This window comes from Aeromonas sp. ASNIH4, assembly GCF_002934425.1.
Classification (GTDB): domain Bacteria; phylum Pseudomonadota; class Gammaproteobacteria; order Enterobacterales; family Aeromonadaceae; genus Aeromonas; species Aeromonas hydrophila.
Genome location: NZ_CP026217.1, coordinates 3,693,746 through 3,749,446 on the forward strand (window position 1 = coordinate 3,693,746; position 55,701 = coordinate 3,749,446).

Annotated in this window: 55 protein-coding genes and 1 riboswitch (2 of these 56 only partly in view); of the genes, 31 read left to right on the forward strand and 24 right to left on the reverse strand. The window is 63.7% G+C overall.

What is annotated here, in order from left to right; all coding sequences use genetic code 11:
* From arnT to C2U40_RS17020, 5 genes are all read left to right on the forward strand, one after another.
* On the forward strand, positions 1-141 hold the final stretch of the coding sequence (gene arnT, locus C2U40_RS17000) for a lipid IV(A) 4-amino-4-deoxy-L-arabinosyltransferase (protein WP_103828238.1). 1,503 nt of this gene lie to the left of the window's left edge; 141 of the gene's 1,644 nt are visible here — the last part of the coding sequence; its start codon lies beyond the left edge, outside the window; it ends in the stop codon at positions 139-141.
* Complete coding sequence (locus C2U40_RS17005) at positions 141-485, forward strand: EamA family transporter (RefSeq protein ID WP_016349710.1); 345 nt, start codon at positions 141-143, stop codon at positions 483-485. The genes arnT and C2U40_RS17005 overlap by 1 nt, the downstream gene beginning before the upstream one ends.
* Entirely contained in the window at positions 482-928 is a 447-nt protein-coding gene (gene arnF / locus C2U40_RS17010) for a 4-amino-4-deoxy-L-arabinose-phosphoundecaprenol flippase subunit ArnF (protein ID WP_103828237.1), read from the forward strand. The genes C2U40_RS17005 and arnF overlap by 4 nt, the downstream gene beginning before the upstream one ends.
* A 175-nt stretch (positions 929-1,103) precedes the next feature.
* A complete protein-coding gene (locus tag C2U40_RS17015; protein WP_011704920.1) occupies positions 1,104-1,973 on the forward strand; it encodes a phosphoribulokinase in 870 nt (289 codons plus the stop codon).
* A gap of 15 nt (positions 1,974-1,988) precedes the next feature.
* A complete protein-coding gene (locus C2U40_RS17020) occupies positions 1,989-2,519 on the forward strand; it encodes a DUF4136 domain-containing protein (protein WP_011704919.1) in 531 nt (176 codons plus the stop codon).
* A gap of 57 nt (positions 2,520-2,576) precedes the next feature.
* On the opposite strand, the gene C2U40_RS17025 is transcribed toward C2U40_RS17020, so the two are convergent.
* Both C2U40_RS17025 and C2U40_RS17030 read right to left on the reverse strand, forming a co-directional pair.
* Positions 2,577-2,873, reverse strand: a complete 297-nt coding sequence (locus C2U40_RS17025) for an MliC family protein (protein ID WP_011704918.1) — start codon at positions 2,871-2,873, stop codon at positions 2,577-2,579.
* Between the two features lie 49 nt (positions 2,874-2,922).
* The gene (locus C2U40_RS17030) at positions 2,923-3,327 is read right to left on the reverse strand and encodes an OsmC family protein (protein ID WP_016349708.1); all 405 of its coding nucleotides are present in this window, start codon (positions 3,325-3,327) and stop codon (positions 2,923-2,925) included.
* 311 nt (positions 3,328-3,638) lie between these two features.
* Here C2U40_RS17030 and crp point away from each other — a divergent pair, with 311 nt between their 5' ends.
* On the forward strand, positions 3,639-4,277 hold the full coding sequence (gene crp, locus C2U40_RS17035) for a cAMP-activated global transcriptional regulator CRP (protein WP_011704916.1): 639 nt from the start codon (positions 3,639-3,641) through the stop codon (positions 4,275-4,277).
* 126 nt (positions 4,278-4,403) lie between these two features.
* A complete protein-coding gene (locus tag C2U40_RS17040) occupies positions 4,404-5,204 on the forward strand; it encodes a putative RNA methyltransferase (protein WP_103828236.1) in 801 nt (266 codons plus the stop codon).
* Between the two features lie 59 nt (positions 5,205-5,263).
* Here C2U40_RS17040 and C2U40_RS17045 read toward each other — a convergent pair whose 3' ends face one another.
* The 4 genes from C2U40_RS17045 to C2U40_RS17060 form a co-directional block, all read right to left on the reverse strand.
* A complete protein-coding gene (locus C2U40_RS17045) occupies positions 5,264-7,186 on the reverse strand; it encodes a glycoside hydrolase family 19 protein (RefSeq protein ID WP_308457481.1) in 1,923 nt (640 codons plus the stop codon).
* Between the two features lie 83 nt (positions 7,187-7,269).
* Entirely contained in the window at positions 7,270-9,648 is a 2,379-nt protein-coding gene (locus C2U40_RS17050; RefSeq protein ID WP_103828234.1) for a M66 family metalloprotease, read from the reverse strand.
* A gap of 72 nt (positions 9,649-9,720) precedes the next feature.
* Positions 9,721-12,330 carry a glycosyl hydrolase family 18 protein gene (locus C2U40_RS17055; protein ID WP_103828233.1) on the reverse strand — a complete coding sequence of 870 codons (2,610 nt, stop codon included), beginning with the start codon at positions 12,328-12,330 and terminating at the stop codon, positions 9,721-9,723.
* Between the two features lie 110 nt (positions 12,331-12,440).
* Positions 12,441-12,528: riboswitch (cyclic di-GMP riboswitch) on the reverse strand.
* A 174-nt stretch (positions 12,529-12,702) separates the two neighbouring features.
* Positions 12,703-16,203 carry a hybrid sensor histidine kinase/response regulator gene (locus tag C2U40_RS17060; protein WP_103828232.1) on the reverse strand — a complete coding sequence of 1,167 codons (3,501 nt, stop codon included), beginning with the start codon at positions 16,201-16,203 and terminating at the stop codon, positions 12,703-12,705.
* Between the two features lie 219 nt (positions 16,204-16,422).
* Here C2U40_RS17060 and C2U40_RS17065 point away from each other — a divergent pair, with 219 nt between their 5' ends.
* Together C2U40_RS17065 and C2U40_RS17070 are read left to right on the forward strand one after the other, a co-directional pair.
* On the forward strand, positions 16,423-17,034 hold the full coding sequence (locus C2U40_RS17065) for a DUF2975 domain-containing protein (protein WP_103828231.1): 612 nt from the start codon (positions 16,423-16,425) through the stop codon (positions 17,032-17,034).
* A 7-nt stretch (positions 17,035-17,041) separates the two neighbouring features.
* Positions 17,042-17,251: a helix-turn-helix domain-containing protein gene (locus C2U40_RS17070; RefSeq protein WP_011704909.1), complete on the forward strand. Its 210-nt coding sequence runs from the start codon at positions 17,042-17,044 to the stop codon at positions 17,249-17,251.
* Positions 17,252-17,335: 84 nt separating this feature from the next.
* Here the strand turns inward: C2U40_RS17070 and C2U40_RS17075 are convergent, their stop codons facing one another.
* Both C2U40_RS17075 and C2U40_RS17085 read right to left on the reverse strand, forming a co-directional pair.
* Positions 17,336-18,475 carry a 3-phenylpropionate MFS transporter gene (locus C2U40_RS17075; protein ID WP_103828230.1) on the reverse strand — a complete coding sequence of 380 codons (1,140 nt, stop codon included), beginning with the start codon at positions 18,473-18,475 and terminating at the stop codon, positions 17,336-17,338.
* 288 nt (positions 18,476-18,763) lie between these two features.
* Positions 18,764-20,857, reverse strand: a complete 2,094-nt coding sequence (locus C2U40_RS17085) for a TonB-dependent hemoglobin/transferrin/lactoferrin family receptor (RefSeq protein ID WP_103828229.1) — start codon at positions 20,855-20,857, stop codon at positions 18,764-18,766.
* A gap of 188 nt (positions 20,858-21,045) precedes the next feature.
* Here C2U40_RS17085 and C2U40_RS17090 point away from each other — a divergent pair, with 188 nt between their 5' ends.
* From C2U40_RS17090 to C2U40_RS17100, 3 genes are read left to right on the forward strand one after another with little or no spacing between them, the layout of a single operon-like run.
* The gene (locus C2U40_RS17090) at positions 21,046-22,014 is read left to right on the forward strand and encodes a ChaN family lipoprotein (RefSeq protein ID WP_103828228.1); all 969 of its coding nucleotides are present in this window, start codon (positions 21,046-21,048) and stop codon (positions 22,012-22,014) included.
* 60 nt (positions 22,015-22,074) lie between these two features.
* A complete protein-coding gene (locus tag C2U40_RS17095) occupies positions 22,075-22,626 on the forward strand; it encodes a cysteine hydrolase family protein (protein WP_103828227.1) in 552 nt (183 codons plus the stop codon).
* A gap of 39 nt (positions 22,627-22,665) precedes the next feature.
* Positions 22,666-23,070: a lipoprotein gene (locus tag C2U40_RS17100; protein WP_043159620.1), complete on the forward strand. Its 405-nt coding sequence runs from the start codon at positions 22,666-22,668 to the stop codon at positions 23,068-23,070.
* A gap of 70 nt (positions 23,071-23,140) precedes the next feature.
* On the opposite strand, the gene hutZ is transcribed toward C2U40_RS17100, so the two are convergent.
* Both hutZ and hutX read right to left on the reverse strand, forming a co-directional pair.
* Complete coding sequence (hutZ, locus tag C2U40_RS17105; protein ID WP_029301689.1) at positions 23,141-23,698, reverse strand: heme utilization protein HutZ; 558 nt, start codon at positions 23,696-23,698, stop codon at positions 23,141-23,143.
* Complete coding sequence (gene hutX, locus C2U40_RS17110; RefSeq protein WP_011704903.1) at positions 23,695-24,207, reverse strand: heme utilization cystosolic carrier protein HutX; 513 nt, start codon at positions 24,205-24,207, stop codon at positions 23,695-23,697. Before hutX ends, hutZ begins: the two co-directional genes overlap by 4 nt.
* A 168-nt stretch (positions 24,208-24,375) precedes the next feature.
* Here hutX and C2U40_RS17115 point away from each other — a divergent pair, with 168 nt between their 5' ends.
* Genes C2U40_RS17115 through C2U40_RS17125 form a run of 3 tightly spaced genes read left to right on the forward strand, consistent with a single transcriptional unit; the run spans position 24,376 to position 27,046 of the window.
* Positions 24,376-25,215: a heme/hemin ABC transporter substrate-binding protein gene (locus C2U40_RS17115; protein ID WP_029303815.1), complete on the forward strand. Its 840-nt coding sequence runs from the start codon at positions 24,376-24,378 to the stop codon at positions 25,213-25,215.
* A complete protein-coding gene (locus C2U40_RS17120; RefSeq protein WP_181014851.1) occupies positions 25,212-26,243 on the forward strand; it encodes a FecCD family ABC transporter permease in 1,032 nt (343 codons plus the stop codon). Before C2U40_RS17115 ends, C2U40_RS17120 begins: the two co-directional genes overlap by 4 nt.
* A gap of 14 nt (positions 26,244-26,257) precedes the next feature.
* Positions 26,258-27,046, forward strand: coding sequence for a heme ABC transporter ATP-binding protein (locus tag C2U40_RS17125; RefSeq protein WP_103828226.1), 789 nt, complete (start codon positions 26,258-26,260; stop codon positions 27,044-27,046).
* 112 nt (positions 27,047-27,158) lie between these two features.
* Here C2U40_RS17125 and C2U40_RS17130 read toward each other — a convergent pair whose 3' ends face one another.
* Complete coding sequence (locus C2U40_RS17130) at positions 27,159-27,785, reverse strand: YitT family protein (RefSeq protein ID WP_017410330.1); 627 nt, start codon at positions 27,783-27,785, stop codon at positions 27,159-27,161.
* Positions 27,786-28,106: 321 nt separating this feature from the next.
* On the opposite strand from C2U40_RS17130, the gene C2U40_RS17135 reads away from it, so the two are divergent.
* Positions 28,107-29,120, forward strand: coding sequence for an NAD-dependent epimerase (locus tag C2U40_RS17135; RefSeq protein WP_103828225.1), 1,014 nt, complete (start codon positions 28,107-28,109; stop codon positions 29,118-29,120).
* A gap of 5 nt (positions 29,121-29,125) precedes the next feature.
* Here the strand turns inward: C2U40_RS17135 and C2U40_RS17140 are convergent, their stop codons facing one another.
* The 4 genes from C2U40_RS17140 to xapA form a co-directional block, all read right to left on the reverse strand.
* Complete coding sequence (locus tag C2U40_RS17140) at positions 29,126-30,037, reverse strand: DMT family transporter (RefSeq protein ID WP_077095425.1); 912 nt, start codon at positions 30,035-30,037, stop codon at positions 29,126-29,128.
* 56 nt (positions 30,038-30,093) lie between these two features.
* Positions 30,094-30,897 carry a deoxyribose-phosphate aldolase gene (gene deoC / locus C2U40_RS17145; RefSeq protein WP_103828224.1) on the reverse strand — a complete coding sequence of 268 codons (804 nt, stop codon included), beginning with the start codon at positions 30,895-30,897 and terminating at the stop codon, positions 30,094-30,096.
* A gap of 62 nt (positions 30,898-30,959) precedes the next feature.
* Positions 30,960-32,219, reverse strand: a complete 1,260-nt coding sequence (locus C2U40_RS17150) for a NupC/NupG family nucleoside CNT transporter (RefSeq protein WP_103828223.1) — start codon at positions 32,217-32,219, stop codon at positions 30,960-30,962.
* Positions 32,220-32,244: 25 nt separating this feature from the next.
* A complete protein-coding gene (xapA, locus tag C2U40_RS17155; protein WP_103828222.1) occupies positions 32,245-33,072 on the reverse strand; it encodes a xanthosine phosphorylase in 828 nt (275 codons plus the stop codon).
* Between the two features lie 330 nt (positions 33,073-33,402).
* On the opposite strand from xapA, the gene C2U40_RS17160 reads away from it, so the two are divergent.
* Positions 33,403-34,341 (forward strand): LysR family transcriptional regulator, encoded by a 939-nt coding sequence (locus tag C2U40_RS17160; RefSeq protein ID WP_011704893.1) that lies wholly within the window; start codon positions 33,403-33,405, stop codon positions 34,339-34,341.
* A 155-nt stretch (positions 34,342-34,496) separates the two neighbouring features.
* Positions 34,497-34,685: a hypothetical protein gene (locus tag C2U40_RS17165; RefSeq protein WP_103828221.1), complete on the forward strand. Its 189-nt coding sequence runs from the start codon at positions 34,497-34,499 to the stop codon at positions 34,683-34,685.
* Positions 34,686-34,721: 36 nt separating this feature from the next.
* On the opposite strand, the gene C2U40_RS26760 is transcribed toward C2U40_RS17165, so the two are convergent.
* On the reverse strand, positions 34,722-35,129 hold the full coding sequence (locus tag C2U40_RS26760; protein WP_233768787.1) for a hypothetical protein: 408 nt from the start codon (positions 35,127-35,129) through the stop codon (positions 34,722-34,724).
* 181 nt (positions 35,130-35,310) lie between these two features.
* Between C2U40_RS26760 and C2U40_RS17175 the strand changes: the two genes are divergently transcribed.
* Positions 35,311-36,165 carry a lytic transglycosylase domain-containing protein gene (locus C2U40_RS17175; RefSeq protein WP_029303826.1) on the forward strand — a complete coding sequence of 285 codons (855 nt, stop codon included), beginning with the start codon at positions 35,311-35,313 and terminating at the stop codon, positions 36,163-36,165.
* Between the two features lie 108 nt (positions 36,166-36,273).
* Entirely contained in the window at positions 36,274-37,110 is an 837-nt protein-coding gene (locus C2U40_RS17180; RefSeq protein WP_181014849.1) for a phosphorylase family protein, read from the forward strand.
* Here C2U40_RS17180 and C2U40_RS27035 read toward each other — a convergent pair.
* Genes C2U40_RS27035 through C2U40_RS17195 form a run of 3 tightly spaced genes read right to left on the reverse strand, consistent with a single transcriptional unit; the run spans position 37,071 to position 38,513 of the window.
* Positions 37,071-37,325, reverse strand: coding sequence for a hypothetical protein (locus tag C2U40_RS27035; RefSeq protein WP_181014848.1), 255 nt, complete (start codon positions 37,323-37,325; stop codon positions 37,071-37,073). The two genes, C2U40_RS17180 and C2U40_RS27035, sit on opposite strands and share 40 nt — an antisense overlap.
* Positions 37,326-37,370: 45 nt before the next feature.
* On the reverse strand, positions 37,371-37,880 hold the full coding sequence (locus C2U40_RS17190; protein WP_181014847.1) for a YgjV family protein: 510 nt from the start codon (positions 37,878-37,880) through the stop codon (positions 37,371-37,373).
* A 57-nt stretch (positions 37,881-37,937) separates the two neighbouring features.
* Positions 37,938-38,513, reverse strand: coding sequence for a Crp/Fnr family transcriptional regulator (locus tag C2U40_RS17195; protein ID WP_045528088.1), 576 nt, complete (start codon positions 38,511-38,513; stop codon positions 37,938-37,940).
* A gap of 240 nt (positions 38,514-38,753) precedes the next feature.
* Between C2U40_RS17195 and ettA the strand changes: the two genes are divergently transcribed.
* The 3 genes from ettA to C2U40_RS17210 all read left to right on the forward strand — a co-directional run bounded on the left by ettA (position 38,754) and on the right by C2U40_RS17210 (position 42,597).
* Positions 38,754-40,421 carry an energy-dependent translational throttle protein EttA gene (ettA, locus tag C2U40_RS17200; RefSeq protein WP_016349627.1) on the forward strand — a complete coding sequence of 556 codons (1,668 nt, stop codon included), beginning with the start codon at positions 38,754-38,756 and terminating at the stop codon, positions 40,419-40,421.
* 232 nt (positions 40,422-40,653) lie between these two features.
* Positions 40,654-40,986 (forward strand): hypothetical protein, encoded by a 333-nt coding sequence (locus tag C2U40_RS17205; protein WP_017410319.1) that lies wholly within the window; start codon positions 40,654-40,656, stop codon positions 40,984-40,986.
* Positions 40,987-41,253: 267 nt separating this feature from the next.
* Positions 41,254-42,597: an NCS2 family permease gene (locus tag C2U40_RS17210; RefSeq protein ID WP_103828220.1), complete on the forward strand. Its 1,344-nt coding sequence runs from the start codon at positions 41,254-41,256 to the stop codon at positions 42,595-42,597.
* 76 nt (positions 42,598-42,673) lie between these two features.
* Here the strand turns inward: C2U40_RS17210 and djlA are convergent, their stop codons facing one another.
* Genes djlA through C2U40_RS17225 form a run of 3 tightly spaced genes read right to left on the reverse strand, consistent with a single transcriptional unit; the run spans position 42,674 to position 45,199 of the window.
* Positions 42,674-43,504 (reverse strand): co-chaperone DjlA, encoded by an 831-nt coding sequence (gene djlA / locus C2U40_RS17215; protein ID WP_103828219.1) that lies wholly within the window; start codon positions 43,502-43,504, stop codon positions 42,674-42,676.
* Positions 43,505-43,523: 19 nt separating this feature from the next.
* The gene (gene murU, locus C2U40_RS17220; protein ID WP_103828218.1) at positions 43,524-44,192 is read right to left on the reverse strand and encodes an N-acetylmuramate alpha-1-phosphate uridylyltransferase MurU; all 669 of its coding nucleotides are present in this window, start codon (positions 44,190-44,192) and stop codon (positions 43,524-43,526) included.
* Complete coding sequence (locus C2U40_RS17225; RefSeq protein WP_103828217.1) at positions 44,189-45,199, reverse strand: aminoglycoside phosphotransferase family protein; 1,011 nt, start codon at positions 45,197-45,199, stop codon at positions 44,189-44,191. Before C2U40_RS17225 ends, murU begins: the two co-directional genes overlap by 4 nt.
* Positions 45,200-45,373: 174 nt before the next feature.
* On the opposite strand from C2U40_RS17225, the gene lptD reads away from it, so the two are divergent.
* From lptD to C2U40_RS17260, 7 genes are all read left to right on the forward strand, one after another.
* Positions 45,374-47,806 (forward strand): LPS assembly protein LptD, encoded by a 2,433-nt coding sequence (gene lptD, locus C2U40_RS17230; RefSeq protein ID WP_065475915.1) that lies wholly within the window; start codon positions 45,374-45,376, stop codon positions 47,804-47,806.
* Positions 47,807-47,836: 30 nt separating this feature from the next.
* Positions 47,837-49,135 carry a peptidylprolyl isomerase SurA gene (surA, locus tag C2U40_RS17235; protein WP_043168429.1) on the forward strand — a complete coding sequence of 433 codons (1,299 nt, stop codon included), beginning with the start codon at positions 47,837-47,839 and terminating at the stop codon, positions 49,133-49,135.
* Positions 49,135-50,130, forward strand: a complete 996-nt coding sequence (gene pdxA, locus C2U40_RS17240; protein ID WP_103828216.1) for a 4-hydroxythreonine-4-phosphate dehydrogenase PdxA — start codon at positions 49,135-49,137, stop codon at positions 50,128-50,130. The genes surA and pdxA overlap by 1 nt, the downstream gene beginning before the upstream one ends.
* Positions 50,120-50,947, forward strand: a complete 828-nt coding sequence (gene rsmA / locus C2U40_RS17245; RefSeq protein WP_044799293.1) for a 16S rRNA (adenine(1518)-N(6)/adenine(1519)-N(6))-dimethyltransferase RsmA — start codon at positions 50,120-50,122, stop codon at positions 50,945-50,947. The genes pdxA and rsmA overlap by 11 nt, the downstream gene beginning before the upstream one ends.
* A 4-nt stretch (positions 50,948-50,951) precedes the next feature.
* Positions 50,952-51,314 carry a Co2+/Mg2+ efflux protein ApaG gene (apaG, locus tag C2U40_RS17250; RefSeq protein ID WP_016349618.1) on the forward strand — a complete coding sequence of 121 codons (363 nt, stop codon included), beginning with the start codon at positions 50,952-50,954 and terminating at the stop codon, positions 51,312-51,314.
* Positions 51,315-51,320: 6 nt separating this feature from the next.
* Positions 51,321-52,142, forward strand: a complete 822-nt coding sequence (locus C2U40_RS17255; RefSeq protein WP_103828215.1) for a symmetrical bis(5'-nucleosyl)-tetraphosphatase — start codon at positions 51,321-51,323, stop codon at positions 52,140-52,142.
* A gap of 328 nt (positions 52,143-52,470) precedes the next feature.
* Positions 52,471-53,670, forward strand: coding sequence for an ISL3 family transposase (locus C2U40_RS17260; protein ID WP_158656423.1), 1,200 nt, complete (start codon positions 52,471-52,473; stop codon positions 53,668-53,670).
* A 26-nt stretch (positions 53,671-53,696) separates the two neighbouring features.
* Here the strand turns inward: C2U40_RS17260 and C2U40_RS17265 are convergent, their stop codons facing one another.
* Together C2U40_RS17265 and C2U40_RS17270 are read right to left on the reverse strand one after the other, a co-directional pair.
* Positions 53,697-54,197 carry a 2TM domain-containing protein gene (locus C2U40_RS17265; protein ID WP_043162444.1) on the reverse strand — a complete coding sequence of 167 codons (501 nt, stop codon included), beginning with the start codon at positions 54,195-54,197 and terminating at the stop codon, positions 53,697-53,699.
* Positions 54,198-54,432: 235 nt separating this feature from the next.
* Positions 54,433-55,422: a luciferase-like monooxygenase gene (locus C2U40_RS17270; protein WP_016349616.1), complete on the reverse strand. Its 990-nt coding sequence runs from the start codon at positions 55,420-55,422 to the stop codon at positions 54,433-54,435.
* Positions 55,423-55,577: 155 nt separating this feature from the next.
* Between C2U40_RS17270 and C2U40_RS17275 the strand changes: the two genes are divergently transcribed.
* A protein-coding gene (locus C2U40_RS17275; protein ID WP_103828923.1) for an HD domain-containing phosphohydrolase crosses the window boundary here: on the forward strand, positions 55,578-55,701 show its 5' end (the start). It continues 2,849 nt past the right edge of the window; 124 of the gene's 2,973 nt are visible here — the first part of the coding sequence; the start codon lies at positions 55,578-55,580; its stop codon lies beyond the right edge, outside the window.

The window sequence follows — 55,701 nt, forward strand, 5'->3', positions numbered from 1 at the left end:
CTGGCACAGGCGCGCAAGAATGGGCAGGTGGCTCTGCTGATGAAGACCGATCGCGACGGCAACACCGGGCCCGTCCCTCCCGCCGACGAGACCATCGTCAGCCACCGGCTGACCCTGCTCATCTACCACGGGGCCCAGTGATGGACATCCTGCTGCTGTTGCTGGTGTGCCTGCTGACCTGCAGCGGCCAGATGCTGCAAAAGCAGGCGGTCGTCAGCTGGCAGCGCCAGCCCTGCAACCACTGGCAGAAGCTGCGCTCACCCTGGCTCATCGCCAGCGTGGCGGCGCTCGGCTGCGGCATGCTGCTCTGGATCTACCTGCTGCAACGGCTGCCGCTCGGCATGGCCTACCCCATGCTCAGCATCAATCTGGTGCTGGTGCTGGTCGGTTCCAGGCTGTTCTTTCACGAGCAGATCAGCTACCACAACTGGCTGGGAGTGGGGGCCATCATAGTGGGCGCCCTGCTGCTGGGAGGCTTGCTATGAGCGATGACCATCCGCAGGCGGGCCAACGACCGGCCAGCCCTGCAAGAGCGGCGCTGAAGGGGTATCTCTACGTGCTCGGCAGCATCTTGCTGGTGACAGCCGCCCAGCTCGGCATGAAGTGGGGGGTGATCCAGCTGCCGACCTGGCAGATGGATCTTGCCGTGATGCTGGCCCATCCGCTGCCGCTGCTGGTGATCCTGGCCGGGGTGGGCTGCTACGCCCTGTCGCTGCTCTGCTGGCTGGCAGCGCTGCACTCCACTCCGCTCAACATCGCCTACCCCCTGCTCAGCACCAGCTATGCGCTGGTCTACCTGCTGGCGGTCAACATCCCGCTCTTCGCCGAGCCGCTGGAGCCCGGCAAGGCACTCGGGGTGCTGTTCATTCTGCTGGGGGCCGTGCTGGTAGGGATCAAGCCTGCGGCCGGCACCAAGCAGGCCGGCTAGTTTTTCTCTTTGCTTGTCGCAAGGGCTGCCACGGCAGCCCTTTTTTGCGTCTGCGACCGGTGCAGGCACACTGGCACGCCCGCGAAGCAGTTGCGCGGTGGTACTGTCAGGTCGCACACTTGACCGCACTCGGAACATGCCTTTATAACGGAACTCCCAAGGAAGAGAGAATTCTATGTCGGCAAAGCATCCCATCATTGCGGTTACCGGTTCGTCCGGAGCCGGCACCTCCACCTCCACCAACGCCTTTCGCTCCATGTTTCATCAGCTCGGTTATCAGGCGGCCGTGGTGGAAGGGGACAGTTTTCATCGCTACACCCGCCCGGAAATGGACGTGGCGATCCGCAAGGCGCGCGAACAGGGGCGCCACATCAGCTATTTCGGCCCCGAGGCCAACGACTTCGGCCTGCTGGAGAGCTTCTTTCAGGAGTACGGCCAGAACGGCAGCGGCCAGTATCGCCGCTACCTGCACAGCTTCGACGAGGCGGTGCCCTTCAACCAGATGCCGGGCACCTTCACCCCCTGGCAGAACCTGCCGAGCGACACCGACCTGCTGTTCTACGAAGGGCTGCACGGCGGCGTGGTCACCGATGAGCACAACGTGGCCCGCCACGTGGACTTCCTCATCGGGGTGGTGCCCATCGTCAACCTGGAGTGGATCCAGAAGCTCATTCGCGACACCTCGGAGCGCGGCCATTCGCGTGAGGCGGTCACCGACTCCATCGTCCGCTCCATGGACGACTACATCAACTTCATCACCCCCCAGTTCTCCCGCACCCACATCAACTTCCAGCGGGTGCCGACGGTGGATACCTCCAACCCCTTCAGCGCCAAGGTGATCCCGAGTCTGGACGAGAGTATGCTGGTGATACGGTTTCGCGGCATCAAGCAGGTGGATTTCCCCTACCTGCTGTCGATGATCGACGGATCCTTCATGTCACGGATGAACACCATCGTAGTGCCGGGCGGCAAGATGGGCTTCGCGATGGAGCTGATCCTGCGCCCGTTGATCCAGCAACTGATTGAAACCGGCAAGATCACCTGAGCCAAGGAGCTGATGATGCGGTTAGCGTTTATCTCTGTGGGATTGGCCGCCCTGCTGGGTGGCTGCAGCAGCGGCCCGGCCGCGCCGACCCTGGAAGCGGGCACCATGGTGGTGCGCCCGGCGGCCAGCTGGCCATTCGGGGCGACGCCGCGCTATGCGCTGGCCGAGCAGTTCCAGTATGCCGGCGACAGCGCCGAGGGGTGGCTGGAGCCGGTGCAACAGGCGGTCAATCAGGAGCTGGGGCGCAAGGGGTGGCAGAGCGTGCCCCTCGACGAGGCCGATGTCTGGGTCGCCATCGGGGTGGCCGGCAGCAAGGATCTGAGCGATGGCGAGATCTTCGCTCGCCTCGGCATGACCCCTGGGCTGCAGGCCAAGGCCGATGCCCGCAAGGGCACCCTGGCCATCGTGCTGCTCGACCGGCGCACCCAGCAGGCGGTGTGGAGCAGCGCCATCTCCCTGGCCAGCGACGTGGCCATCGCCGAAGGGGAGCGTCAGCAACTGAGCCAGCAACTGGCCGCCAAGATGCTCAACGCCCTGCCACACTGACCCCCAATACGCAAAACGGCCTGTATTGAGCAGGCCGTTGTCATCACACCATGACGATCACTTGCGCTGGCAAGTCAGCAGGGTTACCCCTTTCTGGCTGAGGATGGCCTGCTTCTCCTGATTCCAGAAGGTGGTCACCCCGTCGGAATACTTGGCACCGGACTCCGCCTCGACCCGGCCCAGCTTGTGATAGACCCCGGCATAGGGGAACTGCACCATGTCGGCCTGGGCATCATAGGTCACGGCCAGCAACTCCTCACCGCACTGATACTGGCTGTACTGGTACTGGGTCGGTTGCGGCATGCTGCAGGCCGCCAGCCCCAGCAGGGGGAGTAACGCTATCATCTTTTTCATTGCACTTTCCTTATGTCATGGTGTTATTCGATCGGAAGAGCCACTGCTATCAGGCTTCAAGAATTTGATAACTATGGGTAATTTCTACCGCTTTTTCCAACATCAGGGAAACTGAACAATATTTTTCCATCGACAGATCCACCGCGCGGGCCACCTGCTTTTCGGCCAGCCCCTTGCCGGTCACGACGAAGTGGAGGTGGATCTTCTCGAATACCCGCGGTACCGAGTCAGCCCGCTCACCGGCCAGCTCCACATGGCAGGCGGTCACGGATTGACGCGCCTTCTCCAGGATGGAGACCACGTCGATCGAGCTGCAACCGCCCACCGCCAGCAGGATCATCTCCATCGGGCTGGCACCTTCGCCTGGGTTGGCACCGTCCAGGATCACCTTGTGACCGGACTCACTCTCGCCCACAAACTGCATGCCTTCCACCCAGCTGACCTTGGCTTTCATTTCACATTTCCTCTTGATGACGACAGATCTGACTGACATAGCATACCGCAGACGACGCGACAGCGGCACATATCCGCCATTTTCACGAACTTCCTGACTAACTAGATCAAAATCAACATCTGATGCCCCCATCTTCCCTACAATGGCGAACGGAACGCAGCAGGGGTTGCAAGGGGAGCTGGCAAAAGCCCTCAAAGCCTTGTCAGCACAGACAAAGGCTCTTATCCTACTGCGACTAATACAAGGAATGGCAAGGTTGGCAGCTTGCCCGGACGCACGAGTCCATAAAAAGACACTACAGAGGAATTCTCATGGTCATTGGCAAACCGCAAAGCGATCCCACCCTGGAATGGTTCTTGTCGCACTGCCACATTCATAAGTATCCCGCCAAGAGCACCCTGATCCACGCGGGTGAGAAAGCGGAAACCCTCTACTACATCGTCAAGGGCACTGTGGCCGTCTTGATCAAGGACGATGAAGGCAAGGAGATGATCCTCTCCTATCTGAACCAGGGCGATTTCCTGGGCGAGATGGGGATGTTCGAGGAGAGCGAAAACCCGGAGCGTTCCGCCTGGGTGCGTGCCAAAGGTTCCTGTGAAGTGGCCGAGATCTCCTACAAGAAATTCCGCCAGCTGATCCAGGTCAACCCGGAAATCCTGATGCGCCTCTCCGGCCAGATGGCGGCCCGCCTGCAGCACACCAGCCAGAAAGTCGGCAACCTCGCCTTCCTGGACGTGACCGGCCGGATCGCCCAGACCCTGCTGAACCTGGCCAAGCAGCCGGATGCCATGACCCACCCGGATGGCATGCAGATCAAGATCACCCGTCAGGAGATAGGCCAGATCGTCGGCTGCTCCCGCGAAACCGTCGGCCGGATCCTCAAGATGCTCGAAGAGCAGGAGCTGATCTCCGCCCACGGCAAGACCATAGTGGTGTTCGGCACTCGCTGATCCTCGCGACTGGCGGCCCCGCACTGGGTCGCCGGATAAAAAAGGCTGCCACGGCAGCCTTTTCTGATCGTCTCCCCTATAATCCCGAACGCCCCTGCCGTCATGGCCTTCGCCAAGAGAAATCCTATGCACCTGCAATGCCCTATCTGTCGCAGCCCGCTGCAACTTCATGAAGCCTCCCGCGGGGTCTACTGCGCCAACAAGCACCATTTCGATCCCGCGCCGGAAGGCTATCTGGATCTCATCCCCGGCAAAAAGAATCCCAAGGACAGCGACAGCCGCGCCCTGATGCGCGCCAAACGCCACTTCCTCGAGCAGGGCCACCAGCTGCCGCTGGTCGAGGCGATGGCCAGCCTGCTTGCCCCCCTCGAGCCGCGCGAGCTGATCCACCTGGGCTGTGGCGAGGGTTACTACTGCCGGACCCTGGCCGAGCGCCTGCCGGGCTGGCAATTTGCCGGCGTCGACATCGCCAAGAACACCATCTTTGCCGCCAACAAGGCGCAGCCGGACGCTCAGTTCGTTATCGCCGATCCGGCCCGCGCCCCCATTCTGCCGGGTACGGCCCAGCTGCTGCTGGTCAACGATCTCAAGGTCAAGACCGAACAGCTGGTCAGCTGGCTGGCACCGGGCGGCTACCTGCTCTACCTGCAACCCGGCCCCCGCCACCAGTGGCAGCTGAGGGTCAGCCTCAACCCGGTCAGCATGGAGCACCCGCTGAGCTGGCCGAGCCTGGCCGGCCTCAACCCCATGGGTCAGCTGCGCTGCCAGTTCAGCATGCAGATGGACCTGGGCCTGCGCAGCTTCATCCTGGAGACCAGCCGCCTCGGCTGGCGCGCCAGCGGCGAGCAGCGCCACGCCTTCAGCCATCAGGGACCGGACGAGCTGGAGCAGGATCTGCTGCTGAGCCTGTGGCAAAAGCCGCTGTGAGCGCACTCACCCCATGAAAAAAGGCCCTGACGGGCCTTTTTTATTGCGCGGAGATGCCGTTACAGCTTGATCCAGGCATCGCTCCAGGCCGTGCCCTTGCCGGGTTCATAGGCCCAGGCTGCACCGGCACACCAGCCGGTGTAGGGATGGGGCTTGCACTGGTAGTTGCCGCCCAGGTTGCTCACCTTGTCACCGGCTTTGTAGGCGGTGCCCTCCTTGTAGGGCGGGTTGCCATCCGGCGGCGTGGTACCGCCGCTGCCCTTGATCAGGATCTCGTGGGTGGCGCTGCGGCTCAGCCCCTTGTCGTCGGTCACCTTGAGCACGAAGCCGTAGCGGGTGTCGCTGGTCGGGGTCGGCGGCAGGATAGCGCTCAGGGTGGACTGGCTCAGATCCGAGGCGCTGGCCCCGGCAGGCAGGGTCCAGGCGTAGCTGAGGGGCTTGCCTTCCGGATCGCTCGAGCCCTGGCCGGAGAGCAGCACGGTGGCGCCGCCCAGCGCCTCGCTCGGGCCGCTGATGCTGGCCACCGGCGGCAGGTTGGTGCCACCGCCGTTGTCCTCGATCACCACCTCGGGGAAGAAGTGCTGCACGCAGCGGCTGTAGTCACGCTCCTTGAAGGCGCTGAAGCGGGTCTGGTAGCCCACCAGCTTGCAGGCGTAGCTCTTGCCACCGTTGGGGTTGCCCGGCACATAGCTCCAGTCGTTCTCCCAGTAGATGGGCAGGGCGCCAGCGCCGGCCTCGTCAAAGACCTTCATGTTCTTGCAACCGAGCACCTCGTCGGCAGGCACCGGCACCCCCAGATACTGGGCCTGGGCCTGGTAGTAGGTGATCCGGTTCTGGGACTGGGCATGCTCGGCTGCACCGCCGCACTCCACCCCGCCGTTGATGATCTGGGTGGTCACCCCGAAGCCCGGTACCAGGCCGTTCTGCCTGTCGTGGGCGTTGGGCTGCCAGGTGCCGTCGATCACGTGCAGCATGGAGGGCTTGGGCGGCTGCGGATAGACGAAGAAGAACACGGCGCTGGCCAGGTTGAGCCAGGTGTCCGCCACTTTCTCCGGGCTGTCCAGCAGGGTGCGCACAGTACCGAACATGGCCTCGGAGAAGGGGCCGTAGTTGTAGTTGTACGACAGCTGCTTGGCACCGCGACCGAAGTAGCTCTTGAACTCGCCGTTGTCGAACTTGCCGCACGGCCACTGCTGACCCTGCCACACATCCGGCCGGCACTCGGCGTTGTAGCCGCCGCGCATCTGCTCGGTCCAGCCCATCTCCCGTACCCACACCAGGCCCTGACGCCACTCGGGCTCGGGGCGCCAGCTCTCGTGACCGCCGGTCTCCTGGGCGAAGTGGGCGAACATGGTGGCCAGCGACTTGCGGCAGATGGCCTCGGCGTTGCGCCCGTCGCTGTAGTCACCACAGAAGGCCGGGAACTTGGCCACCGCCTGCAGGAAGCCGCGATAGGTGTACTCCGGCGCCCGCAGCGGGAACAGGAAGTTGAACTGCGACTCGCTGAGCAGCCCCTCCACCCGTTTGACGTTGGCGGGATTGAGCGGCAGGCCGGGGGCCACCGCCTCGACCACGGCGTTGTCGCGGGTGGCGATAGAGGCCTTGACCGCCGTCATGGCCGGGAAGTCGGTGAGCGCATGCTCCCTGGCATCCAGCTCGCTCTGGCTCAGGTAGACGGTGCTGCCGTCAGCGGCGCCGCTGCCTCCCTGCGTGGGCGGGGCTATGCCCTCCCCGTCACCCGGTGGCGTCGCCTCGCCCGCCCCCAGCAGGGCCCACGGAGAATCCCACTCGTTGGCGACCTGCACGCCCGGGCTCTGGCCCGGATTGGCATACCATTTGGCCTCGTAGATCTGGCCGTTGAAACTGACCTGGCTGCCGCCGCCATAGCCCTGATTGATGTCATAGGCGCTGGCGGCCCACAGCTGACCGCTCAGACAGAGCCCGGCCAACAGGGTGGCCACAGAGGACTTTCTTGTCATCATATTTACCTCTTGCTTGATGAAAGGCGGGGCTTGGCCCCCGCCAGTGGCACCTCGCATTGCGCGAGGAGAAAGGAGAAAAACACTCAGTGCGCCGCCAGCGGCATGCCGTTAACCGTGTAGCCGAGCCCGGCCGGGGCCGGGGCAAGCTGGGCCTCGGCCTGTGACTGGTTGCGGCACAGCACGCTGGCGCTGCGCGGTTCGCTCGCGCTCGGCACGTTGACGTGGAACTTGTTCATCATGCTGGCGCTCAGCCGGTGATTGGCCAGCTTGAAGCGCAGCAGGCCGTCACGGGTCTCCACCTGCAGCTGGCAGTCACTGTTGCCGAGCCGCTCGCCGTCATCGCCATAGGCAAAGCCGTAGGCGCCGTGCAGGGCCGGATAGAGGTAGCTCGGCAGCTGCCCCTGCGGATCGTAGTAACCGACCAGGGTGGTCACCGGCACACCGAAGGCAGCGGGCTTGCGATCAGCCGCCAGATCCGTCGGCGCGCCCTCGTTCCAGCGGCTGCCGTCGGAGCGGTAGCTCTTCTTGAAGCCGCGCGAGACGGTGATCTGCTGACCGTTGATGAAGAGGGTGCTGTTGTAGCCGGCGTTGTGGTCGATGCTGACGATGCGGCCGCGATTGACCGCCGAGGCTGCCGGCAGCTGGATGTTGCGGGTCCAGTTGCCATCCCACATGGCCACCTTGACCAGATCGTACTCGGCCAGCAGGGCGGCCAGCTTGACCTCTCCCAGAGCGCTCACCGGCGCGGTGATCTGCTCGGCGAGATCGACCCGGTGGCGGTAGGGCTCCATTCTGGCCTGGCTTTCGTTCCACTTGCTGAAACCGGTGGGAGACGCTGCGTCGAACACCGCCTTGCTCTCGAGGAAGCGCTGGATGATGGCGGCCGAGTTGGGGGTGTAGAGGGTGAAGCGGTTGAAGCCGGAGAGCGGCTCGCCGCCGGCCATGGCGTCGAAGCCGAACTTGCGGCCGTCAAACGGCGCCTGGCACTGGCCGTCGAGGCAGGCGCTCTGGCCGCTGCGGCTCGCAAAGAAATTGGGGATGAAGCGGTTCTTGTCGCCATCCCAACCCCAGGTGGCATTGATCTGATCGGCGCTGCGGTGCACCGAACCGGCAAAGCCGCCCACGTAGTGGCCGAGACCGTAGTTGTGGCCCACCTCGTGGCTGAACTCGTTGCCAAGGGAAGCGTCGAGCGTGACGATGCCGCCCCCGCCGGATCCGCCGTGCACCTGCACCCCGTTGGCGTACTTGCCGCGGCTGTTGTGGGCCGCCAGCTGGGCCACCACGTAGGGGTGGCTGTTCTCCCCCTCCCCGGCGGTGCTGTTGATGCCGTAGTTGGCATTGTCGATGCCAAGGGAGATGAGCTCCTTGCCGATGCGCTGGCGCATGGTGCCGCTGTGCCAGCCCCCTTCGCTCGGATCAACGTCGGTGAGCAGGGTGCCATCCGGCAGCATCACCTCCGGCAACGACAGCGGCGCATACTGGCTGACGATGAGTCGGCTGGCGGGAATGGTCTGGAAATACTCCCGCTGGGCTTCTTTATCTTTGGCAAAGGCGAACTGGTCGCGCGGGCTGGTCAGCATGCCGATGTCGATGGTGTGAATCAGCAGTTCCCCCGGCGCCCCCACCTTGAGGTCGTTCAGCTCGCCGCTCAGATCCCCCTGGCTCAGTCGCAGGGTGAGACCGGGCATGATCCACTCGGCCGGCAGCACGGCGCTCCAGGCATCGCTGGCATAGGTGATGCCGTTGTTTTCCAGCTCGCCATCGCGGATCCACTGGCCGCGCACGAACTTGAACTGCTGGCTCTGGCCGCGGGAGATCGTCACCTGGCGGCCGCTGAAGTAGACGGTGGAGTTGTAGCCGGCATTGGAGGCGAGGCGCACCATCTTGCCCTCCAGGCTCGCGTCGCGCGGCAGGTGGATGTCGCGCACCCAGCGGCCGTCGGCGGTCTGGATGGTGACCAGGGCATGGGGCTGCAACTTGCCGAGCAGGAAGGCGCCGCTCGGATCGCTCAGCCTGGCCAGCTCGCTGCTGCTGTTGATGACGGCACTGGTGCCGGGGCCCGGGGTGAAGTCGACCCCCTCCTCCGGCGTTCCTTCCAGGTAGTAGGCAGTCTTGGGCAGGCGGGAGGGCGGATCCAGCGTGAGGCTGCCGAGCAGCTTGCCGGCGCCGTCGCGGGCCTCGAGCGCCAGCGGCGCCTGGTTGCCGGCCTGCAGCGGGCGCACCAGCAGCAAGCTCTTGCGCAGGGCGGTGAGGCGGGGCTGGTTGTCCCCCTCCCGCGGGTGGGCGGGCAGGATCTGGCTCTGAGCAAACTGGACGCCGGCCAGCAGCGACCCCTGCAGATCGTTCTGCGGCCGGGTGGCGTCAAAGACCAGCGGCGTGGGTGGCTGAACGGCGGCCAGCAGCGGGCCGCTTGCCAGGGCTGCGCCGATCAGGCAGGCAAGACGTGTGGTGCATGTGGTCATGGCGGTGCTCTTTGTTGTTATGGGGAAAAAAGGGGGCATGCCTGGCATGCCCCGATGGATTTTATGGTGAGGTTATTTGCAGCTGGCGGCGCCGATGTCCTGCCAGACGTCGTGCTTGCCGGGCTCGTTGCCGCGGGTCCAGTACTGGGCCTTCCACTGGCGACCATTGTGGGTGGTCACGTCACCGGCGTTGTAGGCGACACTGGCATCCCAGCCCAGCTGCACCTGGCTTATCAGCTTCCACTGATCGGCGGTGCGGCTCGGTTCATTGCCCTGGGTCCAGTACTTGGCCTGCCACACCAGCTGGTTGTGGCTCACCTTCTCGCCACCGTTGTAGGTGGTCGAGGCCTTCCAGGCCGGCCAGTTGGCGGCATCCGGATCGGTGGCGTTGCAGTCGCCGCCACCGCTGACCGGGGTCACGGTGAGGCGGGTCTTGCCCTGGGCATCCAGGGCGCCGTCGGTCACGGTGACGGTGAGGTCATAACCGGTCTCCACGGTGACGCTGGGACCCGTCACCACCAGGGTCTTGCTGTTCTGACCGCTGGCGGTGAGCCCGGCCGGCACACTCCACTGATAGCTCAGGGTGTCGCCGTTGGGGTCGGTGGCGCTGGCAGTGATGCTCACCTGCTTGCCGGCCTGCACCGAGACCTTGTCCTGCACCGTGACGACCGGCGGCAGGTTGGGTTGCGGCGCCTTGTTGGTCACCACCACCTGATCCTTGGCACTGAGGTTGTGGTCATCGGTCACGGTCAGCTCGAACACCAGATTGACGTCCTGGCTCACCGCATCGACGCTCACCTTGGCCTTGGCCTGGGTGGCATCGCTCAGGGTCGCCTTGGGACCGGAGATCTGGGCCCAGCTGTAGCTCAGCACCGCTCCTTCCGGATCGCGGGAGGAGGAACCGTCCAGCACCAGCTGGGCCGGCCCGGTCACCGCGAGATCGGTGCCGGCGTTGGCCACCGGCGGCTTGTTGACCGGCGGTGTGCTATCGCCGTGGCCCAGCCCCTCGTGCATGGCGTTGAGAATGTCGCCGTTGTCGGCGTCGATTTCCCAGGCGAACATGCCGCCGAGCTGGTTGGCCAGCACGTACTGCCCCTTGGCCTTGACCGAGCGCTCGTCATCGAAGGTGATGAGCTCGCCGGTGGCAGCCTTGAACACGGACGGTGCCTCGGCCACTTCGTCATAGCTGTACTGCCAGTCGCCGGCCATCTTGCCCTTGGCGATGCCGCGGTAGTCGATGACCCCCTTCTCCCAGATCCCTTCCGCTTCGGTCCCCGCAATCGGGCCGGTGGCTGTGCCGGTGAAGGGGTTGTTGCCCTGATACCCGCTGACGCCGGTCCAGCCGCGACCATACATGGCGGCCCCCACCACCACCTTGCCCGGCTCGACGCCCTGACCCAGCAGCGCCTTGACCCCCTTGTCGGTGGTGTACTTGGTGTTGGGATCCCAGCTCGACTCGTAGAGCGCTGTCTGATGGCCCAGCCCGGTGTTGGTCCAAGCGCCGTTGAAGTCGTAGCTCATCAGGAAGATGTGATTCATGTATTGCTGGGCGGCGCGATAGTCCACCTTGGCAATCTTGTCACCGCCGGCGCTGATAGCGGAGGTGAGCTCGTAGGTGCGGCCGGTCTCTGCGCTCAGCTCGTCGAGCATGGCGCGCAGCTCCTTCATCAGCAGCACGTAGGTTTCGCCGTCGGAGGGGCTGCCGAGGTTGGGGTTGGCCCCGAGGCCACCCGGGAATTCCCAGTCGATGTCCACCCCGTCGAAGAATTTCCAAGTCTGCAGATACTCCTTCACCGAGGCGACGAAGGTGTCGCGCTTGGTCTTGTCACCGAAGAAGAAGAAGGGGTCGGAGAGGGTCCAGCCACCGATGGAGGGGAGGATCTTCAGGTCCGGATAGGCCTTCTTGAGCGCCATCAGGTTGCCGAAGTTGCCCTTGTAGGGTTCGTCATAGGCGGTGAGATTGCCCTGCCCCATCTGGATGGCGGCCCAGGGATCATGGATGGAGACCTTGAAGTCCTCGCGCCCGGCACAGGAGCGCTGTAGCGCCTCGAAGCTGCCGGAGATCTCTTTCAAGCTGTCGTTGATGCCGTTGCCACCGCAGATCGGGGTGAAACCGTAGAGGATGTGGGTCAGGTTCTGGGCCGGGATCTTGTCCACGGTGAACTTGCGACCATAGACACCCCACTCCACGTAGTAGGCCCCCATCACCTTGCCGGTCTTGTTGACGTAAGGCTTGTTGTTCTCCTTGAGCGGCGCCTTGAGCGGCAACAGGTGGCTGCCGTCGGTGTCGGCCACCAGGATCTCTTTCTTGTCGGAGAGGGTGCAGCCGTCGGCGTTGCACAGCGCCACCTGCATCTGGTAGCGGCCCCCCTTGGTGACCTTGAAGTTGGCGGTGCCGGAAGCGGACGCGGCACCGGACCACACCTCCTTGCCGTCGAGCAGTACCTTGGCGGTCTGGCCGACATCACCGGACCAGAGGTTCCAGCTCACGCTGACCGGCGCGCCATCGGCGTGCACCTTGACCAGCTTGTTGTAGGAGGTGGCGGCTTGATCCACTTCGACGATGGCGAACTTGGTTTCGCCCCAGCCGATGGTGGGTTTGCCGGGGGCGGCAGCGAAGGCGGAGGAGGCACACAGACCCCCGACCAACAACGCCAGTACGGAGGGTTTTGGACTTAACATAGTTGAATATCCTTATTTCGTTCTTGGAATAGATAACGAAAAAGGCAACGCAACCTGACAGGTAACGCAGACAACATCGCACCATGGCTTGGCCCATGGACGAAACAACCTGTGGTGGCCCCGCTATCTTAGGTACTGCTGACCCTTAGACCGGAAGCTTTGCGTCCCGGACTTTCATCCGGTTTGCCTTTTGCACAACTTGATTTGCGACAAAAATAATCGCGACCTGACTATAAGGGAGTCAAAGGAGGGAGGGCAAACCCCCGAACGGTTATTAATAAACCACTTTTTATCGAAAAAGAGCCTCAAACGAGAAGAAAAGGCACTTTTTGGTGTCAGAAAGTGCCGATCTTGCTGGCTGGGAGCCGTCGATTAAAAATCGGACGAATTCCCGGTTTCGTGATCATCATCAAGTTTGGCCGGCCGCAATATGCTGTTCATCAGCGCCCGCAGCTTGAGCGGCTTGACCGGTTTGCTGATGTAGCCGTAGCCATGTTCGCGGATCTGCGCCTGCAGCTCGCTCTTGCGATCCGCACTGATGATGATGCCGCCGATGTCGCTGCCGTGGGCGAGACGCAGCATGTGCAGCGCCTGCAGCCCGGTCTTGCCGTCGTCCAGATGGTAATCGGAGAGCACCAGCTGCGGCAGGAAGCCGCCGGCGATGAGATCCTCCGCCTGGGCCAGGCTCTGGGCACAGACCACCTCGCAGCCCCAGCGTCCCAGCAGGGAGTGCATGGCGATCAGGATGTCGCTCTCGTTGTCGATGCAGAGCACCCGGATCCCCTCCAGCTGGCTGTCGCGCTGGGCGGGGGCCGCCACCTGCGTCGTTGCGACAGGACGGGTCGCCAGGTTGAGGGTGATGGCAAACACCGAGCCCGCCCCCGGCCAGCTGCGCAGGGTCAGGTTGTGGCCGAGCACCAGGGCGATGCCGCGAGCGATGGCAAGGCCGAGCCCCAGCCCCTGCTCCCGCGCGGTGCGGGAGTGATCGAGGCGGGAGAACTCGTCGAAGATCGCCTCCTGCTTGTCGGCCGGAATGCCGGGGCCGTTGTCCCACACCTCGATGCGCACCTTGTCGCCAAGCCGGCGGCAACCGAGCAGCACCCGCCCGCCCGGGTTGTAGCGAAAGGCGTTGGTGAGGAAGTTTTGCAGCACCCGCCGCAGCAGGCGCACGTCGCTGTAGACCGCCACACCACTCTCCACCACCGAGAACTGGATCCCCCCCGCCTGCGCCAGCACCCCGAACTCCGCCTTGAGGTTGTCGAACACGTCGCGCAGGGCAAAATCCAGTTTCTTGGCCTTGAACTTGCCCGCTTCGAGGCGCGAGATGTCGAGCAGATCGGTGATGAGATCCTCGGTCGCCCCCAGCGCGTCGTCGATGTGGCGAGCGATGCGGGCCGGCTCGTCCGCCGGCGGCAGCATCTCCAGCAGGGAGGAGGTAAACAGCTTGGCGGCGTTGAGCGGCTGGGTCAGGTCGTGGCTCACCGCCGCCAGGAAGCGGCTCTTTGAGTGGTTGGCCCGCTCCACCTGCTGGTTCACCAGCAGCAGCTGGCGGTTGAGCTCGGAGAGCTCGTGGGTGCGCTCGGCCACCCGCGCCTCCAGGTGTTCGTTGGCCTCGCGCAGCACCCGCTCGGCGTTGCGAAACGGGGTGATGTCGGTAAAGGTCATCACGAAACCGCCCGCCGGCATGGGGTTGCCCTGCATCTCGATCACCCGGCCATCGGGGCGTTCCCGCGCCGAGATATGCTGGCTGCCGCGCTGCATGAAGGCGACCCGCCGCGCCACGTGGGCCTCGACATCGCCCGGGCCGCACAGCCCCTGCTCGGCGTTGTAGCGGATGATCTCCTCGATGGGGCGGCCCACCTGAATGAGGCCGGGCGGATAGTGGAACAGCTCGATGTAGCGCCGATTCCAGGCCACCAGCTTGAGCTCCCTATCCACCACCGAGATCCCCTGTCCCATGTGTTCGATGGCCCCCTGCAGCAGGCCGCGGTTGAAGCGAAACACGTCGGAGGCCTCGTCCACTATGGTGGCGATCTCTTCGAGCTGCATGTTGCGCCCCTGCAGGGCCGAAGCCAGCACCAGGCGGGCGGACGAGGTGCCGAACACCCCGGCCAGCAGCCGCTCAGTATGGGCGATCAGCTCGGCGGAGGCCTGCATCTGGGGCGCCAGGGTGCCCCCCCGCTCGCCGGCGAAGCGGCCGAAGGCGCGCTTGACCCGGCTCGAGCCGACGAAACGGGCCGCCAGCATCTCCAGCTCCTTGACCGAGACCCGCGCCTGATAGAGCGCCGTGGTGTCGCGGCTCGGCTTGCCGACGAAGTTGGCCGCCTGCAGCCGCTCGCTCACCGCCGCCTGCGACAGCAGGGAGCCCGCCACGTAGCCGATGAGGTTGAGCAACAGGCTCAGAAAGATGCACCAGGCCCCCAGACTGAGATCGCGAAACGCCGGCCAGTCGGGCGGCGCCAGCAGGGCCGCCAGCGGCGAGCCGGCCAGCAGGCCGCTCTCCGCCAGCAGGGTAGCGAACCAGAGGCTGACCCCGAGGGCGAGACCGAGGTAGACCCCCTTGCGATTGCCGTGCCGCCAATAGAGGCCGAGCAGCAGCGCCGGGGCGAACTGGGCCACCGCGCCGAACGACAGGTAGCCGATGCGCGACAGGCTGGTGAGATCTCCGAGCCAGAGGTAGAGCCCCCAGGCCGCCAGCAGGATCAGCAGGATGGCGCCGCGGCGCACCTGCAGCAGCAGGCGCACCAGCCGCTCGTCGCGCCCCTGCTGCCAGAAGCGGCGCAGCAGCACCGGCAGCACCAGATCGTTGCTGACCATGATGGCCAGCGCTATGGTGCAGACGATCACCATGCCGGTGGCCGCCGAGGTGCCGCCAAGAAACGCCAGCAGCGCCATGCCGTCGAAACCGAGCGACATGGGGAGGCTGATCACATAGGTATCCGAGGCCATGCCGGCCCCCACCCACTGCTTGCCCGCCAGCGCCAGCGGCCAGATGAACAGCCCCATCACGAACAGGTAGAGCGGAAACAGCCAGCGCGCCCAGTGCAGATCCTGGCCCTGGTTGTTCTCCACCACGGTCACGTGAAACTGGCGCGGCAGGCAGATGACGGCGCACATGGCAACCAGGGTATAGATAGCGAGCTCCAGCAGGCTGCCCGGCGTCACCGCCACCACCGCATCGAGAAAGTCGCTGGCTACCAGGGTACGGGCCTGGCTCGGCTTGCTGAGGATAAGCCAGAGCGCAAAGCCCCCCACCGCCATGAAGGCGAGCAGCTTGACTACGGATTCGAAGGCGATGGCCACCACCATGCCGCGGTGGTGCTCGGTGGCGTCCAGATGGCGGGTGCCGAACAGAATGCTGAACAGCGCCAGCAGCAGGGCCACGCCGATGGCCAGCCCGGCGGTATTGCCGGTGGGGCCGGCAGGCACAGAGTTGGCCATCAGCAGATCCAGCCCGGTGACGATGGCTTTCAGCTGCAACACCAGGTACGGCAGTATCCCCATGATGGCGATCAGCGCGATCACCATGGCCAGGCGCTGGGACTTGCCGTAACGGGCGGCGATGAAGTCGGCGATGGAGGTGATGTGCTCGCGCTTGGCCACCAGGATGAGGCGGGCCAGCAAGCGCCAGCCAAACAGGAACACCAGCATGGGGCCCAGATAGATGGGCACAGGTGACCAGGGCGACTCGCTGGCCTGGCCCACCGTGCCAAAGAAGGTCCAGGAGGTGCAGTAGACCGCCAGCGACAGGCTGTAGAGCAGGGGCTGCCCCTTTAAACGGCGACGTTTGTTCTTGTCCGCCACGTAGGCGATCAGAAACAGCAGCCCCAGATAGGAGAGCGACAATCCGATCAGCAACCATCCCTGGTGCATCTGTAACCTCTTGTCCGTGTTGAAGATTCAAGCGCAGCAGCAGCCAGTCTAGAGAGCCTCTCGAAAAATGTCATCCTCTTATTGCAGCAAGAATTTATCGTTTTTCAATAAAAAACGGTTGAATAAATATCGAAAAACGATAAACATCTAGCTGTGTTTATTGATAAACAATAATTCGGTGCTGCGCGTGGCCCACCCTTTCACTCCAAGAGGTAAGCGATGAAACACAACAAGCTCGAACGCATGAGCAATCTGATCGAATGGATCCTGCTGTTCGCCCTGCTGGCCACCCCGCTCATGACGATCATGGGAGTCTGGTCCCAGCTGCTCGGCGGCAGCGACTACCTGCAGCAGGAGCTGATCGAGGCACTGGCGGTGCAAGACAGTTCGGTGCTCAACCATGTCCCCCTGACCATGGCACAGCCGGCGCTGGCCAGCACGGCTCCCTCGATTGCCGACTACCCCCTCAGCCTGGGCACCCGTCTGCTGGGCACCCTGGTGATGCTGCTGCCGGATCTGGTGTTCATGCTGATGCTGTGGCAGCTGCTCCAGCTGTTTCGCGGCTATCGGCAGGCCATGCTGTTCACCTTCAGCCAGATCCGCCGCTACCAGTTGATCGGCCTGCTGCTCTGTGTCAGTTTCGTCACCAAAATCATCACCACCCCGCTGCTGGACCTAGTGCTCACCCTGCCGGGCCCCGAGCTGCACGGCCAGATCAACATAGGTTCATCGGACTTCCAGTTGCTGCTGGCCGGGCTGATCGTGTCGGCGCTGGCGCTGGTGATGCGCGAGGCCAAGCGGCTGGCCGATGAACAACAACTGACGGTGTGAGGAACCCATGCCCATCATCATCCGACTCGATGCCCTGCTGGCCGAACGCAAAATGACTGCACGCGAGCTGGCCCTGCGGGTCAACATCACCGAGGCCAACCTCTCCATCCTGAAAAACGGCCATGCCAAGGCGGTTCGCTTCTCCACCCTGGAGGCGATCTGCCGCGAACTGGGCTGCCAGCCCGGGGATCTGCTGGCCTTTGAGCAGGAGTCCTGAGCCAGCCATCACCATGCAACAAGGGGAGCCGAGGCTCCCCTTTTCCGTTGCTGATCAATGTGGTTGCTGACCGGATAGGGCCACTCAGGCGGCCTTCAGCTCGCCCTCCCGCAGGCGCAGCACGAACACCGGCAGCACCACCAGCACCATCAGGAAGAAGATGCCGCCCCCCAGCGGTTCGAACAGCAGGCCGCACAGGGTCATCAGGGCGGCCACCGTCATGCCGAGCCCCAACGCCGCATAGAGCGCCTGGGTCGGGATCAGCTGCTCGGCCGGCAGCTGGCGGGTCATGAAGCGCACGGCGCCGAGGTGACTGACGCAGAAGGTGACTGCATGCAGCAGCTGACCCGCCACCAGCACCAGCAGCTCGGTGGAGGCACCGAGCAGGATCCAGCGCACCACGCAGCCCAGCGCCCCCACCAGAAACAGGGTCTGGGCGCCGAAGCGGTTGAGAAAGCGCTTGTCGGCGGCAAACATGCCGATCTCCGCCACCACCCCCAACGCCCACAGATAACCTATGGTGATGCCGCTGTAACCCGCCGCCTTCCAGTGCATGGCGCTAAAGCCGTAGTAGGCGGCGTGGCTGCCCTGCAGCAGGGCCGAGATCAGCAGGAAGCGGCGCACCGAGGGGGACTTGAGGGTATCGAGCAGGGAGGCCTTGGCCCGTTCGCCCTGAATGTCCTGCGGCGCCGGGTGCAGCGGCAGCCAGCTCAGCAGCAGCATCAGCAGCAATCCGGCCACCATGGTATGCAGTATCCAGTCGCTGCCAAAATTCCCCACCAGCGCCCCCACCAGGGTCGAGGCAACGATGAAGGCGAACGAGCCGCACAGCCGCACCTTGCCGTAGTCGAGGTGCGCCTGTACCACCATGCGGGTGGCCAGCGCTTCCCCCACCGGCATCAGGGTCGGGTAGATGAAGTTCGCCACCAGGGTCAGCCCCACCAGCCACCAGAGGTTGTGGCTGAGGTAAAAGCCGAGGAAGGCCAGCAGACTGAGCAGGCAGAGCAGGCGGGTGACCGGCAGCAGGTGCCCCGCCCCCTTGATCTGTCCCATCACCATCAGATTGCCGGCAAAGCGGATCGCCATGCCCGCGCCGAGCAGCAGGCCGATCATCTCGGCGCTGACCCCGATCCCCTCCAGCCAGAGCGACCAGAACGGCAGATAGGCACCGTAGACGAAGTAGAAAGCGCCAAAAAACAGGGCTAACCAGGAGAAGGCGGGCATAGATCCTCGACACAGAGAAACGGGGGCACAAATGATAACCGATTTGTCGGTGGGGATCCTGCGATCCCGGGTGGGACGCCGCGCAGATAATAATGAAAAACATCAATAAAATTGAACTATTGGCGCAAGGCTGGTGTCTATTGAGTAACACCTCCTCCTGGTTAGTGTTGCAATCCTTCCACCCGCCTTCGGCGGGTTTCTTTTTGGCCGCCTTTTTGTCCGCCATCGGAGGCCCGGTTCCCGCCATGAAAAAGGGGCCCGCAGGCCCCTTGTCGTGGTGTGCATTCATCAGAACACGTACTTGACCCGTGCACTCAGGTTGCGACCCGGCTCGGTCTGGCGGCTGGTGCTGGCACTGGCGCTCTGGCCGGTGATGCTCTCGTAGTTGACGTACTCCTTGTCGAACAAGTTGAAGACGCCCACGTTGAGCTGCAGATCCTGCACCGGCTTGAACTGGGCATAGATATCCACCACGCCCCAGCCCGCACTCTTGATGTTGTTGTTGCCCTTGGCATCCTTGCCCACCTTGCTCATGTCGTCGGCAAAGCGCAGGGCGGTGTTGATGTTCCAGTTGGGCTGCTCCAGTCGAACACCCAGGGTCCCCTTGAGCGGGCTCAGGCTGTTGATGTAGTTGCCGTCGCCATCCTTGCCCTCGATGTAGGAGAGGTTGCCCCAGACGTTGACCAGATCGTTCAGCCAGTAGTCTGCCTTGGCCTCGGCCCCCTTGGTGGTTGCCTTGTCCAGGTTTTGATACTGATACAGCGCGGTGCGGCCCTCGGTGCCGACCCCGGCCAACTCGATGAAGTCGTCGAACTTGTTGTAGAAGGTGGCCACTTCATAGCTGAAGCCGCCGGCGCTGCCGCGCACCCCCAGATCGATGCCGTCGCTGCTCTCGGGCTTGAGGTTCGGGTTGGGCTCGATGCGATAGCCGTATGCCTGGTGGTTCAGGGTGGAGAAGGCATTGTCATACATGGGGGTCTTGTAGCCGTGGCTGTACTGGGCGAACAGGTTGGCTGCCTCGTGCGCCTTGAACACCAGCCCCAGCTTGGGCGAAAACTCCCCTTCGGAGAAGCGCTTGAGGTTCTCGCCGGTGTAGGCGGGATCCTGATCCGGGTTCATCCGGTAGTAGTCATAGCGGGCTCCCGGCGTCAGCACCCAGCGCTCGCCGAATTTCAGCTCGTCGAACGCCCACAGGGCGCCGTGCTCGGTGGTGGTGGAGGGGAAGCTCAACTCGTTGTAGCCGACGAAATCCCCCGGCACGGTCGGCGCCTTGAAGCGGGTCCGCTCGTTGTCGGTGTGCTCATACTCCAGACCCCAGGCCAGCCGCTGGCTCGCCAGCGCCTTGCTGAACTTCAGCTGGGCGCCCAGGCTCTTCTGCTCGAAACCGTTGTTGTCCAGCGAGTTCTTGGTCACATAGGGGTTGGTCGGCCGCACCGGGTATTTGGAAGAGGCGTATTGATCCATGGTCTGCTTGGTGCGGGCGTAGTAGAGCTTGCTGTCGATGCGATCGACCCAGGGCGCGTTCAGGGCGATGCCGTGATCCAGCACCAGCGACAGATTGTCGGTCTCCTTGTCGGTGATCGGCTGGTTGAAGACCGAGCCCGCCTTGGTGAGGTCGACGGCATCGGGGTCCTGCCCCTCGTTGAAGTAGTCGACGGTCAGCTTGAGGAACTGGGCATCGCTCAGGTTCCACTGGCTCTTGAACAGCACGGCCTGGCTGACGATGTCGAACTCGTTCTTGTCGCCGTCGTAGTTCTGGGTCACCCCGCCGTCACGCCAGGTGTAGCGCAGCAGGTTCTCGAACGCGCCGGCGCGCAGGGCCCCTGTAACGCCGGCCATCTTCTGGTGGCTGCTGGAGGCATAGCCGGTGGTGGCATCCAGGTAGCTGTCGCGCCCCTTGAGGAAATCAGCCGCATCCTTGGTGGTGATGGCGATGACGCCGCCCAGTGCATCGGAGCCGTAGGCTGCCGAGGCCGGTCCCTTGACCACCTCGACCTGCTTGATCATGTCGGTGTCGAAATAGCTCTGACCCACGCCGCCGTTCTTGTAGGCATCGTTCTGGCGCACGCCGTCGCGCACTATCTTGACCCGGTTCTCACCCATGCCGCGAATGACGAAGGTCTGGGCATCGCCGGCACCGCCGAGGGCGGTGACGCCCGGCTCGTAACGGAACAGGTCGGCGACGTTGCTCACCACCTGCTCTTCAATCTGTTCGGCGGTGATGACCGAGATGGGGCCGGAGACATCCTCCAGTTTCTGCTCCATCCGAGAGCCACTGACCACCATGACTTCATCTGCTTTCTTGTCCGCCGCAAAAACCGGGGAAGCGAGGCCGGCCGCCACGGCAAGGGCGACCAGCGATAGGGTGTTGTTATGGGCCACTGCAAATCCTTATTGAGAACTGTTATCAAACAGCTGGCATCTTACCCACCTCTCAATAAAGATCAATAATAAACGGAATCATTCTCATTTTCTTTTGTCGTAATTCGGTTCTACACTACGCCACTCTGTTTTCCCGCCCGCCATGCTGCCATTGTATGGTGCAGGCACCTCATCGCTGCGAGACATCCATGACCCGACTACTGCCCCTGTTCACCCTGCCCCTGCTGCTGGCCGCCTGTGCCACGACGGCCCCCGTCAACGATGCCGGCACCCTTTATCACTATCAGCTCAAGGCCACCCAGGGGAACGATCTGAGCCTCGAACAGGCCCTGGCCCGGGTGGCGGACGCCGACATAGTGCTGGTGGGCGAGCTGCACACCCATCCGGCGGTGCACCTGCTGCAGGCCAGAATGCTGGCGGGCCTGGCCGCAGACGGTCGCCCTCTGGTGCTCTCCATGGAGCAGTTCAGCCGCGCCGATCAGCCGGTGCTGGATGCCTACCTGGCCGGTCGCATCGGCGAGGCGGCGCTCATTCGTGACGGCAACGCCTGGCCCAACTACCAGAGCGACTATCGCCCGCTGGTGGAGTTCGCCAAGGCGCACCACCTGCCGGTCATCGCCGCCAATGCGCCCAAACCGCTGGTGAGCTGTGTCGGCCAAGAGGGGCCGGCCTGGCTGGAGCAGCTGCCCGCCCCCCGCCGCAGCCAGCTGGCCCGCACCCTCACCCTCGGCGATGACCCCTATCGCCAGAAGTTCATGGCCTCGCTCCATCATGGCGATGCCGACAGCAACGCCCGCCGCTTTGCCGCCCAGACCAGCTGGGACGACACCATGGCCGAGAGCATGGTGGGTTACCTGCGCAGCCACCCGGGCCAGCGCATCATGCACATCGCCGGCAACTTCCACGTAGAGGGCGGGCTGGGGCTCGCCAGCCGTATCGCCAGCCGCAACCCGGATCTCAAGGTAGCGCTGGTCGTGCCGGAGCTGACGGCGCCGCAAGCGGGTGACGGTCAAGCAGCGGCCGGCCGGGTTGCCGACGTGCGGGTCGGCATCGCCCCCCTGCCGGAACGCTGGCTAAATGCCGATGAAATGAAGCAAGATATGGGCGCACTGCATCAATCCCGCAGTCGTGACTGCAGCCAGTGGCTGCAACCCTGACCTTGCGTCTGAGGAGCCCAGTGGCTGCCACCCTGACAAACATTTGCCCAAGGATTTCATATGGATGTGTTACTGGTCATCGACATGCAACAGGGGCTGTTCACCCAGCCTCGCCATCAGGACGCCCAGGTCATCGCCAATATCAATCGATTGGCCGAGCGCGTGCGGGCAGAACAGGGTCGTGTCATCTATGTGCAGCACGATGCCCCCGGTTCCGAAGTGGATCCCGCCAGCCCGGGCTGGCAGCTGCACGCCGATCTCGCCCCACAGGGGCATGACAGCCGGGTACGCAAGACCGCCTGCGACAGCTTCCTCGACACCGAGCTCGGTTTCCTCTTGGCGGAACAGGCGGTGGACAGGCTGCTCATCTGCGGCTGTGCCACCGACTTTTGCGTCGACACTACCTTGCGCAGTGCCGCCGCTCGCGGCTTCGAGGTGGTGGCGGTGACCGACGCCCATACCACGGCGGACAGGCCCCACCTGAGCGCGGAGCAGATCATCGAGCACCACCACTGGATGTGGCGTCACCTCAGCCTGCCAAAAGGCAGAAGCGTGACCCTGCTCACGACGGATGAGCTGCTCGGCGCCACCCAACCCGAGCCGGCATGTTAATCTGCCCGCTCTGAAGCGATCACCCGATTGGAGTCTTGTGTGCGTCTACTCTCTGCCGTTGCCTTCACGCTGCTGTTACCGGCAATCACCGCCTGCTCAGGCCTGCCGGGGCGCCAGCCGGATGGCCCGGCCCCCTTGTTCAGGACCCACATCAACGAGGAGGGGAGCAAGCGCTTCACCTTCGAAGCCGCCCCGCTCGATACCCTGCCCACCCGCCTGCAGGACGATGACGGCAGCCGCCTGAGTCGCAGCAAGAGCCTGCTGGAGCGGCGTGAAGCGCTGCAGGATGCCCAGCTCACCCAGGCGCTGGCCGAGCGCAAGTACTGCCGCGAAGGCTACATAGTGCTCAGCCAGACCTCCTGGAAGATCCGGGGCGAGTGCAACGAGACCGCCACCCGGGCCGACCGCGACACCTTCCCCAATAAGGCCTCCTGGCAGGATTGAGGGAAAACCGTCCATAAAAAAACGGGCAGCCCCAGGGCTGCCCGTTTTGTCATCTTTGTGATCGCATGGATCAGACCGGCGCATCGGCCGGGCTGGTCAGCTCGGCACCATTGTCGACGCGCTTGTGCCCTTCCACCAGGTGGACGAAATCCACCAGCTCGTCACCGGAGACCCGGAACGCCTGGCCGAAGCCCTTGACGAACAGCCCCTGCTCGGGCTTGAGCCGGAACAGCACGAAGTCCTTGAGGTTGGAGAGCCCTTTGACTATCTCGCCGAAGCGCCCTTCCAGGGCGGTGATGGCCTTTTCCCAGCGCACGTCGTCGCGGGCCACCACTTCGGCCACCGCATCGAAGGTCAGGCGCTTGCGGGCAAACAGTTCGCGGGCCCCGTTCTCGTCCTCGATCAGCATCAGCGACACCTTGGGCACCTGTTGCAGGTTGCGGGCGTGGCGGGCGATCTCGGAGATGAGCACATAGTAGCCATCCTCCTGCAGCACGAAGGGGGCATAGCTGGCATTGGGGTTGCCTTCACTGTCCACCGTCGCCAGCTGCAGGGTGCGGCAACCGTCGCGGAACTCGCGGATCTCCGGTTGCAGGCGGTTCTGCAGACGCTCCTGACGTTCACTCATGCTTTGACTTCCTCTTGATACTGGTGGCGCAGGGCCATGAAGCGTTCCACCTGGGCCGGCAGCAGCTGACGCTGCTCGTCACGCCCCAGATAGACCTTGAAAATGCAGCGACCGCTGTGGCCGAAGAACTGGAAGGAGTGCCCCTCCTTGCCCATGAACAGCTTGCTGACCAGGGCGATTCCGACCACGTTGTCGAGCTTGAGGTGGCCGTGCATCTCGCCGTCACGCCCCATCAGGTTGTAGTAGCCACGGGCGCTCTTGCCACGTGGGAAGGGGGCCTTCACCTCGAAGATGGAGCCGTCGGACTCGACGATGGTGGTCACCTGGCCCCAGTCGGCCAGATCCGCCAGCAGGGCTTCGGCCTGCTCGGCAGGCACCAGGGTGACCAGCTCGGCCGGCAGGTGGCGTACCACCTCCCATTCGCTGACGGCCAGCTCGGCGGCGATGGTGGATGGGTGAGCGCTGGGATCTTGTTCCAGCAGCCCATGAATGCGTTGTGCAATGCTCATCGGTTCTCCCTTGGGGTGCCTGCGGCATCCCTGTTCTGTCATGGCGGATACTGTAATGAAGGCCCCAAACCAATGCAATTGATAATCGCTTTCATTCTCAGTGCATTTTTTTCGACGGCTTGATATTCTCGGCGGCAACCCAACTTCATTCACCCTTCGGAGGTTAGCATGGGCCGTCGTTTTGCCCTCGCACTCAGCCTGCTCGGCTGCTCAGCCCTGTCCCTGCCCGTTCTGGCGCAGGAACGTATCGTCAGCATAGGCCCGGCCACCACGGAACTCATTCTGGCGCTGGGCGGTGAGCAGAGCCTCATCGCCACCGACATCAGCAGCCCGGAGCCGAAAAACCTGCCACGGGTCGGCTATCACCGCGCCCTTGCCGCCGAAGGGATCCTGAGCCTGGCGCCGACCCGGCTGGTCGGCAGCGACGAGATGGGGCCACCGCCGGCGCTGGAGCAGTTGCGCCGGGCCGGGGTCGAAGTGGACGTGCTGCCCACCGCCCCTACCCTCGCCAACCTCAACCAGCGCATCGATACCCTGGCCGCCCTGCTCAAGGACCCGGCCGCCGGCTCCCGCCTGAAGGCCGAGATCCAGGCCCAGAGCGAGCAGCTGGCTGCCCAGGCCAAGCAGAACAAACCGCTCAAGGTGGTCTTCCTGCTGCTGCACAAGGGCCAGCCCACCAGCATCGCCGGCGGCAACACCACCGCCAGTGCCCTGCTCACCCTGGCCGGCGGCATCAACCCGGTGGCCCAGCTGCAAGACTACAAGCCAGTCTCCACCGAATCCCTGATCGAGCTGCAGCCCGATCTGGTGCTGGTGAGCGGCCGCGACTGGCAGCAGTATCAGGATCCTGAAACCGTGCTGAGCCAGGTGCCCGCCCTTTCCGCCACCCCGGCCGGCAAGAACAGGGCCATCCACGCCATCGACGGCCACGCCCTGCAAGGGGGGCTCAGCCTTACCTCGCTGCAGCAGGCCAGCCAGATCGCCAAGTGGATCAAGCTGGGTTCATGATGCGTCTGCCACTGCCCTGGCTGCTGTGCCTCACCGGCGGCGCACTGGCGCTGCTGCTGGTCGGGTCGCTGGCCACCGGCCCCATGGCCCTCTCCTTTGGCGAGAGCCTGCGCGCCCTGTTCGCCGGCCAAGGGAGCGGGATTGAGGCCCACAAGCTGCTGATCGTGCAGGAGATCCGCCTGCCGCGCACCCTGCTCTGCATCGCCGTGGGGGGGATTCTCGGCCTCTGCGGCGCCGTAATGCAGGGGCTGTTTCGCAACCCCCTGGCCGACCCCGGCATCATCGGGGTCTCCGGCGGGGCGGCGCTCGGCGCGGCGCTGGCCATCGTGCTGCTGGCCCCCCTCGGCCAGCAGTGGCAGAGCCTGCTCGGCATCGGCCTGCTGCCCCTGCTCGCCTTTCTCGGCGGGGCGCTGACCACCACCCTCGTCTATCTGCTCGGCACCCGGGAAGGCGGCACCTCGGTCACCGTCATGCTGTTGGCCGGGGTGGCCGTCACCGCGCTGTCCGGCGCCGTCATCGGCCTGCTCACCTATCTCGCCGACGATCAGATGCTGCGCAACCTGAGCCTGTGGCAGATGGGGTCGCTGGCGGTGGGCAAGCCGGTGGACGTGGCGCTGGCGCTGCTGACCCTGGTTGCTCTGCTCATTCTGTTCTTGCGCGATGCCAACCCCCTCAACGCCCTGCTGCTGGGTGAAGGGGAGGCGCGCCACCTCGGCATCCAGGTGCAGTCCCTCAAGCGGCGGCTGATCCTGCTCACCGCCGCCGGGGTTGGCGTGGCGGTGGCAGTGGCCGGCATGATCGGTTTTGTCGGCCTGGTGGTGCCCCACCTGGTGCGGCTGCTGGCCGGCCCCAACCACGTCCGGCTGCTGCCGCTCTCCGCCCTGCTCGGGGCTGCCCTGCTGCTGGGCGCCGACATGCTGGCCCGTACCCTGCTGGCGCCGGCCGAGATGCCGGTCGGCATCATCACCGCCCTGCTGGGCGCCCCCTTCTTCATCTGGCTGCTGGTCAAGGGCCGCCGGACGCTTTAACCGGAGGACTCCTCTTGTCTGCTTCATCGACCCTGCTGCACTGTCGCCAGCTCAGCCTCAGCCGGGGCGGCCGCCCCATTTTGGACAGGCTCGACCTCAGCCTGCAGGCGGGCAGCCTCACCGCCCTGCTCGGCCCCAACGGCGCCGGCAAGAGCTCGCTGCTCAAATGCCTTACCGGCGAGCTGGCACATCAGGGGGAGATCCGCCTGTTTGGCCGGGAGCGGCAGGAGTGGGCCGGCACCGAGCTGGCCCATCGGATCGGGGTGCTGCCGCAGAGCTCGTCCCTGAACTTCCCCTTCCTGTGCGAGGAGGTGGTGGCCATGGGCCGGCTGCCCCACAGCGAACCGGCCAGCCGGCGCGACCAGATAGTCGGGGCCGCCATGACCCATGCCGGGGTCGATCACCTGGCCGGCCGCCTCTATCCCGGCCTCTCCGGCGGGGAGCGCCAGCGGGTGCAGTTCGCCCGGGTGCTGGCCCAGATCTGGCAGGCACCGGACGAACCGCAGCAAGCGCGGCTGCTGCTGCTCGACGAGCCCACCTCAGCGCTCGATCTCAAATACCAGCACCAGCTGCTCACCATGGCGCGCGCCCTCGCCGCCCGCCATACCGCCGTGCTGGTGGTGCTGCACGACCTCAATCTGGCGGCCCGTTACGCCGACCGGCTGGTGATGCTGGAGCAGGGCAGAGTGATGGCAGACGGCCCCCCGCGCGAAGTGCTGACGCCTGATCTCATCGACCGGCTCTACGACTACCCGGCCCAGGTGATCCTCCACCCCGAAAGCGGGCTGCCCATGGTGGTGTGATGCGGTGATGGCCGTGCGGTAGATAGCAACAGAGCGCCATCAGGCGCTCTGTTTGTTTGCAAGGCGGGCAGGCTTATCACCCACCAGACAGCCTCATATGGTTCTTTACTCGTCAAGCGATCTGATAGCGGCCCGGCTTGTGGTTGAGTGTCAACACCAAGTTACAGATGATGGCCGCCACCACCGAGAGCGCCAGGATCCAGGGCTGCACCACGAAGCAGGAGGCGATGACGATGGTGCAATCCAGCCCCATTTGCAACTTGCCGGCGCGGATGCCGAACCGATCCTGGATAAACAGCGCCAGGATGTTGAAGCCGCCCAGGCTCGATTTGTGGCGAAACATGATGAGCAGCCCCATGCCGATCAGGGTACCGCCGATCAGCGCCGCGTAAACCGGCTCAATCTTGCCGATTTGCAGCACGGCGTTGAGGTGATCCGTCATGAAGGAGACCGCCGCCACCGAGACGAAGGTGTTGAGGGTGAAGCGCGGCCCCATCCTGAGCCAGGCCAGGGCATAGAAGGGCAGGTTCATGCCGAAGAACAGCAGGCCGAAGCTCAGCCCCGTCACCTGCTGCAGCAACAGCGCCAGCCCGGCGGTGCCGCCGGTGAGCAGGCCGACCTGATGAAACAGAAAGATGCCGAGGGAGACGAAGCCGGCCGCGGTCAGCAGGGCGATGACGTCTTCATAGAGGGGGTGCGCAGTACGAACGGAGTGCGCCGAACCTGGGGTGTTGTCCATAACCGGTATCCAATAGCGAAGTGAAAGAGTGTCTGTTGCCCGTCTGGCGGGCGCGAGCCCTGTCCGCAGGGCTTCGTTATGGGGTTCAGTCTATTTTTTGCGACCATGATCACAATAGTCGCCGCCCACGCCCCGTTTTGGTGCCTGTCATTCTCCATTGACAGCCGCTGCACCAAGATGCAGCATGCCGCGCCTGAGCCGCCCCCGCTGCGCCGACACGGGCGGTTTGCCATGGCACAGACGCGCCGGCTCTGCTACAAAGCGCGCAGCCCCTTTTCCCATCACCGTCAGGAGCCCCATGATCTGCACAGGACCCCAACCATGAAGTATCTGGTCACCGGCGCCGCCGGCTTTATCGGTTTTCACGTGGCCAGACGGCTGTGCGAGGCGGGTCATCAGGTGGTGGGGCTGGACAACCTCAACGACTACTACGAGGTGAGCCTCAAGGAGGCCCGCCTGGCGATGCTGACCCCCTTCCCCCATTTTCGCTTCGTGCAGGGCGAGCTGGCGGACCAGGCCGGGATGGCTGCCCTGTTTGCCGAGGGGCAGTTCGAGCGGGTGATCCACCTGGGCGCCCAGGCGGGGGTGCGCCACTCGCTGGAAAACCCGTTTGCCTACAGCGAGAGCAACCTCACCGGCATGCTGACGGTGCTGGAGGGGTGCCGCCAGCACGGCATCCGGCATCTGATCTACGCTTCCTCCAGCTCGGTCTACGGCATGGGCGAGCAGTTGCCGTTCAGTGCCGATCAGCAGGTTGACCACCCGGTCTCCCTCTATGCCGCCACCAAGAAGAGCGGCGAGCTGATGGCCCACGCCTACTCGGCGCTCTACGGCCTGCCCACCACGGGGCTGCGCTTTTTCACCGTCTACGGCCCCTGGGGCCGGCCCGACATGGCCATCGCCAAGTTCACCCGCGCCATCCTGGCGGGCGAGCCCATCGACGTCTACAACCAGGGCGATCTCAGCCGCGACTTTACCTTTATCGACGACATCATCGAGGGGATCCTCGCCGTCGCCGAGCTGCCGCCCCGCCCCAACCCTCACTGGCACGCCGGCGAGCAGAGCCCTGCCGAGAGCGCCGCCCCCTACCGCATCCTCAACATCGGTCATGGCCAGCCGGTGCGGCTGCTCGACTTCATCGAGGCGCTGGAACAGGCGCTGGACAAGCCCGCCATCAAGCGGATGCTGCCGATGCAGGCGGGCGACATGCACGCCACCTGGGCCGACAGCGAGCCCCTCCACGCCCTCACCGGCCTGCGCCCCGCCACCTCCATCAAGGAAGGGGTCGCCGCGTTCGTGCGCTGGTATCTCGACTACTACCAGCCCGCCCGCTGACCCATTCAGGCACGGCGTGCCTGCCGAGCGGGCACCAGCACCATGACCGCCATGGTCAGCAGCACGCCGAGCACGCCCCAGCCCACCTGCCGCCAGATCACCTCCTCCCCGCTCAGCATGCCGGTCAACAGCACCAGTACCGGGATCAGGTAGGTGTAGGCCGAGACCTGCTCCGGCTGCAGCACCACGCTCCCCTGCTGGAACAAAAAGAAGCTGAGCGCCGTGGCAAACAGCGCCAGATAGGCAAGGCCGAGCCAGAGCGGCAGCGACACCTGCTGCCAGTCGGTTGTCAGCAGCCGCGGCGCCGCCACCAGGGTGAGCAGCAGGGTAGCGCAGATCAGGGTCCAGCAGGTGAGGTGGGCAAACGACTCGCCCCGGTAGTAGCGCTTCACCAGTATGGGGTTGAGCGCCATCCCCACGCAGCCGAACAGATAGATGCGGTTGCTGGGGGTGAGGCTCAGGCTCGCCAGCTGGCTCAGCTCACCGCGAAAGATGATGAGAGCGGCCGCCACCATGCCCCCCAGCAGGGCGAACGCCATCGACCAGCCGATGCGGCGCTGCAGCACAAGCATGCTGGCCAGCGCGCTGATGAGGGGCACCGTGGTGTAGAGTGCGCTGGCATCGAGGGCGCTGGTCTCCTGCAGCGCCACGAACATGGCGACGAAGTAGCAGAGGGCAGGCAGCGAGATGAGGGTATAACGCCCCAGATCCCGCAGCGAAGGCAGCACCAGACGGCGCTGGCAAGCCAGCAGAATCACGAAGGTGAGCGCCGCCAGCAGGTAGCGCGCCCAGGTGACCACCAGCGGGTCCAGCACCGCGGTGAGGGCACTGCCGATGGGGAAGGAGAGGCTGATGAGCAGGGTGAACAGCAGCACCTTGCCGTGGGCCTGCACAAAATGAAAACGGGGATGGGACATGGCATGCACCTGTGCAAAGGGGCGCCCCGCCGGGCGCCGCACTGGATGGGAATGATTCAATAACTGCCGTCGGCAGCAACCGGCTTCTTGCCCTCGATAGTGGCCAGCAACTGGCCAAGCAGGCTGGAGGCGCCAAAGCGAAAGCGCTCGGCAACCAGCCACTCATCGCCAAAGAGTGCGGCCGCCATGGCCAGATACTCCCCCGCCTCCTGCGCGCTTTTCACCCCGCCTGCCGCCTTGAAGCCCACCCGGTGCTGCGCACCGCACTCGGCGATGGCCGCCAGCATGGTGCGGCACGCCGCTGGGGTGGCATTGACCGGCACCTTGCCGGTGGAGGTCTTGATGAAGTCGGCCCCCTCCTCGATGGCAAGCAGGGAGGCGGCGCGGATAAGCGCGGGCTCCTGCAGCTCGCCGGATTCGATGATCACCTTGAGCAGCCGCGTCCCACACAACGCCTTGCAGCCGCGCACCAGCGCCCGGGCGGGTGCCTCGTCCCCCGCCTTGAGCGCACGCCAGGGGATCACCAGATCGATCTCGTCGGCACCAGCGAGAAGGGCTGCGCGGGTCTCGGCCAGCACGCTGGTCAGCTCATCGTCTCCATGGGGGAAGTTGACCACGGTGGCGACCTTGATTTCGGGGGTGCCCTGCGCCGCCAGGGTGAGCCTGGCCAGCCCCACGAAGCGCGGATAGATGCAGACCGCGGCCGTGTTGCCGACCGGGGTCTGCGCCTGGTGACAGAGGGCGATGATGCGCGCGTCGTGGTCATCGTCGTTGAGGCTGGTGAGATCCATCAGGCGGATGGCCCGGCTGGCGGCCTCGGTGGCAGCGCAGGCTGGTGAAAAAGCAGTATCTGGAATCATGGAAGGCTCCTGTCAGGATAAGAAAGGGGCGCCGCAGCGCCCCGGAACAAGGGATGGGACGCTCAGGCCAGGGAGAAGAAGATCCCGGCGATGGCGGCGCTCATCAGGTTGGAACAGGTGGCAGCCAGCACGGTACGCAGGCCGTAGCGGGCGATGAAGTCGGTGCGGGAAGGGCAGAGGGTGCCCAGGCCACCGATCAGGATCCCCATGGAGGCCAGGTTGGCAAAGCCGCACAGGGCGAAGCTGATGATCACCTTGGACTTCTCCTCCAGCACCTGCAGACCGGCGGCGGTCACAGTGCTGGCGTCTCTCAGGTAGGGGGAGAGGTCGCTGTAGGCCACGAACTCGTTCACCACCAGCTTCTTGCCGATCATGGCGCCGGCGATGCCGATGTCCGCCAGCGGCACCCCGAGCAGGAAGGCGAGCGGCGAGAAGATCCAGCCCAGGATGAGCTCGAGGGAGAGCGGCATGCCCACCATCTCCCCCACCCCGCCCAGCAGGGTGTTGACCAGGGTCACCAGCCCGATCATGGCGATCAGCATGGCGCCGATGGCCGCCGCCAGCTTGAGGCCGCTGCTGGCCCCCTCGCCTGCCGCCGCCAGCACGTTCTCCGGCTTCTTGCCGTCAAACTGGATGCTGTTGTCGAACACATAGTCCGGCTGGCTGGTTTCGGGAATGATCAGCTTGGCAAACAGGATCCCGCCCGGCGCCGCCATGAAGGAGGCGGCCAGCAGGTACTGCATGTCGACCCCCATCATGGCGTAGCCCGCCAGCACGGTGCCGGAGACCGAGGCCATGCCGCCGCACATGACGGCGAAGAACTCCGAGTCGCTCATCTTGGGCATGTAGGGTTTGACCACCAGCGGCGCCTCGCTTTGGCCGACGAAGACGTTGGCCACCGCCGACATGGATTCGGTCTGGGAAGTGCCGAGCAGGCGCGCCATGGCGCCGCCGATGAAGCGGATCACCAGCTGCATGATGCCGAGATAGTAGAGCACGGCGATCAGCGCCGAGAAGAACACCACCAGCGGCAGCACGTTGAGGGCAAACACGAAGCCGATGCCATCCACCGAGAAGTTGACCAGGTTGCCAAACAGGAAGTGGATGCCCGCCTTGCCGCTTGCCAGCACGGCGTCGACCCCGTGAGCCATCCCCTCCAGCGCCCGGCGCCCCAGCGGTACATAGAGCACCAGGGCACCGATGGCGACCTGCAAGGCCAGCCCCAGCCCCACGGTGCGCAGGCGAATGGCCCTGCGGTTGGTCGATGCGAGCACGGCGATGAGGATCAGCGCCGCCATACCGAGAAATCCTGCTGCAAACATAACTGACCTCCTGGTCGTTCCCTGCTTACTGGAAGTGGTGCTTGATAAAGGCGTTGATGAGGCGGATGAAGTCCGTTTCCGCCAGCTTGGCGCACTTGAGGGTCTGCTCGTGGGAGAGCTGCACGTCGCCAAGCCCCTCCGCCATGTTGGTGATGGCGCAGATGGCCAGCACCGGCAGCGCACAGTGGGCGGCGCTGACCACTTCTGGCACCACCGACATCCCCACCACGTCACCACCGATGATCTGCATCATGCGGATCTCGGCCGCGGTCTCGAAACAGGGGCCGCTGTAGGAGACGAACACCCCCTGATTGACGGCGATCCCCTCCCGCTCGGCCAGCGCCAGCGCCTCGCCCCTCAGCTCCTTGTCATAGGCATTGGCCAGACTGAAGAAGCGCGGGCCGTAGGCCTCGTCATTGGCGCCCGTCATGGGGGTGCCAGGCATGGTGTTGATGTGATCGTTGAAGATGACCAGGGAGCCGACCCCGATCCGCTCCGGGCGCAGCGAGCCGGCCGCGTTGGTCACCAGCAGCAGCTCGCAGCCCAGCCGCTTGAAGGTGCGCACCGGGGTGGTCATCACCTTCATGGTTTCGTGTTCGTAGTAGTGGCCGCGCCCCTTCATGCAGACCACATCCACCCCGTGCAGCTTGCCGAGCACCAGCTCGCCGCTGTGGCCGGCCACCGTGCTGACCGGGAAGCCGTCCAGCTCCTCGTAGGGAATGGTGACCTTCTCCTCCAGCGCATCGGCCAGCACGCCGAGGCCGGAGCCCAGGATCATGGCGGCGCGGGGGGCGAAACCCGGCTTGCGGGCGAGAATGGTGGCGACGGCGTTGAGTACCGGATCTTGTTGCATGAGCTGCACCTCTTGAGGCTGTAAATGGGACATGGCGCTCACTCTAGGGGAGGTATTGGGCGATAAAAATCGCTAAAATCGGCCTGACTATCCTGATTTTCAGCACAATTTCCTGCCGGGAAATGGCTGAAAACCAAAGGAACTGGCATGAATGGCGCTGATTGGCCCCGTTCTGCCGCCAACCAGCCCCGCCACGGTCAAAACGGACCGGCAAAGGTGTGAGCCGGATCGACCATCCGCCGCGCAGCGGCCCTGCTGCCGCCCGCACCGGTCGCGCAAACTTTGACGGGGATCGCACCCGGCCCTCAATCAGCCACCGAAGGAGGCCGCTTGGCCCTCGACAGTCACTGGCGCGATCGCGTCACCCTCAAGATGCTGCGCTACTTCCATGCGGTGGCCAGCCAGGGACACTTCAGCCGGGCCGCCCTGCAGCTCAATGTCTCCAAGTCGCCGCTCAGCGCCCAGATCAAGGAACTCGAGTCCCTGCTGGGGCTAGCGCTGTTCGAGCGCCACACCCGCCAGGTGAGCCTCACCGCCACCGGGAGGCTGCTGCAGGCCGAGTGCGCCCTGCTGTTCGACGTGCTGGAAAGCGGCCTCAACCGGGTGGTGCAGGCGGGGCGCATGGAACGCAACCAGATCCGCATCGGGCTGGTCAGCTCCATCTTCTGGGCCGGCTTTGGCGAGGTGATCCGCCAGTGCCACCAGCGCCACCCCGAGTTCGAAATAACCTTCACCGAGCTCTCCCCCGAGCGGCAGAAACAGGCGCTTTCGCGCAAGGAGATAGACCTCGGCCTCGCCCGCTTCGCCGACACAGTCAACATCCATCCGCTGCTGGCCGAAACCATCTATCGCGAGTCCATGGTGCTGGTGGTGTCGGACGAGCATCCGCTGCGGGATCGCAAGCTGGTCTCCCTGCCCGAGCTGGCGGGGGAGCCGTTCGTGCTGATGAGCCGCGCCAACTCATCTTCTACCGACCTCATCATCAACGCCTGTCTGGTGGAGGGCTTCTACCCCCATCTCAATCAGGAGGTGGTCGAACCCAACACCCTGATGGCAGTGGTGGCCACCAGCCTGCAGGTGGCGCTGGTACCGGCCAGCTACGCCCGCCAGAAGTGGCCCCACGTGCGCTTCATCCGGCTCGAGCAGGCGATCCCCGCCGATCTCTGCGTGCTTTACGCCCCGCCCGGCGACGGCCAGCCGGCCGCGGTGGCGATACGCCACTTCATCGACACCATGAGCGCGCAGATGAACCGGCCGACCGCGGATTGATGAGTTAATCGGATGGCGCTTAACTACCCACGCCCTTAGGATGGGGATGTGAAGCGGATGGCGGTTTGCCGGGCACCGGCTGGGGTATACTGGCCACACTTGGTGCCACACGGGCACGCATCCGCCCCCTCACCATGATGAGAAGGAGTCACCTCATGATCCGTATTCTGCTGTTGCTGGGCGCCGCCTTGTCTGCCTACGGACTGCAACAGAACCACACCCTGGCGCCACTGCTGAGCCTGCTCGGCCTGCTCTCGCTCTGGGTGGCGAGCGAAATCCACCTGATGTATCGCCAGCTGCCCGCCGCCGAGCCGGACGAGCAGCCCTATCACCTCGACGTCTGAGGGGCCAGCAAGGCCCCTCCCTTCCTCTCTCCTTGTTTATGCCTGGTCAATTCCATGAAACCGACTCGTCCCCTCTGCTCTCTGCTGTTGCTGCTTGGCTGCCTGCACGGCGCCCCGCTGCAGGCCCGCACTCCCTGCCCAGCGGGTGATGACTGCCCGCCGGCGCACAATGGCCAGTGGCTCCCGGAACCGGGCAGCGATGGCCGCGCCGGTGCCGACGGCATGGATGATGCTGATGGTATTCATGGCGCTGATGGTATCGATGGTGCCGATGGTGCCGATGGTGCCGATGGTGCCGATGGTGCCGATGGTGCCGATGGTGCCGATGGTGCCGATGGTGCCGATGGTGCCGATGGTGCCGATGGTGCCGATGGTGCCGATGGTGCCGATGGTGCCGATGGTGCCGATGGTGCCGAGCCTGGCCAGGGGCAGCTTATCTAGCAACCCCTTTGTTGGCGGCGACCCTTATGACCCGTCGCCAACCCCTGCCGCATCAGCCTCGGTCATTGGTTCCATACCGTTTTGATCTCTGGATACCCGGATCCATAACAACAGGATCCACTGGATTAATGGCAGAACAGGCCATGTTCCCCTATATCTTCTGTACCCCAACAGGAGAGAATCCATGTCGAGTTCCAGCGAAAACAGGCTGTTTTTGCTGCTTTTTTTATCGCTGTTGCTGGCCGGCACCGGGCAGGCAGCGGCGCAAAGCAGGGATTTCAGACAGGCGCCCAAGGCGCTCAGCGCACTGAAGAAAGGTCAGCAGGCACAGAGTCAGGGCAATTTGACCCAGGCCATCCACTTCTACTGTGCCGCTGCCACCACGGGTAACCCGGAAGGGTATTTTCGTATCGGCCGCCTGCTCGCCACCGGCCCGGGCTCGGTTCGCAACCCCCGCATGGCCAACGCCTACCTGGCCATGGCGATCCGCCTTGGCAACCAGCAGGCCGCCCGCTACTACAACAGCCGGGTCGGCAATGCCGTGATGGGGGATCAGTGCGGCAGCGGCGTCGGTGGATCCGGCGGTTACTTCGCCGCCATCCCCACCACCCCCTTCAATCTGGAGGCCTATCTGGCCCGCCAGTCACCCGCCAAACAGAAGCTGGCCACCATGCTGCGCCACGCCGCCAAGCGCCACCGCATCGACGAGCGGCTGGTGCTGGCCATCGCCATCGCCGAATCCAACCTCGACAGCCGCGCCGTCTCCCCCAAGAATGCCCAGGGGCTGATGCAGCTCATCCCCGAGACCCAGCAGCGCTTCGGGGTCACTCGCCCCTTCGATCCGGAGCAGAACATCAAGGGCGGCGTGGCCTACCTCAAGTGGCTGCACACCCATTTCGACGGCAACTGGACCCTGATGTCAGCGGCCTACAACGCCGGCGAAAAATCGGTGGAGCAGTATGGCGGCATCCCCCCCTATCAGGAGACCCAGCAATATGTGCGGCGGGTGCTCTACTTCGCCGGCCACAAGCAGCCCTGAGCCCAGGCCTCTGCCGGCCCGCTATTGACAAAAATCACACCCGCATTTGCGCAATCGTTTGCCTTTCGGTAGGATCCGGCGCTTTCTCGCTCGTTCTACAGGTAATCCATGAATCTCATCAAACGCTGCTCGCGCCTGCTCACCCTGTTTGCCCTCTTCTCCTCCGCCGTCGTGGCGGCCAACCCGGCTCCCGCCCCCATCCTGATCCAGGGGGCGATGGATGTCGAAGTCGAGACCCTGGTGGCCGCCCTCAAGGACAAGCAGGAGCTGACCGTGGGCGCCTGGACCTACTGGCAGGGCACCCTCTCGGGTTATCCGGTGGTCGTCTCCCGCACCGAGGTGGGACTGGCCAATGCCGCCGCGGCCACCACCCTCGCCATGGAGCGCTTCCAGCCGCGCCTCGTCATCAATCAGGGCACGGCGGGCGGCCACGATCCGGCGCTGCACCGGGGTGATATCGTCATCGGCACCAAGAGCTTCAACATGGGGGCCTACCGCAGTGACCTGACGCCCGCCGAGCAGGGTGTCGACCCGAGCAAATGGCACAACTTCGAGGTCACCATGCGCCTGCGTGACAACGGCAAGCTGGTGGAGCACTCTTCCTTTGCCGGCGATCCCGAGCTGGTCGGCCGCGCCCTCGGCATGGCCGACCGTTATCGTCACGGTCGGGTGGTCCCCGGCATCATAGGCACAGCCGACGAGTGGAACCGCCAGGTCGCCCGCATCAACTGGCTGCACCAGACCTACAACACGGCAGCAGAAGAGATGGAGACCTCCTCCGCCGCGCTAGTAGCCGAGGCCTACAAGGTGCCCTTCGTGGGTATCCGGGTGCTCTCCAACACCGATCTGCACGGCGAGGAGTTCGATCCGCAGACTGCCATCCACTGCCAGCAGTTCGTCATCGATTATGCAAAGGCGCTCATCAACGGCTTCAACAAGGCCTGATACACCGCAGTGGCAGCCGGGCCAACAAGGCGGCATTTGTCGTCGGTATCCGGGTACTCTCCAACACCGATCTGCACGGTGAGGAGTTCGATCCGCAGACCGCCATCCACTGCCAGCAGTTCGTCATCGATTACGCAAAGGCGCTCATCAACGGCTTCAACAAAGCCTGACATGCCAGAGAGGCCGCCACTATGGCGGCTTCTTTTCTTGGTCATCCCTATCAGGCGGGACTTGCCCCACGCTCTCTTCCGCAGCCGATATCAACTCCCCGGACACGCCCTGCGCCCATAGTGGCGGTAGTAGCCCACCAGATTGCTGACCAGAAACAGCCCCTCCATCAGCGCCGCCACGGGCGATCCCACCAGCAGGTTGTTGGCCAGCCAGCAGAGGGTGCCCAGCAGCATCCAGCGCCGCAGCAGGCGATCATCCGGACAAAACGCAGCCCGGGTCTGCAGCAGGCTGGCCAGCAACCCCAGCAAGGCGAGCGGTCCCTGATAGGTGGCGAGCACGGCAAGGCAGGACAACCCCATAAAAAGCCACATCAAGAGGCGACGCGTGGCCAGCATGCTGACCACGAAGCGCAGGCTCGCCAGCCAGAGCAGCAGTGCGGCCGACGCTTGTCCCAGCAGCGCGAAATGGGCGCCATTGAGGGCGCAGGAGAGCGCCAGGCAGGCCAGAATGGTCCGGCGCGTCCGCAACTGAAACGACAGCAGATCCAGCAGCAGCGCCAGGCTCACCACCAGTTGTGACCACAAAAACAGCGACATCATCCCCACTCCAGGCTTGTTCGAAGGGCCCAGCATGGCGGGAATGGGCAAGGCGCGGCATTAACCCGTGTTAATGCGCCGGCGGATCCGCGACAGGGTGACCGGACTGATGCCGATGTAGTTGGCGAGCTGCACCTGAGTGAGCCGCGCCGGCCAGTGGGGGAAGGTGCGACAGAGCTCCCGGTAGCGCTCTTCCGGGGAGCGGAGCAGCAAGAAGGCCTCCTTGCGCTCCTTGTAGCACAACTGCTGGCGCAGCAGGGCCATGCAGACCGGTTGCCAGACGGGCTCGTCCAGCAGGGCCAGCGGCACCCGCACCAGTTGCAGCGCCGTCACGGCCTCCAGCTGGTAGCGGGCAGGCGCCCCGCTGAGCCAGCTGTCGTAGAGCAGACAGAGCTCTCCTTCGAAGTAGAACTCCTTGCAGCGCTCCTGCCCGTCCCGATTGTAATGGCAGGCGCGGGCGATGCCCCGCTCGATGTAGAAGGCCGACTCCTGCATCGCCCCCTGAGCCAGCAGCGGCTGGCCGGGCTGCAGGGTCAAACGGGGCAGGCAACCGGCAAGCGGCTCGCCGATGGCGGGTGCCAGCCCCATGGCGGCGAGGGTGGCCGCCAGAGGCGGGGCTGAGGGCTGGCTGGTCATGCAAACTCCGGGGCAAACTGGGCCTTCATCATGCCAAGTTTGGCGGCCCGTTGCAGCAGGCTGTGATGGCCCCGGCAAAGGGGATGGCCGGCCGGGTGCCACCTTTGCCCCCCCTCGCCCATTGGTTTACAATCGACGGGTTTTTTGGAACCCGGTTGACCCGCGTCGACCTGGCCCCACCACGACATCAGTCTGTTAGTGCCAAGACATTAACCTGCTGAAAAGGAAGAGAATTAGCCAATGGCTCAATTTATTTACACCATGAACAGGGTCGGCAAGGTAGTGCCGCCCAAGCGTCATATTCTCAAGAACATCTCCCTCTCCTTCTTCCCGGGCGCCAAGATCGGCGTGTTGGGTCTGAACGGCGCCGGTAAATCGACCCTGCTGCGCATCATGGCAGGCATCGATACCGAGATCGAAGGGGAAGCCCGTCCGCAGCCCGGCATCAAGATCGGCTACCTGCCGCAGGAGCCGAAGCTGGATCCAGAGCAGACCGTACGCGAAGCGGTCGAAGAGGCGGTCGGCGAGGTGAAACGCGCCATGGCCCGGCTGGACGAGGTCTATGCGGCCTACGCCGACCCGGATGCGGATTTCGACAAGCTGGCCCGCGAACAGGGCGAGCTGGAAGCCATCATCCAGGCCCAGGGCGGCCACAACATGGAAAACCAGCTGGAGCGCGCGGCCGACGCCCTGCGCCTGCCGGCCTGGGATGCCCAAATCAAGCACCTCTCCGGTGGTGAGCGCCGCCGGGTGGCACTGTGCCGCCTGCTGCTGGAAAAACCGGACATGCTGCTGCTGGACGAACCGACCAACCACCTGGATGCGGAATCCGTGGCCTGGCTGGAGCGCTTCCTGCACGACTACGAGGGCACAGTCGTGGCCATCACCCACGACCGTTACTTCCTCGACAACGTGGCCGGCTGGATCCTGGAGCTGGACCGCGGCGAAGGTATCCCGTGGGAGGGCAACTACTCCTCCTGGCTGGAGCAAAAAGATGCCCGTCTGGCGCAAGAAGCCAGTACGGAAGCGGCTCGTCGCAAGTCCATCGAGAAAGAACTGGAGTGGGTTCGCCAGAACCCGAAAGGCCGTCAGGCCAAATCCAAGGCCCGTATGGCTCGCTTCGAGGAGCTCAACACCAACGACTACCAGAAGCGCAACGAGACCAACGAGCTGTTCATTCCGCCCGGACCGCGCCTCGGCGACAAGGTGGTGGAGGTGGCCAACCTCTGCAAGTCCTACGGTGACCGCCAGCTGATCGACGATCTCTCCTTCTCCATTCCGAAGGGGGCCATCGTCGGCATCATCGGTCCGAACGGTGCCGGTAAATCGACCCTGTTCCGCATGATGTCGGGTCAGGAACAGCCGGACTCCGGTTCCATCACCCTGGGTGAGACCGTGGTGCTGGCCTCGGTGGATCAGTTCCGCGACAGCATGAACGACAAGAAGACGGTGTTCGAGGAAGTCGCCGACGGCCAGGACATCCTGCGCATCGGCAACTACGAGTTCCCGAGCCGGGCCTACATCGGCCGCTTCAACTTCAAGGGCGCCGATCAGCAGAAGCGGGTCGGCGAGCTGTCCGGTGGTGAACGCGGCCGTCTGCACCTGGCCAAGCTGCTGCAGACCGGCGGCAACGTGCTGCTCTTGGATGAACCGACCAACGATCTGGACATCGAAACCCTGCGCGCCCTCGAGAACGCCCTGCTGGAGTTCCCGGGTTGCGCCATGGTCATCTCCCACGACCGCTGGTTCCTCGACCGCATCGCCACCCACATCCTGGACTACCAGGACGAGGGCAAGATCGCCTTCTTCGAGGGCAACTTCACCGAATACGAAGAGTGGAAGAAGAAGACCTACGGCGCCGAGGCCATCCAGCCGCATCGCGCCAAGTACAAGCGCATCGCCAAGTAACAGGGTAAACAAGTACGGCTTCTACATCAGCCGCACCGTTTCCACCACGACAAGCGCATCGCCAAGTAACAGGGCAAACAAGTGCGGCTGCTGCATCAGCCGCACCGCTCCCATCACGACAAGCGAATCGCCAAGTCAACCGGCACATGCCACAAGGGGAGCGCAGGCTCCCCTTTCTTGTGCCCGATCGCTTACAATCCAAGACGGATACCTTATGCATGGATGTAGCAAGATGACGACCCAGCCCACAGAGAAGAAACTGACCATCCAGATCCGGGTCGAGCCCGGCTGCCTCGGGCCGGATGGCAAGGCGCACATCGAGACCTTCTGCACCGCCGCCGCCAAGATCTTCGCCGCCGTGGAGCCGGAGCTGGTGAACTGGACCCTGCTGCCCCGCTATGACAAGCAATTGCCGGAGCAGGAGTTTTTCATCGACGGTCGCAAGCTGACCGAGGAGCAGGCCAGCCTGTTTCTGCGCCGCCTGGGGCGGGAGCTGGGGGAAGTACAGGAGACCCTCGACTCCGTGCTGGCCCAACTGGTGGAGCGCTACTTCAAAACCCTCTGAGCTCTTCCCTCTCTGCTCCAAAAAGGTTCTCCGACGAGAACCTTTTTTGTTGGCGAAAAAGCAAACGTTTGAATTTTTGCTCTATTCATTGATCCGCCTCGCAGATCCGGGGTTTGTAAACGGCGCCGCCTGTGTAAAAATGTGCGCGCTGTCACGGTATCAGGACGAGTCTGGTTGTTTAACCACCAGAAACAGGGCATCACGCCCGCATGGATGGGACCGGCTCCTCGCCTGCTGCTTATTTCACGTCACCTATTGGAATCCAACATGAATCAACCACACCAGGCCCCCGCACAGGCCGCCGGGCAAGGATTGCTTGAGCGTCTGTTTGCCCTGAAGGACCATGGCACCAACGCCCGCACCGAAGTGATCGCCGGCATCACCACCTTCCTGACCATGGTCTACATCGTCTTCGTCAACCCGCAGATCCTCTCTGCGGCAGGCATGGACACCCAGGCCGTGTTCGTCACCACCTGCCTCATCGCCGGCATCGGCAGCATCCTGATGGGTCTGCTCGCCAACCTGCCCATCGCGCTGGCTCCCGCCATGGGCCTCAACGCCTTCTTCGCCTTTGTGGTGGTGGCCGGCATGGGCTACTCCTGGCAAGTGGGCATGGGCACCATCTTCTGGGGTGCCATGGGCCTGCTGATCCTTACCCTGCTGCGGGTGCGCTACTGGCTCATCGCCAACATTCCGCTCACCCTGCGGGTCGGCATCACCGCCGGCATCGGTCTACTGATCGCCCTGCTCGGCCTGCACAACGCCGGCATCGTGGTCGCCAGCCCCGCTACCATGGTGACGGTGGGTAACCTGACCTCCCTGCCCTGCCTGCTGGGACTGCTCGGTTTCTTCCTGATCTGCATCTTCTCCGCCCGCGGTGTCCACTCCGCCGTGCTGATCGCCATCGTGGTGACCACTACCCTGGGCTGGCTGTTTGGCGACGTCACCTTCAAGGGCTTCGTCTCCATGCCCCCCAGCATTGAGCCGGTGTTCGGTCAGCTGGATCTGATGGGTTCGCTCGACATCAGCCTGGCCGGGATCATCTTCTCCTTCATGCTGGTCAACCTGTTCGACTCCTCCGGCACCCTGATCGGCGTCACCAACCGCGCCAAGCTGGCCGATGACAAGGGGCACTTCCCGCGCATGAAGCAGGCCCTGCTGGTGGATAGCGCCAGTTCCGTCGGCGGCGCCTTCATGGGTACCTCCTCGGTCACCGCCTTCATCGAGAGCAGCTCCGGCGTCGCCGTCGGCGGCCGTACCGGCCTCACCGCCATCGTGGTCGGCCTGCTGTTCCTGCTGGCGATCTTCTTCTCTCCGGTGGCCGCCATGGTGCCGGCCTACGCGGCGGCGGGCGCTCTCATCTACGTGGGCGTGCTGATGTGCTCCGAGCTGACCCGGGTGAAGTGGGAAGATCTGACCGAAGCGGTGCCGGCCTTCATGACCGCGGTGATGATGCCGTTCAGCTTCTCCATCACCGAGGGAATCGCAGTGGGTTTCATCTCCTACTGCGTGATGAAGGCGGGCACCGGCCGCTGGCGCGAGATCAACCCCTGCGTGCTGGTGGTGGCCCTGCTGTTCGTACTCAAGTTCGTCTGGGTCGACAGCCACTAAACCGCGACGCACAAACACAGCGCAAACAAAAATGCCCGTCAACGACGGGCATTTTTTATGGCTGACGAAGGGGCGCTCAGCGAATGCCGCGCGCCTCGCGGATCCACTCCCAGGCCTGCTGGATCTCCTGGGTCTTCTCCTTGGCCATCTCCATCATCTCCGGCGGCAAGCCCTTGGCGGCCAGCTTGTCCGGGTGATGCTTGCTCATCTCTTTGCGGTAGGCACGCTTGATCTCCTGATCGCTGTAACTCTCGCTCACCCCCAGCAGCTGGTAGGCATCCTTGAGCCGGTCACGGGAGGGCGCCTCCTGCCGGTACTGCTGCCCGCCGTGCCCGCCATCCTGATACTGGCCACCGTGCGCCCGGTTGAAGAAGTTCATCTGCGCCTCGGCCATCGCCAGAATGCGGGCCAGCTCGATGCGGCTGAAGCCCAGCTCGTCGGCGATGGTGTGCAGGATGGCGCGCTCGTTGGCCTCGACCTTGCCATCGGCGAAGGCGGCCTGCAGCTGCACCTCGAGGAAGAAGCGCAGGATATCGCGCTGGCCCTGGCTGGCACGGCGAAACTCGGCCAGGGTCTCCCGCAGCGGGAAGTCTGCCTCCTTGCCCTGACGGAACGACTCCTGGGCGCGAGCCCGCGGCTCCCCTGCCAGCCGCATCCGATCCATCAGGTTAGAGGCGACCCGGATCTCCTGCTCGGTCACCTGGCCGCTCGCCTTGGCGATGTGACCCATGACGGCGAAAGTGGCGTGGAAGAAGACCGCCTGTTGCTGCTGGGTGGGCGCGCGGCGAAAATTCAAGCCCATGCCACGGTCGAAACGGTGGCCGATCCAGAGGCCAAGCAGGGCACCGAAGATGTTGCCGAGCAGAAAACCGAAGAAGGCGCCAAGCACCTTACCCCAAATACGCATGGTTCAAGACCTCGTGAAATTAATGAGTGCGTCCTTGCAACTGTTCGTCCAGCGCCTGCAGCCGCGCCACCGTGCCGATGTCGCGCCACTCGCCGGCCAGCAGGCTGCCGCCCACCCGGCCCTGCGCCATCCACTCTCGCAGCAGCGGCGCCAGCTTGCGCGCCCCCTGTGTGAGTCCGGCAAAGGCGGCGGGATCATAGAGCCCGACTCCGCTGAAGGTCAGCGCCGGGCTATCGACCACCCTGCCCGCCTGCAGCGCAAAGTCCCCTGCCGGATGTTGCGGCGGGTTGGGCACCAGCCAGAGGTGGGCCAGATCCGTACCCAGCGGCTGGGTCACCAGGGTGCGATAGTCCAGATCGAGCCAGGTATCGCCGTTGATCACCAGAAACGGCTCATCCCCCAGCAGTGGCAGCGCCTGCACGATGCCGCCGGCGGTCTCCAGCGCGCTCTCCTCCGCCGACCATTGAATGTCGACTCCGAACTGACGGCCGTCGCCGAGGGCCTCTACCAGCTTGTGGCCGAGCCAGGCGTGGTTGATGACCAGGTCGGTCACACCGGCATCCCTGAGCTTGTCGATATGGTGCACGATGAGCGGCTTGCCCCCCACCGCCAGCAGCGGCTTGGGCAGGCTGTCGGTGAGCGGGCGCATCCGCTCGCCGCGACCGGCGGCCAGGATCATCGCCTTCATGACGCCACTCCGGTGCGGGCCAGCCCGGGCAGCACCACCTGCTCCAGCCACTGGCCGAAACGGGCCAGCACCGGGTAGCTCGCGCCATGGCTGCGGCAGACATCCACCACATAGCCGAGGGTACGGGGAATGTCCTTGAGGTAGCCGGACTTGCCATCGCGGTGGTAGAGACGGGTGAAGATGCCCGCCGCCTTGAGGTGGCGCTGCATGCCGGTGAGATCAGCGGCGCGACGAAACGCGGCGTAATCGAGCCCGCCCAGCAGCTTGGCCTGCTGCAGGGTGTCAAACCCGAGCCGCATACCCTGCTCGATCACCGTGTCAGGCCAGCGCACGTAGCAGTCTTTCAGCAGCGAGACCAGGTCATAGCTGAGCGGGCCTATGACCATGTCCTGGAAGTCGATCACCGCCAGCCGGCTGTCGGCCGGGGTCTCGCCACCGCACACCATCAGGTTGCGGCTGTGAAAATCCCGGTGCATCACCCCCTGCGGCTGGGCCAGGTTGTTTTCGGTGAGGCAGGCGAAGGTCTCATCAAGCAACTGCTGCTCTTCATCGCTCAGGGCCAGTTGCAGATGGTGACCCAGCAGCCACTCGGGGAAAATGCTGTTCTCCCGCGCCATAAAGGCGGAATCAAAAGGCTCGAGGTCCAGTTCAACAGCCCCGAGACGGGGCAGCAGCGCGATGGCCTTGCCGTACCAGGCCAGCACGTTGTCTGCGTTCAGGCAGCCGATAAGCTGGGTATCCCCCAGATCCGTAACCGCCAGCAGCCCCTGCTCATAGTCCACCGCCCGCACCTCGGGGGCCAGCAGACCACCGGCATGCAGGGCCGAGGCATTGCGGACAAACTCATGATTCTTTTCGGTTTTAGGATTGGCATCCACCCAGATCAGGCCACCGCCACGGTGGTAGCGGCGAAAACTGGCGTCACCAGAAATGAGGGTCAACTGCAGGCTGGCATCACCGGAAATCCGGCGCGCCCAGTGCAACAAGAGGGAATCGCGATCGTGCATAAGTCGGGGACCAAATTGGAAAGCAGCACTTGGCTGTTAGCCCTGGCCGCAATAATGCTTTATCATTGCCGGCTAACATAAAGCAATGACATGCAATGTCAACTCGATGAATCCTGTCGTAAAATGCATGTCTTGAATCAGCCGTAGCTACCACGGATTGCGCGAGTCTTTCACATGACAAAACGGACACTGGGATACTCCTATCCCATCGCCCTGACCATCAGCCTTGTTCCAGCCCTGACCCCGGCCATCGTGCAGGCGGCGCCGCTGACGCCGCCGCCCGCCACCGGGATCCTGGACGGGCTCTGCTATGACTATGTCCCCAAGATTGAGAAGCTGGCGCCCGGCAAGGACGCCAACGCCCAACCCGTGGAAGTGGATGCCGATCGGCTCGAAGCCAAGCAGGGCGGCACCGCCGTCTACCAGGGCGACGTCAAGGTGCGCCAGGGCGTGCGCAAGTTCGATTCCGACTACGCCGAGCTCGATCAGAAGAGCCGGGACGTCATCGCCATCGGCAACATCTACTACAACGATGGCCAGATCACGGTCACCAGCGACAAGACCCTGAAATCCAACCTGGATACCAAAAACTCCGAGCTGGAAGAGGGCAAGTATCAGGTGCATGGCTCGCCGGTGCGCGGCTCCGCCGACCGGGTCACCATGACCAACAACAACCAGAACATCACCCTGGAAGGGGCCCAGTACACCACCTGCCCGCCGGGTCAGGAAGTGTGGACCCTGAAGGCGGGCAGCATCGACATCGATCAGACCGAGGTGTTCGGGGAGGCCTGGAACGCCAGTCTCTGGCTCTACGACTACCCGGTGTTCTACTTCCCGTACATCAACTTCCCCATCAAGGATGAACGCAAGACGGGCCTGCTCTACCCCGGTTATACCCAGAGCTCCAAGAACGGCATGGACATCACCCAGCCGTTCTACTGGAACATAGCCCCGAACTACGATGCCACCATCACCTCCCGTTTTATGGACAGACGGGGCCTGATGGAGCAGGTGCAGTTCCGCTACATGCCGGATCCGGCCCACGTCGGCAGCCTCTATTTCGAGAACCTGGCCAACGACAAGCAGTACGACGAGACCCCGAGTCTCAACCAGGCCATGTCCGACGGTCACCGTTACCTGCTCAACGCCAACCACACCTCGCTGTTTGCCGACAACGCCATGCGGGTGTCGCTCGACTACACCAAGGTGCGGGATCGAGATTACAACTACTTCAACGACTTCTCCCCCAAGGTGGGCACCCAGGTGGAGAACCAGTTGCAGCAATCCCTGATGGCCGGTTACTTCCAGCCCAACTGGAACATCAACACCGAGGTGCGCACCTACCAGATCCTGCTGGCCAGCGCCCAGCAGCCGCACGAGCTGATGCCGCGCATCGACCACAACTATTACCAGCAGGGCAGCTGGTACGATCTCGCCTGGAACACCGAGATCACCAAGTTCGGCTACAACAACGCCCAGGCCATCGCCCAGAACCAGGGCGGCGCCTACACCGGCACCCGGGTCTACACGGCCCCGACCCTGACCATGCCGCTCATCAACGAGGCAGGCTACTACCTCGACAGCCAGTACAAGCTGATGTACACCCGTTACGATCAGGAAGTGCCGGACAATATGAGCCAGACCTTTGTCAGCCGCTTTACTCCTGAAAACGGCAACGGGGTCACCCTGGACGAAGGGATCATCACCCGCACCCTGCCCTCCTTCCGCCTCAAGGGCGGCATGACCTTCGAGCGCAACCAGAACTGGTTCGGTGGCGATGCCAACCAGACCCTGGAGCCGGAGTTCCAATACCTCTATGTGCCCTACAAGAACCAGGACAACATAGGCGTCTATGACTCCACCAGCATGCGTCAGGACTACTACAGCCTGTTCAGCGACCGCCGCTACGCCGGTCTGGATCGCATCAGCGACTCCAACAGAGTCTCCATCGGTCTCACCAGCCGGGTATATGATGAGGCCGGTGATGAACGAATTCGGCTGGCCGTTGCCCAAGCTTTCGATTTTGTTGCGCCCAGGGTCAAGCTCTATCCCAGCGAGACCCTGACCACCAACACCCGCTCCCCGCTCTCCTTCGAGGGGGATGCCAAGATCAACGAGCAGTGGTTTGCCCATGCCGGTGCGCAATATGATGTGGACCAGAGCCAGCTCAGCTCAGCCAACAGCGCCATCGAGTATCGCCGCGAGAAGCTGATCAGCCAGCTGAACCATCGTTTCGTACGCGATGCCAACTACGATCTTGAAAACAAGGGACAGGTAACCGACCTCAACCAGATCGGCCTACTGTTGACTACCCCGCTCAACGACCAGTGGCACCTGTACGGGGGTTACTATCAGGAGCTGAATCAGAGCGTGAAGTCTGATCGCAAGGTAGGCCTGAAGTACGACTCCTGCTGCTGGAGCATCAACTTCAACCTGGAGTGGGTCAACACTCCGGACAACGTGACCATGCGTCCGACCTCGGAACGCAGTCTGGGCATTCAGTTTGAAATGAAAGGATTGGGTAGCGTGGGTACCGGCTCCAAGGGCACTTCCCTGGACACCGAAGCACTGCCTTACATTCGTCCGTTTAACCTGCGAGACCAATAAGCGGTCTGGCAAACGCCTTGAGAGATGGATATGAAGAAGACGTTGATTTCCCTGCTGACTGCAGGCCTGTTCGGAGCCATGAGCCAGGGTGCCTTCGCCGCCCCCGAACTGATGGACAAGGTGCTTGCCGTGGTCAACAAGGACGTGGTGCTGGCCAGCCAGCAGGAAGCCCTGGTGCAGAAGGTGAAGGCCTCTGCCCAGGAGAGCGGCCAGTCCCTGCCCGATGACGCCACCCTGCGCAAACAGGCGCTGGATCGGCTGATCCAGGAGAGCCTGCAGCTGCAACTGGCGGATCGTCAGGGCCTCAAGATCAGCGATACCCAGCTGGAGCAGGCTATCCAGAGCATCGCCGCCGACAACAAGATGACCCTGGATCAGCTGCGGGCCCAGCTGGCCCGTGAAGGGCTGACCTATGCCCAGTATCGGGAAGAGGTGCGCCGCGAGATCCTGATGAACGAGGTGCGCCGCAATCAGGTGCGCCGCCGCATCAACATCTCCGAGCAGGAGGTGAAGCAGGTGGTCGACATCCTCGCCAAGCAGGGTCAGCAACAGCAGCAATACCATGTCGGCCACATCCAGGTTGCCCTGCCGGACAACCCGAGCGCCGAGCAGCTCAACGCCGCCAAGAGCAAGATTGAACGCATCCTGGCCGCCCTCAAGCAGGGCGCCGACTTCCGCAAGATGGCCATTGCCGAGAGCAGCGGACCCAAGGCGCTGGAAGGGGGTGACTGGGGCTGGATGAGCCCGCAAGAGATGCCGACCCTGATGGCCGAGGCGGTGCAAGGCACCAAGAAGGGCGACATCGTCGGCCCGCTGCGTTCCGGTGCCGGCCTGCACATCATCAAGGTGTTCGACAGCAAGGGCCAGCAGCAGGTCGTGCAGACCGAAGTGCGCGCCCGCCACATCCTGATCAAGCCCTCCATCATCCTGAGCGAAGAAAAAGCCAAGGGCATGCTGGACGGCATCCTGCACGACATCAAGAGCGGCAAGGCCAGCTTCGCCAGCCTGGCGGAGAAATACTCCGAAGATCCGGGCTCTGCAGTGCAGGGTGGCGAGCTGGGCTGGTCCGATCCCAACGTCTATGTGCCGGAGTTCCGCGACATGGTCAACCGGCTGCAACCGGGCCAGATCAGCGAACCCTTCCGCACCACCCACGGCTGGCATATCGTCCAGCTGGAAGAGCGCCGCAGCCAGGATGCCACCAACAAGGCCCAGGAGCAGCGCGCCTATCAGCTGATCTACAACCGCCGCTTCACCGAAGAGTCCCAGGCCTGGCTGGACGAGCTGCGTGATGAGGCCTACATCCAGATCGAAGGCGCCGGCAGCTGATGAGTTGTCGTCGTCTCGCCATCACCCCGGGTGAACCGGCCGGGATCGGCCCGGATCTGGTGCTGCAGATTGCCCAGCAGGAGTGGCCGCACCAGCTGGTGGTGATCGCCGATCCGGCGCTGCTGCGCGAGCGGGCCGCCCTGCTGGGGCTGCCCGTCGAGTTGCAGCCCTATGATGCCGACCAGCCTGCCCACCCGCAGCGGGCCGGCACCCTCACCGTCTGTCCGGTTCCCCTCGGCGCCGCCGTGGTGCCGGGCATGCTCGACGAGGGCAACGGTGCCTACGTGCTGGCCACCCTGCAGCGCGCCTGCGACGGCAACATGAGCGGCGAGTTTGCCGCCGTGGTGACCGGGCCGGTGCACAAGGGGATCATCAACCAGGCCGGTGTCTCGTTCAGCGGCCACACCGAGTTTTTCGCCCAGCAGTCGGGCACCGCCGACGTGGTGATGCTGCTGGCGACCGAGGGACTGCGGGTCGCGCTGGCGACCACCCACATTCCGCTGGCCTATGTGGCGATGGCCATCACCGAGGATCGGCTCGGCAAGGTGATCCGCATCCTGGATGCGGATCTCAAGAGCAAATTCGGCATCGCCACACCCCGTATTTACGTCTGCGGCCTCAATCCCCACGCCGGGGAAGGCGGTCATCTCGGCCGTGAAGAGATTGACGTGATCGAACCCGCCCTGGCAGGCCTTCGCCAGGAGGAGATCGATCTGGTCGGCCCGTTGCCGGCCGATACCCTGTTCCAGGACAAATACCTCAAGGATGCGGATGCGGTACTCGCCATGTACCACGACCAGGGGCTGCCCGTGCTCAAATACAAGGGCTTCGGCAGCTCGGTCAATATCACCCTTGGACTTCCTTTCATCCGCACTTCGGTGGATCACGGCACCGCACTGGATCTGGCAGGCAAGGGCCTCGCCGACTCGGGCAGCCTGATCACCGCGATCAACCACGCCATCAAGATGGTAGAGAAAAAAAGATATGAGCAGTAAGGTGCAGAGCAACAAGGTGCACATGGGCCACACCGCCCGTAAGCGTTTCGGTCAGAACTTCTTGCACGATCGCTACGTGATCGATCAGATCGTGGCCGCCATCAATCCGCAGCCGGGTCAGAACCTGGTGGAGATCGGCCCGGGTCTGGCCGCGCTGACCGAGCCGGTCGCCTCCCAGATGGACAAGATGACCGTGGTCGAGCTGGACCGGGATCTGGCGGCGCGCCTGCGCGAACACCCGACCCTGAAGGACAAGCTGACCGTCATCGAGGCCGATGCCATGCGCTTCGACTTCGGCACCCTGATGGGGGAAGGCAAGGGGCCGCTGCGCATCTTCGGCAACCTGCCCTACAACATCTCCACCCCGCTCATCTTCCACCTGTGCGAGTTCGCCGACCGGGTAGAGGACATGCACTTCATGCTGCAAAAGGAAGTGGTCCTGCGTCTGGCCGCCGGCCCCGGCAGCAAGGCCTATGGCCGACTGAGCGTGATGACCCAGTACTACTGTCAGGTAGTGCCGGTACTGGAAGTGGGCCCGGGCGCCTTCAAACCGGCACCGAAGGTGGATTCCGCCGTGGTGCGCCTGATCCCGCACAAGAACCCGACCATAGTCGCGAAAGACATTCGTTGCCTGAACCGGGTCTGCACCGAGGGCTTCGGCCAGCGTCGCAAGACCATTCGCAACAGCTTCTCCAACTTCATCACGGACGCCCAGCTGACCGAGCTTGGTATCGATGGCAACCTGCGCCCGGAGAACCTCTCCCTCGAGCAGTTCGTCATGATCGCCAACTGGCTGGCGGATCAGCAACAGGCCTGATCCCGTGGCCACTCCGCACATCGTGATCCGCCCATACCCCCGTTATGTGGCGGATTCGAAAGACCCTTACCAGTTCCACTATCTCATCGAGATCGAGAACCTGGGGCCGGGCCCGGCGCAGTTGCTGCACCGGCGCTGGCTCATCACCGATGCCAATGGCAAGATGCTGGAAGTCGAAGGCCCCGGCGTGGTCGGCGAGCAGCCGGTGATCGCAGAGGGAGAGACCTTCCGCTATCAGAGCGGCGTACCGCTGGCCACCCCGCTTGGGGTGATGGAAGGGAGTTATACCCTGCAAGACGAGTCGGGGCAGCAATTCGAGGCGCCCATCGCGCCCTTTACGCTGGCCGTCCCCCACATTATCAACTGAGGTTTCATGGCGAACTGTTTTGTTGGCGATATCCAGGGCTGTTACGACGACTTGCGCCGTCTGCTGGATCTGGCCGAGTTCGATCCCGCTAACGACGTGCTCTGGCTGTGTGGCGATCTGGTCGCCCGCGGCCCGGACTCTCTCAATACCCTGCGCTTCGTCAAGGGGCTGGGCAACCGGGCCGTCACCGTGCTCGGCAACCACGACTTGCACCTGCTGGCGGTCGCCGATGGCGTCGCCCCGCTCAAGAAGAAGGACAAGCTGCAGGAGCTGATGGAGGCACCGGACCGGGACGAACTGCTGGAGTGGCTGCGCCACCGTCCGCTGCTGGCAGAGCACCCCGACCTGCCCATCATGATGGTGCATGCCGGCATCTCCCCGGCGTGGGACGCCCGCACCGCCCGCAACTGCGCCCGCGAGGTGGAGAGCCTGCTGCGCGGCGATCAGTACCAGTGGCTGCTGCACAACATGTATGGCGATCAGCCAGATGGCTGGCAGGACGATCTGGTCGGGATCGAGCGCTACCGCTACATCATCAACACCTTCACCCGGATGCGCTTCTGCTATTTCGACGGCCGGCTCGACTTCAAATGCAAGAAGGGCCCCACCGAATCGACCCCGGGCCTGCGCCCCTGGTTCGAGCAGCGCGAGCATCATGTGGATGACCCCATCCTGGTGTTCGGGCACTGGGCGGCCCTGATGGGCAACACCGGCAAGCAGGACATCAAGGCGCTGGACACCGGCTGTGTCTGGGGCAACAGCCTCACCCTGTGGCGCTATGAAGATAATGCCCTGATCGCCACCCCCTGTCCCACTTACGCCAAGTGACGATAAGGGGACTGCGTCTGAGCAATCAGTGCCTCACCTTGTGGCGCTATGAAGAATGATGCCCTGATCGCCACCCCCTGCCCCACTTACGCCAAGTGACGATAAGAGGCCGGATCTGAGCAACCCTGTGGCGCCATGAAGATGAGGTGCTGATCGCCACTCACAGTCCCGCCTACGCCAGATAGGCTGCAAAACAAAACGGGCCCGGCATTGCCGGGCCCGTTTTTTATGGTTCTTCGCGCAAGCGTGGGGAAAGGTAAGTTGACAGACAGGGATCGGGTAAACTGGTAGTCGCCAAACAAACCGGTTCCTTCACCCTGCTGTCACTATGCATGATATTAATTTTGCCTCGTTCTGGCCAGGCTACGACGTTTCTGTCCATAGCCGCTGTGCCACACAAATTACTTTCGCTCTTGAACCTCGTTCTAACCACCTGCCTCTTTGTGGCAAGTGTCATCAGCCCTGCCCATTGGTCCACGATCGTCGCACCCGCCTAGTCCGTGACCGCGATCTGTTTGAACTGCGGGTTCGCCTGCAAGTCCCCATCCGTCGCGTTGACTGCCTGCACTGCGGCCGGGTGTCTGAACATATCGCGTGGTTGCCTCCCAGTTCACGCATCACACAACGATTGCAGAGCTGGGTTGAGGCCTTGCTTGAGTTGATGCCCATCAGTCATGTCAACCTGCTCACCGGACTGCATTGGCATACCATCAAGACCATCGACATACGCCGACTCCAAGCCAGTGTTGGCACCTTTGAACCTGGCGCTGTGCGACGGCTGGTGATGGACGAGTTCGCCCTGCATAAAGGCCATCGTTATGCCACTGTGATCATGGATGCTGAACGGACTCGTGTGTTGTGGGTGGGCCACGGTAATAGCCGGGAGGCCATTCGCCCCTTTTTCAAGCTGTTGGGCGAACAATGCCAACAGATTGAAGCCGTTGCCATGGACATGAACTCCGCCTTCGATCTGGAGGTGAAAGAGCACTGTCCGCAAGCCGAGGTGGTTTATGACTTGTTCCATGTCGTGGCGGGCTACGGTCGGAAGGTGATAGACCGTATCCGGGTGGATCAGGCCAACGCATTGCAGCATGACAAGCCAGCTCGCAAGGTGGTCAAGCAAGCGCGTTGGCTGCTGCTGCGCAATCGGGAGAACCTCAAGGAAGGGCAAGAGGTGCAATTGCAGGAACTACTGGCCGCCAATCAGCCCTTGGCCACAGCCTATGTACTCAAGGATGCCTTGAAGGAAATTTGGTACGCCCCCGACATCCGGGAAGGCTGGCGACGGTGGAGGGGCTGGACGCGGCACGCCAGGGAAAGTGGTCTGGCACCCTTGAAGGATTTTGCCAGAAACCTCCGGCGTTACATCCGAGGCATCTTAGCGAGCGCCCTCTTTCCAATGCACACCAGCCAGTTGGAGGGGGTGAATAATCGAATCAAGGTGATAAAACGCATGGCCTATGGGTTTCGGGACTCAGAATACTTTTTCCTGAAAATCAAGGCCGCCTTCCCCGGAAAGACGCGATGAACCTTTTTTATGGTGCATCACTCACCCTAGAGCTTGCGCCCCAACCGTTTCTCGATCTGCTGCCGCTCCCACTCGGGGCCGAACAGCTTGAACGGCTGGAACAGGTTGATGGCATGGGAGATCAGTCCCAGCCCCCAGCCCAGCGCCGGCCACCAGGCCCAGATATAGCCCGGGTTGCTCAGGTAGTTGATGACAAACAGCCCGCAAATCACCAGCAGGTAGCTGGCGATGTGGTAATAGAAACCCTTGAGCCCCTCCACATAACGCATGGCGGCCCGCTCCTCTACCGATACCCGTATCTCATCCCGTTCCATCGTGTCACTCCCTCTCATCTCGTGCTCCTGTTGGCTTGTACCGTCAAGTTGCGCCACCTCGAGCCCAAAGACGGCAGCCAGGGCCTTGAGGGATTCCAGTCCGGGCTGCTGGCCCTGCTCGATCCGCTGAATGGTGCGAACGCTCAGGCCGGTAAAGGTGGCCAACTGCTCCTGTGACCAGCCCCGCTGCAATCTCAACTTCCTGACGATCATCTCGAACTCCTTGTGGTTGATTGACGGGGCCAGCATAGGGGCCGGCGGGTGCCATGGGCCACGACAGCGCCCTGACACCAACCTGACTTTCCTTTGGATTCAGTGCATTAGATAAAAGAGCGTGCTCAAAAACTCAGCTATTCCTCCCCACGACGCCCCCATTCGATCACCTGACAGCAGGGCGACAGAGGTGGCGCTTTGTGCAAGATAGCGCCTTGGTATCGGGCAGGCGAGCTTATAGCGCCTGCATCAACTCGGCGGCAATCTCGAAAGAGCGCAGACGAGCCTGATGATCGACGATGGGACCGTTGAACATCAGCTCGTCGGCCCGGGTTTCCGCCAGCAGCGCCTTGAGGCCGTGCCGTATCTGGTCCGGGTTGCCCACCAGCGAACGGGCCAAGGTCTGCTCCATGGCCAGCAGCTCGCGCTCCGACCACTCCTCCCCCAGCTCGATGACGGGGGCCGGCAACTTGCCTGCGTTGCCGCGATGCAGGCGCAGGAACTGCTGCTGCAGGGTGGTGAACTGGAAGCGCGCCTCCCGCTCGCTGTCGGCGGCGATCATGTTGATGCAGACCACCGCATGGGGCTTGGGCCAGCGGGCGGAGGGACGATACTGGGCGCGGTAGATCTCCAGCGCCTGCAGCAGCATGGCGGGGGCGAAGTGGGAGGCAAAGCCGAACGGCAGCCCCATGGCGGCCGCCAGCTGGGCGCTGTAGAGGCTGGAGCCCAGCAGCCAGATGGGCAGATGCAGCCCCTGCCCCGGTACCGCCTGCACCGCCCCCACCTCGTCGCCAAAGTAATCCATCAACTCGCGCACATCGGCCGGGAAGTCATCCACCTCACCGCTGCGCTGGCGTCTAAGCGCCCGCATGGTGCGCTGATCGGTGCCCGGCGCACGGCCAAGCCCCAGATCGATGCGATCCGGATAGAGCGACGCCAGGGTGCCGAACTGCTCGGCGATGACCAGCGGCGAGTGGTTCGGCAGCATGATGCCGCCCGCCCCGATGCGCAGGGTATTGGTACCGCCGGCCAGATGACCGATCAGCACCGAAGTGGCGGCGCTGGCGATGCCCGGCATGTTGTGGTGCTCGGCCAGCCAGTAGCGGCAATAGCCCAGGCGTTCGGCATGACGGGCCAGGTCCAGCGAGCGGCGAAACGACTCGGCCGGCTGGGAGCCTTCGGCCACGGGCACCAGATCGAGTACGGAATAGGGGATGGCAGACATGGGTCACTCCATTGATTCACAGACCAGTAACAAGTGGGGCAATGTAGCACGGGATACCTGAATGAATCACCTGATCAGCCGGCAAAATTGGCCAGAGCGAGCGCCGGGAGCCCCGGCAGGGGCCGTTTCCGTCAGCCACATCCCGATATCCATGAATGGGTTATTGTGTTTTCTGTCATCCTGTTGGCACACTGCAAGCTGATCGTCTCTGCAATCGCCCGTGTGACAAGGATGTGTCCATGACAACTGCCAGGCCAGGTCGTAAACCCTTCTACGTGC

Bases quoted from the DNA above. Each gene is read 5' to 3' on its own strand.
- C2U40_RS17115 (WP_029303815.1), top strand. From the start codon at position 24,376: ATGGGCCGTCGTTTTGCCCTCGCACTCAGCCTGCTCGGCTGCTCAGCC.
- C2U40_RS17190 (WP_181014847.1), bottom strand. From the start codon at position 37,880: ATGATGTCGCTGTTTTTGTGGTCACAACTGGTGGTGAGCCTGGCGCTG.
- deoC (WP_103828224.1), bottom strand. From the start codon at position 30,897: ATGATTCCAGATACTGCTTTTTCACCAGCCTGCGCTGCCACCGAGGCC.
- C2U40_RS17150 (WP_103828223.1), bottom strand. From the start codon at position 32,219: ATGTTTGCAGCAGGATTTCTCGGTATGGCGGCGCTGATCCTCATCGCC.
- C2U40_RS17255 (WP_103828215.1), top strand. From the start codon at position 51,321: ATGGCGAACTGTTTTGTTGGCGATATCCAGGGCTGTTACGACGACTTG.
- C2U40_RS17135 (WP_103828225.1), top strand. From the start codon at position 28,107: ATGAAGTATCTGGTCACCGGCGCCGCCGGCTTTATCGGTTTTCACGTG.
- C2U40_RS17175 (WP_029303826.1), top strand. From the start codon at position 35,311: ATGTCGAGTTCCAGCGAAAACAGGCTGTTTTTGCTGCTTTTTTTATCG.
- C2U40_RS17025 (WP_011704918.1), bottom strand. From the start codon at position 2,873: ATGAAAAAGATGATAGCGTTACTCCCCCTGCTGGGGCTGGCGGCCTGC.
- C2U40_RS17195 (WP_045528088.1), bottom strand. From the start codon at position 38,513: ATGACCAGCCAGCCCTCAGCCCCGCCTCTGGCGGCCACCCTCGCCGCC.
- pdxA (WP_103828216.1), top strand. From the start codon at position 49,135: ATGAGTTGTCGTCGTCTCGCCATCACCCCGGGTGAACCGGCCGGGATC.
- C2U40_RS17180 (WP_181014849.1), top strand. From the start codon at position 36,274: ATGAATCTCATCAAACGCTGCTCGCGCCTGCTCACCCTGTTTGCCCTC.
- C2U40_RS17140 (WP_077095425.1), bottom strand. From the start codon at position 30,037: ATGTCCCATCCCCGTTTTCATTTTGTGCAGGCCCACGGCAAGGTGCTG.
- C2U40_RS17265 (WP_043162444.1), bottom strand. From the start codon at position 54,197: ATGATCGTCAGGAAGTTGAGATTGCAGCGGGGCTGGTCACAGGAGCAG.
- murU (WP_103828218.1), bottom strand. From the start codon at position 44,192: ATGAAGGCGATGATCCTGGCCGCCGGTCGCGGCGAGCGGATGCGCCCG.
- C2U40_RS17120 (WP_181014851.1), top strand. From the start codon at position 25,212: ATGATGCGTCTGCCACTGCCCTGGCTGCTGTGCCTCACCGGCGGCGCA.
- lptD (WP_065475915.1), top strand. From the start codon at position 45,374: ATGACAAAACGGACACTGGGATACTCCTATCCCATCGCCCTGACCATC.
- C2U40_RS17260 (WP_158656423.1), top strand. From the start codon at position 52,471: ATGCATGATATTAATTTTGCCTCGTTCTGGCCAGGCTACGACGTTTCT.
- crp (WP_011704916.1), top strand. From the start codon at position 3,639: ATGGTCATTGGCAAACCGCAAAGCGATCCCACCCTGGAATGGTTCTTG.
- C2U40_RS17090 (WP_103828228.1), top strand. From the start codon at position 21,046: ATGACCCGACTACTGCCCCTGTTCACCCTGCCCCTGCTGCTGGCCGCC.
- C2U40_RS17015 (WP_011704920.1), top strand. From the start codon at position 1,104: ATGTCGGCAAAGCATCCCATCATTGCGGTTACCGGTTCGTCCGGAGCC.
- C2U40_RS17060 (WP_103828232.1), bottom strand. From the start codon at position 16,203: ATGCACCAGGGATGGTTGCTGATCGGATTGTCGCTCTCCTATCTGGGG.
- C2U40_RS17055 (WP_103828233.1), bottom strand. From the start codon at position 12,330: ATGTTAAGTCCAAAACCCTCCGTACTGGCGTTGTTGGTCGGGGGTCTG.
- C2U40_RS17005 (WP_016349710.1), top strand. From the start codon at position 141: ATGGACATCCTGCTGCTGTTGCTGGTGTGCCTGCTGACCTGCAGCGGC.
- rsmA (WP_044799293.1), top strand. From the start codon at position 50,120: ATGAGCAGTAAGGTGCAGAGCAACAAGGTGCACATGGGCCACACCGCC.
- C2U40_RS17130 (WP_017410330.1), bottom strand. From the start codon at position 27,785: ATGGACAACACCCCAGGTTCGGCGCACTCCGTTCGTACTGCGCACCCC.
- C2U40_RS17225 (WP_103828217.1), bottom strand. From the start codon at position 45,199: ATGCACGATCGCGATTCCCTCTTGTTGCACTGGGCGCGCCGGATTTCC.
- C2U40_RS17040 (WP_103828236.1), top strand. From the start codon at position 4,404: ATGCACCTGCAATGCCCTATCTGTCGCAGCCCGCTGCAACTTCATGAA.
- C2U40_RS17070 (WP_011704909.1), top strand. From the start codon at position 17,042: ATGCCCATCATCATCCGACTCGATGCCCTGCTGGCCGAACGCAAAATG.
- hutX (WP_011704903.1), bottom strand. From the start codon at position 24,207: ATGAGCATTGCACAACGCATTCATGGGCTGCTGGAACAAGATCCCAGC.
- arnF (WP_103828237.1), top strand. From the start codon at position 482: ATGAGCGATGACCATCCGCAGGCGGGCCAACGACCGGCCAGCCCTGCA.
- C2U40_RS17030 (WP_016349708.1), bottom strand. From the start codon at position 3,327: ATGAAAGCCAAGGTCAGCTGGGTGGAAGGCATGCAGTTTGTGGGCGAG.
- C2U40_RS17065 (WP_103828231.1), top strand. From the start codon at position 16,423: ATGAAACACAACAAGCTCGAACGCATGAGCAATCTGATCGAATGGATC.
- C2U40_RS17270 (WP_016349616.1), bottom strand. From the start codon at position 55,422: ATGTCTGCCATCCCCTATTCCGTACTCGATCTGGTGCCCGTGGCCGAA.
- xapA (WP_103828222.1), bottom strand. From the start codon at position 33,072: ATGCAACAAGATCCGGTACTCAACGCCGTCGCCACCATTCTCGCCCGC.
- C2U40_RS17210 (WP_103828220.1), top strand. From the start codon at position 41,254: ATGAATCAACCACACCAGGCCCCCGCACAGGCCGCCGGGCAAGGATTG.
- C2U40_RS17165 (WP_103828221.1), top strand. From the start codon at position 34,497: ATGATCCGTATTCTGCTGTTGCTGGGCGCCGCCTTGTCTGCCTACGGA.
- djlA (WP_103828219.1), bottom strand. From the start codon at position 43,504: ATGCGTATTTGGGGTAAGGTGCTTGGCGCCTTCTTCGGTTTTCTGCTC.
- C2U40_RS17050 (WP_103828234.1), bottom strand. From the start codon at position 9,648: ATGACCACATGCACCACACGTCTTGCCTGCCTGATCGGCGCAGCCCTG.
- surA (WP_043168429.1), top strand. From the start codon at position 47,837: ATGAAGAAGACGTTGATTTCCCTGCTGACTGCAGGCCTGTTCGGAGCC.
- C2U40_RS17075 (WP_103828230.1), bottom strand. From the start codon at position 18,475: ATGCCCGCCTTCTCCTGGTTAGCCCTGTTTTTTGGCGCTTTCTACTTC.
- C2U40_RS17020 (WP_011704919.1), top strand. From the start codon at position 1,989: ATGCGGTTAGCGTTTATCTCTGTGGGATTGGCCGCCCTGCTGGGTGGC.
- ettA (WP_016349627.1), top strand. From the start codon at position 38,754: ATGGCTCAATTTATTTACACCATGAACAGGGTCGGCAAGGTAGTGCCG.
- C2U40_RS17045 (WP_308457481.1), bottom strand. From the start codon at position 7,186: ATGATGACAAGAAAGTCCTCTGTGGCCACCCTGTTGGCCGGGCTCTGT.
- C2U40_RS27035 (WP_181014848.1), bottom strand. From the start codon at position 37,325: ATGACCAAGAAAAGAAGCCGCCATAGTGGCGGCCTCTCTGGCATGTCA.
- C2U40_RS17205 (WP_017410319.1), top strand. From the start codon at position 40,654: ATGACGACCCAGCCCACAGAGAAGAAACTGACCATCCAGATCCGGGTC.
- C2U40_RS17095 (WP_103828227.1), top strand. From the start codon at position 22,075: ATGGATGTGTTACTGGTCATCGACATGCAACAGGGGCTGTTCACCCAG.
- hutZ (WP_029301689.1), bottom strand. From the start codon at position 23,698: ATGAGTGAACGTCAGGAGCGTCTGCAGAACCGCCTGCAACCGGAGATC.